This is a genomic window from Roseomonas sp. TF40 (genome assembly GCF_057219975.1).
Map to the genome: position 1 here is coordinate 1,297,496 of NZ_JBXVVR010000001.1, position 57,671 is coordinate 1,355,166.

A 57,671-nucleotide genomic window follows, 5' to 3' on the forward strand; every position below is an offset into this window, starting at 1 on the left:
TGTGGATCTCGACGACCTCAACCCTGAGAGTCTCTGGAAGTTCCGCATCCGCGATTTCGGCCCGCTGCTCGTGGCGATGGACAGCCATGGCGGCAGCCTGTTCGACACGGTGCAGAAGAACGTGATGGATCGCCGCGCGGCCGCGCTGGCGAAGCTGGGGGTCGGGTGATGCGCCTGCTGCTCGCTCTCCTGCTGCTCGCGGCCACGCCCGCCCTCGCCCAACCCACCGCGCCGCCCGCCGAGGATTGCGGCTGCGGCGTGCCTTCCTCCCCGCGCGGACCCCGCTGATGCATCTCGAACGGCGCGAGACCGATATCCTGGTGCTGGGCTCCGGCGGCGCGGGCCTGCTCGGCGCGCTGCATGCGAAGGCCGGTGCACCCGAACTGCGCGTCACCGTCGCGGTGAAGGGGCTGCTCGGCAAGTCGGGCTGCACGCGCATGGTGCAGGGCGGCTACAACGTGGCGCTGGCCGCCGAGGATTCCGCTGAGCGGCACTTCATGGATACGCTCGATGGCGGGAAATGGCTGAACGACCAGGACCTCGCCTGGACGCTCGTCACCGTCGCGCAACAGCGCATCCGTGAGTTGGAGAATCGCTGGGGCTGCTTCTTCGACCGCAACCCGGACGGCACCATCCACCAGAAGGCCTTCGCGGGGCAGACCTTCGACCGCACGGTGCACAAGGGCGACCTCACCGGCATCGAGATCATCAATCGCCTCGCGGAACAGAGCTGGGCGCGCGGCATCGAGCGGATGGAGGAACACCGCGCGCTCGCGCTGCTGCCCAGCGCCGATGGATCGCGCCTCGCGGGCGTATTGCTGCTCGACATCCGCAGCGGTGCCTTGATCGAGATGCGCGCGAAGGCCGTGCTGCTGGGCACCGGCGGCGGGCCGACCATGTACACCTACCACACGCCCTCGGGCGACAAATCCTGCGATGGCATGGCCATGGCGTTGCGCGCCGGCCTGCCGCTGCGCGACATGGAGATGGTGCAGTTCCACCCCACCGGCGTGCTCGCCGGGCCGGGCACGCGCATGACGGGGACGATCATCGAGGAAGGGCTGCGCGGCTCGGGCGGCTATCTGCTCGACGGAGCCGGCCAGCGCTTCATGCACAACTACGATCCCCGTGGCGAGCGCGCGACGCGCGACATCGTCTCCCGCGCCATGTACCGGGAGATCCTGGCCGGGCGCGTGAACGAGCATGGCGGGCTCTACATCGCCATGGCGCATCTCGGCCCCGATCGCGTGCGGCGCGAATTCAAGGGCATGGTCGAGCGCTGCGCCGACATGGGCTTCGACCTGGCGGGCGGACGCGTGCCCGTGGTGCCCACCGCGCATTACATGATGGGCGGGCTGGTCTTCCGCCCCGATGGCTCCACGCAACTGCCCGGGCTGTTCGCCGCCGGCGAGGATACGGGCGGCGTGCATGGCGCGAACCGGCTGGGTGGCAATGGCGTGGCGAATTCCACGGTGTTCGGCGGCATCGCCGGCGATACGATGGCGCTATGGGTGCCCCGCCATGGCGCGCTGGAGGCCCCCTGCCCCGTTGCGCTGGAAGCCGCGCTGGCGCTCGCCCACGCGCCCTTCGGCCGACCCGTCGCGAGCCTCTCGCCGATCCGCGACGCGCTGCATGCGCTGATGTGGGAGAAGGCCGGCATTCTCCGAGATGCCGCGGGGCTTGCCGAAGCGGCGCATGGTCTCGATGACCTCGACAACGCGCTCGACCAGGCCGGTGTGGCAAGCTCGAAACAATTCAACATGGCCTGGCAGGAGTGGCTCAACCTGAAGTCGCTGGTGCTGACCAGCCGCGCCATCGTCACCGCCGCCGCAGCGCGCGAGGAAAGCCGCGGGGCGCATTGGCGCGAGGATTTCCCGCAGACCAATGACGACGCCGCGGGCCTTGCCGTCACCCTCACCACGCTCGGCGCCGACAACCGCATCGCGCTGGGCTGGCAGAAGGTCGCGTTTTCGCGCCTGCGCCCCGGGGAGAGCCTATTGGCGCCGCGCGCCGCCGAGTAGAAGGGGGCATGGACCAGCCCCAACCGGATTTCCCGAGCTTCCGTGACGCCGCGCGCGTCTGGGCGCGCATCGGCCTGCTCAGCTTCGGCGGCCCGGCCGCGCAGATCGCGCTGATGCATCGGGAGGTGGTGGAGGAACGCCGCTGGATCAGCGATGCGCGGTTCCTGCACGCGCTCAATTTCTGCATGTTGCTGCCGGGGCCGGAGGCGCAGCAGCTCGCCACCTATCTCGGCTGGCTGATGCATGGCGTGAGGGGCGGGGTGGTCGCGGGGCTGCTCTTCATCCTGCCGGGCGTCGTGGTGATGCTGGCGCTGTCCCTGATCTACGCCACGCTGGGCGCGGTGCCGCTGGTGGCCGCGCTGTTCTTCGGGCTGAAATGCGCGGTGCTGGTGCTGGTGGTCGAGGCACTGATCCGCGTGGCGCGCAAGGCGCTGCAGGGCGCGCTGCCCTGGCTGGTGGCCGCGCTCGCCTTCCTTGCGCTCTTCGCCTTCAACCTGCCCTTCCCGCTGGTGATCCTCGCCGCCGCGGGCCTGGGCTATGCCTTGCCGCAGGCCTTCGCCGCCGGCGGCCATGGCAAGCCCGCCGAGGGCCCGCCCGCGCTGCTCGATGCCGCCATCGCCGCCGACCCCGAGCGCATTCCCGCCATGGCGCGCACGGCGCGGCGCGCGGGGCTGGCGGCGCTGGTGCTCTGGCTCTGGCCGGTGGCCTTGCTGATGGCGATACCGCTCTGGGGCGACATCGCCTTCTTCTTCTCGAAGATGGCGGTGGTCACCTTCGGCGGCGCCTATGCCGTGCTGGCCTATGTGGCGCAGGAGGCGGTGGAGAAATACCAATGGCTCACCGCCGCCGACATGCTGGCGGGCCTCGGCCTGGCCGAGACCACGCCCGGGCCGCTGATCCTCGTGCTGCAATTCGTCGCCTTCCTCGCGGCCTGGAACCAGGGCGGGGCGCTGTGGGGCATCGGCGGGTCGCTGCTCGCCGTCTGGGTCACCTTCGTGCCCTGCTTCGCCTGGATCTTCCTCGGCGCGCCCTTCGTCGAGCGCCTGCACGCCGCCCCGCGGCTGAAGGGCGCGCTGGCGGGGGTGACGGCGGCGGTGGTCGGCGTCATCGCCAACCTCGCGCTGTGGTTCGCGCTGCGCGTGCTCTTCGCGCGGGTGGAGAGCGTGGCGATCGGCCCGATGAGCATCGATGTGCCCGATGGGCTGTCGATGATCCCCGATGCCGTCGCACTTTCGGCACTCGCCGCCGTGTGCCTCTTCGTGCTGAAGCTCGGCGTGCCGCGGACGCTGGCGGTGACGGCCGGGGCCGGCTTCGCGGCGCGCACGCTGCTGGGAGCAGGCTAGAGCGATATACGCTCAGATGGGTCGCGGCGCTGCCGCGACGCTGAACGCATTTCTTGCTCTAGATTCAATAACTTCTAGAGCACGAGCTGCGTTCATCAGAACGCAGCGTGCTCCAGCGCCGGCCGCGCCTCAATCGGGCGTGATGCGGGTGATCTTGTTACCCTGCAGGCCGATCGCCGCCATCAGCCCGGTCTGGCCGAAGGTCACGGAATAGACCGCCTGCGTCAGCGTCGAGGAGGTCATGCTGGAAGCAGCCCCGGCATCGAGCGCCACCACCGAAGGCCCGGTGCCGATCTCCCACCCCGCGCTGTCATGGAAGAAGGCCAGCGCCGCATCGGTCATGAAGAACATCCCAAGCCCGAAGGCCTGTGCGCCGATCTGCAGCCCGTAGCTCGCGCCCGAGATGTTGTAGTAGCCCATCGTCGAGAAGGGTGCCGGCGTGTGGCGGTTCGTCCGGCTCGGATGCCCGCCATGATACAGCACGCCATTGCCATACTGACCGCCCACGCCGAAGCCGGCCCGCAGGATCTGCGGGAACACCAGGATCGCGCGGGCCGTGGCCGCCATGGCGTGCGTGCCATGGCCCTCGCGCAGCCGACGCAGCGCCGGTGCCGCGGCCTCTTCCAGTTCGCGTCGCGTGGCCGCCTGCGCGGGGCGCGGCAGGAGGGGCAGAAGGCCCGCAGCCGCCAGGGCAGCGAGGTGGCGACGATGCAGAGACATGCGCGGGATCCTCGCGGTGTGCGCGCCATCTAACGCGAAGCCGCCGCGCCGGGGCAAGGTGGCGGCCCGCCTTGATGCCCCGGCTACCGGGCGATACGCTTCCGTTCAAGCAACAGGGGAAACGGATCTCGCCATGCTTCGACGCAGCCTGCTCGGCGGCCTTGCCCTGCCCACCCTGCTGCCCGGCCTCGCCCGCGCGCAGGATACCTGGCCCAGCCGCGCCGTGACCCTGCTGGTGCCCTGGGCGCCAGGGGGTTCGAACGATGTCACCGCCCGGCTGCTCGCCCCGGCGCTGAGCGCCAAGTTCGGGCAGAATTTCGTGGTGGAGAACCGGCCTGGGGGCGGCGGCTCGCTCGGCCAGGGGCTGGTGGTGCGGGCCCGGCCGGATGGCCACACGCTGCTCTTCTCCTCGGCCTCCAACCACGTCTTCCACTCCCTGGTCGCGACCGACCTGGGCTACGACGTGCGCGAGGCGCTGGCCGGCATCGCCATGCTGACCGACGTGCCGAATGTGCTGGCGGTGAATCCCTCGCTGGGTGTCTCCAACGTACAGGAACTTCTGGCGAAGATCCGCGCCACGCCGGGCGGGCTCGCCTTCGGCTCCTCCGGCACCGCCAGTTCGAATCATCTCGCGGGCGAGCTGTTCAAGATGATGACCGGCGTCGAGATGACGCATGTGCCCTATCGCGGTGGCGGGCCGGTGGCGACCGACCTGACCGCGGGCGTCATCCCCATGGCCTTCATGAACCTGCCCACCGTGCTCGGCCCGGCCGCGGCGGGGCGCATCCGCATCCTGGGTGTCTGCACCGAGACGCGGGTGCGCTTCCGCCAGGACATCCCGACCGTGGCCGAGCAGGGCGTGCCCGGCTATTCGGTGCGCAGCTGGTCCGGCCTCTTCGCCCCCCGCGCCACGCCGCGCCCGATCATCGAGCGGCTGAGCGAGGCGGCGAAGGAAGCGATGGAACAGCCCGCCATTGCCGGCCGACTGACCGACATCGCCAGCGAGCCGATCTGGATGGACCCCGCCCGGACCGAGGATTTCGTGCGGCAGGAATTCGCGCGCTGGGCGCCGGTGGTGCGGGCCGCACGCGTCACCGTTGAATAAGTGGGGGTGAATCCCTTGCCTCGCGCGGGCAAAGGCTTGCGTTAACCCCGGTCTGGCGTAATTACCCGGTGCCAGACAGGGGGCGTCATATGACCGACATGACCGATTTCGCCGAACTCGCGCAGGTGTGGCGCGGCCCGGTGGTGGAAAGCTGGCACCGCGGTGCGGTCGCCGTGACGAATTACGAGGGCAAGCTGGTCGGCGCCTGGGGCGATGCCGGGCTGCTCACCTATCCGCGCTCGGCGCTGAAGCCCTTCCAGGCGATGGCGCTGGTCGAAAGCGGCGCGGCCGATGCCTTCAGCCTGACCGAGGCGCATATCGCGCTGGCCTGTGCCTCCCACCATGCCGAGCCCTTCCAGGTGGCGATGGTCGAGGAGTGGCTGGCCCGCCTCGGGATGCTGGAGGGCGCGCTGATCTGCGGCCCCGCCCTGCCCCACCGCCTGCAGGACCAGGCCGCCGCCTTCGCGCAGGCCGGCCCGCGCCGGGTGTGCAACAACTGCTCGGGCAAGCATTGCGGCTTCCTGACCGTCACGCGCCACCTGAACGCGGACATCAACTACGCCGACCCGGCCAACCCGGCGCAGCGCCTGTTCATGGACGCCTTCTCCGAATATCTCGGCTTCGATGCCGGCACGCTGCCCGTGGGCGTGGATGGCTGCGGCCTGCCGACCCTCGCCGCGCCGCTGCGCAGCATGGCGACCGCGATGGCGCGCTTCGGCGTCGGCTGGTCCAAGAGTGCGACGCGCCGGGCCGCCGCGCAGCGCATCGGCCGCGCCATGATCGCGCATCCGGACCATCTCTCGGGCACGGATTCGGCCACGGCGCGGCTGATCCGCGGCGCCGGCGGCAAGGTGATCCTGAAGGGCGGCGCCGAGGGCTACCTGCTCGCCGCCGCGCCGGAGCGCGGGCTGGGCTTCGCGATCAAGATGGCCGATGGCGCGTCGCGCGGGAAGTTCGGCGTGCTGGCCCGCCTGCTCGGCCATTACGGCGTGCTGCGCCGCGCCGAGGCCGAGGCGCTGATCCGCGCGGTCGAGCCGCCGCTGACCAACAGCAACGGCGATGAGATCGGCCGCGTCGAGATCACGATCGAGAAGCCGATGCCGACCACGCCGACCCTGGCGGGCTTCGCCTTCTGGCTGGGCGGCGTGAAGGAAGCCTTCCTGCCGCGCTAGAGCGATATGCGTTCAGATGGGTCGCGGCGCTGCCGCGACGCTGAACGCATTTCTTGCTCTAGATTCAATGATTTCTAGAGCACGAGGCCGGCGCCCCTTGCGGGGCGCCGGAATTCCCCCGGGCTCAGCCCTGGTGGAAGGCCTGGGCGAGTTCGTTCAGCACCGCCTGCTCGGCGGCCGAGATCCCCGAGGTCAGGCCGAGCAGGCTGCCGGTTGCCGCCGCCACGGCGCGCGACTTCGCCAGCACGCTGCCCTCGAGCGTCTTGCGTTCCGCCGCGCTCATCGTGCGGGTCAGCGCCTGCACATAGTCCCGCCAGGCCTGGAACAGCGCCGGCACGGGGCGGTGGTGCAGCCAGGCCTCGAGCAGCTCATGCCCGGGCGTGCCGACCCGCAGCCCCTCCCGATCGGCGCCGGCCAGGATGGCGCGGTGTTCCTCGGGCGAGATCGATCCATCCGCCCAGGCGACCAGCACCATCGGCACGAGGGTGAGCGCGGCCAGCGTTCCGGTGCCGATCTGCAACTGTTCGAGCCGCGCCAGCACCGCCTCATCGACGATGCCGGTGGCGGCGGCCAGGGCCTCATGGCGGAACTTGCGCGCATCGGCTTCGCGCAGCTTCTGGCGCAGTTCCTCATTGTGGCGGGCGAAGAAGGCTTCCTCGAGCCCGGCGCGGCGTGCGGCCAGGATGCTTTCGGACATGGCGTATCCCCTGAAGGTTCCGACTGAGGGGCAGCCTGCGGGGGCGTGGCGCGCCGCGCCATGATCTGGCGCAACCGCCTGCACAACTGTGTTGGCGGCAGGTTCGGGCGACGGCAAGCTGTGCCATTCCCGCAAGGTCGCCGGCTCATGTCCCACCCAACCCCCTTCCTCACCCCCTACTATCCGTACCGGAACCCCGAACACGCGAACCGGGTGCACGGCTCGTCCGGCACCGACGCAATCTTTGGCCAGGGCGGCAATGATACGCTCTACGGCCTTGCGGGCGGCGACCTGCTCGATGGTGGGGAGGGGCGTGACGAGGCCAGCTACGTCTCCTCCGCCACGGCGGTCTTCATCAACCTCGCTGCCGGCACCGCGACGGGCGGCGATGCCGAGGGCGATACGCTGCGCAGCATCGAGAACCTCGCGGGCGGCCTCGGCGCCGATACGCTGATCGGCGATGCGGGCGCGAACCGGCTGCGCGGGGGGATCGGCGCCGATCGGATCGAGGGTGGCGCAGGCCAGGACACGCTGAGCTACCTCGAAGCCCATGCCGCTGTCTTCGTCGATCTCGCCGCCGGCGTGGCCAGCGGCGGGGAGGCGGAGGGCGACAGCGTCACCGGCATCGAGGGGCTCGAGGGCAGCAGCGGCGCCGACACGCTGCGCGGCGATGCCGGCGCCAATGTGCTGCGCGGGCGCGAGGGGGCGGACCTGCTCGATGGCGGCGCGGGGCGCGATCACCTCGACTACGGGTCGAGCCAGGACGGCGTGCAGGTGAACCTTGCGACCGGCGTCGCGCTCGGCGGCGATGCCGCGGGCGACACGATCCTGGGCTTCGAGGTGCTGCGCGGCGGCGACGGGGGGGATTCGCTTGTCGGCGATGCCGGCGACAACGCGCTGGTCGGCGGCGCGGGCGCGGACGTCCTGATGGGGGGCGAGGGCAACGACATCCTGACCGGTGGCACCCATCGCGACACCCTGGATGGCGGCGCGGGCATCGACCGGCTGAGCTATGCCCGCTCGGCCAGCGGCGTGGAGATGGATCTCTCCACCGGGCAGGGTGGTTTCGGCGATGCGGCGGGTGATGTCGCCCGCGACATCGAATGGCTGGTCGGCAGCGCGCATGGCGACACGCTGCGCGGCGATGCGGGCGACAACCTGCTGCTCGGCGGCGCGGGCAACGACATCCTGGCCGGCGGCACCGGGCTCGACGCCTTGCGCGGCCAGGCTGGCGACGACGTGCTGCGCATCGCCGATCCGGGCCTGCGCCTGGCCGATGGCGGGGCGGGGCGGGACACGCTGGCCCTGGACGCCGATGGACTCACGCTCGACCTGACAAGCGGGCTCGGTGCGAAGCTGACCTCGATCGAGGCCATCGACCTCTCCGGCCACGGCAACAATACGGTGCTGCTGGATGAGGCCGCGGTGCTGGCGCTGACCGAGCAGCGGGAAGCCGGCGTGGCCGTGCTGCGCGTGAAGGGCGATGCCGGGGATCTGCTGCGCCTCACCGAGACGCATTGGGCAAGCCAGGGCAGCATCGTCGAGGCCGGCGTGACCTATCGGCGCATCCTCGCCGCCGATGGGCTGGCGGAGATCCGCATCACCGGCGCCATGGAGGTCGGGAGCGTCACGCTCGAGCTTGGCCGCATCTCGGCGCAGCAGGGCTTCGTCATCCAGGGCGATTCCGGCGGCGACCGTACGGGCGCCTCCCTGAGCATGGCCGGCGACATCAACCGCGACGGCTTCATGGATTTCATCATCGGAGCCAGCAGCGGCGACGATGGCGGCTCTGATGCCGGGGAGGCCTATGTCCTGTTCGGCGGGCCGGGCAACTTCGGCACCGCGGACGCGGCCCAGCGACGGGTGATCGACCTGACCACGCTCAGCGCCGCCCAGGGTTTCGTGGTGCGCGGCGACCGCACCGCCGACAATGCCGGCGGCGCCGTCGGCGGGGCGGGCGACCTGAACGGCGATGGCTATGCCGACCTGGTCATCGGCGCGCCCAAGGCGGACACCAGCCATGTCGAGCCGGGCCAGATCTATGTCGTCTTCGGCGCGGCGGGTGGCTTCGGCACGGCGGATGGGGCCGGCCGCCAGGTGATCGACGTCGGCGAGCTGTCGGCCGCCCAGGGCTTCGTCATCTATGGCGGCGAATCCCTGGAGAATGCGGGCACCAGCGTCGCCATCGCCGGCGATGTGAATGGCGACGGGCTGGACGACCTGATCATCGGCGCGCAGGGCGAGAGCCGGGCCTATGTGCTGTTCGGCAGCGCGCAGGGTTTCGGCCGCAGCGACAGCAGCAACGGCCATGCGCGACAGATCGTCGATCTGGAGACCCTGGCCCCCGCCGCCGGCTTTGTCCTGGAACTGGGCGACGAGCTGGGCCGCAGCGTCGCGGCCGCGGGCGATGTGAATGGCGATGGCATCGGCGATCTGGTGGTCGGCGCCCCCGATGCGGATGAAGGCGGCAGCCATTCCGGCTCGGCCCTGGTCGTCTTCGGCCAGCGTGGCGCCTTCGGCCAGCCGGTCACCGACCACGGCAAGACGCGCGCGGTGCTGGACCTGAACACCCTCTCGCCGACCATGGGCTTCGTGATCCAGGGCGACGCCTCGGGCGACGAGACCGGCTACAGCGTGGACAGCGCCGGTGATTTCAACGGCGATGGCTATGCCGACCTCGTCATCGGCGCCCGCGCCAGCGACCTCGCCGCGAGCGGCGCGGGGGCGGCCTTTGTCGTACTCGGCCGGGCCAGCGGCTTCGGCCCCATGGTCGATGGCCGCACGGTGCTCGATCTCTCGAACCTGATGTCGGATCGCGGCCTCGTGCTGAAGGGCGCCTTCGCGAACGATGGCGCCGGCTACAGCGTCTCCGCCGCCGGAGACGTGAACGCCGATGGCTATGACGACGTGATCGTCGGCGCGCCCTATCGCGACGCCAATGGCAGCGATTCCGGCGCCGCCTACCTGATCTTCGGGCGCGCCATGGCCACCACCCCGGCCAGCCTTCAGCGCCTGATCATCGACCTGAACGCACTCGGCGCCACGGAGGGCTTCCAGATCACCGGCGATGCGGCCGGGGATCAGGCCGGCAGAGCGGTCTCGGCGGCGGGCGACGTGAATGGCGACGGCTATGACGACCTGCTGGTCGGCGCGCCCTATGGCGATGATGGCGGCTCCTCGGCCGGGGAGGCCTATCTGCTGTTGGGCGGCGCCTTCGGCCGGGCGATCGACACCACCGGCACCAGCTCGGCGGAGATCCTGCAGGGCGGCGCGGGGGCGGACACGCTCTCGGGGGGCGGCGGCGCCGATGTGCTGCGCGGTGCGGCGGGCGACGACCGGCTCGAAGTCGCGGACACCGCCTTCCGGCGCATCGAAGGCGGCACCGGCACCGATACGCTGGTGCTGGGCGGCAGCGGGCGGCAGCTTGACCTCACGCGCACGCCCGGCCCCGCGATCCACTCGGTCGAGCGGATCGACATCACCGGCAGCGGCAACAACACGCTGGTCCTGGACCATGAGGCCGTGCTGCGGCTCAGCGAGCAGCGCTCGGGCGGCATCGCCACGCTGCGCGTGGACGGCAATGCCGGCGACCGCGTTTTCGTCAACGACGCGCAATGGCAGAACGGCGGCACGATCAGCGAGTCCGGCATCACCTACAACCGCCTGCTCTCCACCACCGCCGGGGCCGAGCTGCGGGTCGCCACCGCGGTCACGCTGACGCTGCCCGGCGGGGTGAACAACCCCTATCGCTTCGACGTCTCCACCCTGACCAGCGCGCAGGGCTTCGCCATCATCGGCGAGGCGGGCGGCTCGGATGCCGGATGGAGCGTGAGCGACGCCGGCGACGTGAACGGCGATGGCGTGAGCGACCTCATCATCGGCGCGCCGATGTTCACCGACGGCACCAGCTTCAATGAGGGCCGCGCCTATGTGATCTATGGCCGCCCGGGCGGTGGCTTCGGCGTGCAGGCCGCGGATGGCCGCATGACCATCGACCACGCGCAGCTCGACCCCTCCCGGGGCTTCATCATCGCCGGCAATGTGGCGCGCGAGCGGCTGGGCTTCAGCGTCGCCGGCGCGGGCGACGTGAATGGCGACGGCTATGACGACGTCATCATCGGCGCGCCGAGCGCCATGCAGGACACGAACGGCAGTGGCGGCGCCTATGTCGTGTTCGGCGCGGCTTCCGGGCGCGGCGCGCTGGTGACGCACTCGGGCCTGACGCGGCAGGTACTGGAACTCTCGGGGCTCGATTCGCTCTCGGGTTTCGTCATCCAGGGCGACGCAGCGAATGACGCGGCGGGCTATGCGGTGGCGGGTGCGGGCGACATCAACGGCGATGGCTTCGCCGACATCATGATCGGCGCGCCGGACGGCGACGATGCGGGGGATGCGGCCGGCGAGGCCTATGTCATCTTCGGCGGTGCCGTGCAGGTGGCCAATTCGGTCGGCGGGCGACTGGTCTTCGATCTCGGCGGCCTGGGCTTCGGCCAGGGCTTCGTCATCCGCGGCGACCAGTCGCGGGACCGGGCCGGGGTCAGCGTCTCCTCCGCCGGCGACGTCAACCATGACGGCTACGCGGACATGCTGGTCGGCGCGCCACTGGCCTTCGATGCAAGCCTCTATACCGGGCAGGCCTATCTGCTGTTCGGCGGCAGCCACGGCTTCGGCACCAATGACAGCCATGGCACGGCGGCGATCGATCTCACCAGCCTGACGCCCAGCCAGGGCACGGTGCTGCGCGGCGTGCTGCGCGGCGACGATGCGGGCTACAGCGTGGCGCCGGCGGGCGACGTGAATGGCGATGGCCACAGCGATTTCCTGGTCGGCGCGCCCAAGGGCGGGCCGGTTGGCAGCGACGCCTTCTTCGGTGAGGCCTATGTCGTCTACGGCACGATGAACGGTTTCGGCATCGACTCCTTCGGTCGGCGGGAGATGAGCCTCGACCTGATGCAGAGCCAGGGCTTCACCATCACCGGCGAGTGGCAAACCGATCTGGCGGGCTTCAGCGTCGATGCGGCGGGGGATGTGAATGGCGACGGCTATGGCGACCTGATCATCGGCGCCGCCTATGGCGATGACGCCGCCGAGCGGGCCGGGCAGGTCTATGTGCTGTTCGGCAAGGCGGGCGGGATCGGCACGGTCTCGAACGGGCGGCAGAACCTCGACCTCGTCAATCTCTCAACCACCGACGGCTTCATGATCCAGGGGGTCACGCCCTTGGCCTATACCGGGGGCAGCGTCTCGGCCGCGGGCGATGTGAACGGCGACGGCTTCGACGATCTGTTCATCGGCGCCCAGTCCGCCGTGAACGAGGGCTACATCCTGTTCGGGGGCGCCTTCGGCGGCACGCCGGGGCCGGTGACGCGCACTGGCGGCAGCGGTACCGACACCCTGACCGGCACCGCGGGTGACGACACGCTCAACGGCGGCAGCGGCGGGATCGACGTGCTGCTGGGCGGGGCCGGGGATGATCGGCTGACGGCCTCGATCTTCCTCGGCCGTGCCGATGGCGGGCGGGGCACGGACACCTTCGCCTTCGGCGGCGCCAACTCGACGGTCTTCGCGACCTTCTCGACCGATCCACGCTTCATCGGCATCGAGGGCTTCGACCTGACCGGCACGGGCAACAACACGCTCGTCCTCGGCGGGATGGCGGCGATGCATCTCGGCGATGAGCCGCACGCCCGCTTCACCGGATCGAGCGTCACCGCGCGGCTCGTGATCGACGGCAATGTCGGCGATAAGCTCGAACTGCAGGATGTGGACATCGACGGCGCCGGCCCGGTGCCGCTTCGGACATGGAGCAAGACCACCAGCAACGTCACACTCGCGGGCGACGCGCCGGGCGACTACGACTACTGGTCGCTCGCCGACGCCACGCGGACCTACGCCGTGGTGGCCGTGCACAATGATCTGAACATGATCTGAGCCGGCAAGGCGGGTGCGGGTCGCAGAAACGCGGCGGCGGGGGAGAGGGCGGATGGTGCTGCCAGAGAGGATTGAACTCTCGAAGTCAGGGATAAAATCCAGCAAAATCAACAGTGCTTTGGGCTTCACCCGCTTTTCTTTGTAGCACCACTTTGGGGCACGATCCAAGCGCCGATCGTCCCTGGCGTTACCCTCGGAACAAACATGACGTTCCGCGGCGGGCCTCTCATTACTGCCTGTCTGGACCCGAAGAGACCGTTCCGTAGGTGGACTGATGGCACGAGAAGATGCTACGCTTCCCATGCATTGATGAAAGCACCCCGACGCCATGCGCTTGCTGCACACTGCGGATTGGCATCTGGGTCGATCGCTTTGTGGTCAATCCTTTCACGGTGAGCAGGAATGGCTGTTGACTGGACCGTTTCTCGACACCGTCCGCGACATCCGACCTGACGCCATTCTCGTTGCCGGCGACATCTACGACCGAGCGGTCCCCTCCGCCGATGCTGTAGAACTGCTCGACGATGTTCTCCAGCGGATCGTGCGTGGCCTCGGCATCCCGGTGGTGATGATCGCCGGCAACCATGATGACGAGCGTCGGCTCGCCTTCGGCTCGGGTCTGCTGCGCGACGCTGGCCTGTTCATCGCCGACAGCGCCATGGGCCAGGCCTTCGCCTTCGCGGATTCGCATGGGCCGGTGACCATCCTCGCGGCGGGCTATGGAACCCCGGCCCTCCTCGCCAGCCTCTTCGGGGCCGAGGCCGGCATCTCGGATCATGATGCCGGCTTTGCGGCCGTCACGGCGCAGATGCGCGGCCTAGTGCCACCGGGCTCGCGATCGGTCGTCGTCGCCCATGCCTTCATGCAGGGCGGCCTGACGAGTGACAGCGAACGGATGCTCCAGGTGGGCGGCTCGGGCGCCGTCTCCGCCGCCCATCTCCACGGCTTCCACTACACCGCGCTGGGCCATTTGCACCGCCGCCAGATCATGGCCGAGGGACGGATCGCCTATTCCGGCTCACCCCTGGCCTATTCCTTCGCGGAGGCCGGCAGCGGCAAGTCGATGACGCTGGTCGAGCTGAACGCAGCAGGGAACGTCACCGCGCAGGACATCGCCCTGACCCCCCGCCGCGCGCTCAGGGTCGTGCGGGGCACGCTGGCCGAGGTGCTGGCGGCCGCCGAGGGACCGGGGCGGGAAGATTGGCTGCAGGTGGTGCTGACCGACCGTCCGTATGGCGCCATGGCCCTGCTGCGGGAGCGCTATCCCTCGGTCCTAGATCTGCTCTTCGAGACCGCGGTTGGACCGATCGACACGACCACGGCCGCGGCGGCGCGCATCGCCCACGACCCGCTGGAAACGCTGGATGCGTTCTGGAATGCCATCGGCGCCGGGGCTCTGAGCCCCCTGGAGCGCGATGCGGCCATGCGGGCGATCGCCGCAGCCCAGGCGCAGGAGTCCTGACCCCATGCGCCCGGCCATCCTCCGCCTCAGCGCCTTCGGCGCCTATGCCGGCGAGCAGACCTTCGACCTTGCCGCATTGGGCCCGCACCGCCTGTTCCTGATCCATGGCCCGACCGGCTCGGGCAAGACGACGCTGCTGGATGCGATATGCTTCGCGCTGTTCGGTGAGAGCAGTGGCGACGAGCGAAAAGCCGGCGATCTGCGCAGCCACCACGCCCCGGACACCACACAGACCTTTGTCGAACTCGATTTCGCGCTCGGCAGCGAGCATTACCGCATCCGTCGATCCCCAAAGCAGATCGTTGTCGGTGCCCGGGGCAGGCCGATATCGCGCAACCCCCAGGTCACGCTGTGGAAACGGGACGCGGCAGGCGATTTCCTCGTGCTGGCCGAGCAGGAACGGCCGGTGAGCGACGGCATCACCCGCTTGCTCGGCTACACCTCCGAGGAGTTCCGGCAGGTCGTATTGCTGCCGCAGGGGCGTTTCCGCGAGCTGTTGGTGGCCAAGCCGAATGAGCGCCAGGCCATTCTGGCCACCCTGTTCCGCACCGCCTTCTACCGTCGGGTGGAGGAAGCCTTCGAGCACATGGAGCGGGCCGCGCGCACCGCGGCCGCCGAAGCGGAAACGCAACGTGCCACCCTGCTTGGCGAGGCGGGCGCGGCTACGCCGGAGGCCGCGGCCGAAATGGTTGCCGCCCAGGAGCATGCGGCGGAGGCCGCCGCGGCCGCGGCGCAGGTTGCCGCGAACCTTGCCCAGCAGGCGCGCGACCAACTGCTCGCCGGTCGGCAGGTCGCGATGCGACTGAAGGCCGCCGATGAAGCCGCGAGGCAGCTTGCCGAACGCGAAGCCGAACAGCCTCGCATCAAGGAGGACCGCCAACGCCTCGCTGCCGCGCGGCGGGCGCTCACCCTGGCCGGCGAGGAAGCCACCGCCCGTGCCGCCACCACCAACGCGCAAGCCGCGAAGAAGGCGGAGCGCGCTGCCGTGGAGAAGGCGGCGGGGGCTACGCTTCACCTGGAGACCGCGCGCCAGACACTTGGCGACCCGATCACCCGGGAGACCCAGACCCAGGCCGCCACCGCAGAGGTGCATCGCCTTGAGAGCCTGGCCGTCCAGGCCGGGCTCCTGAGCGAAAGCAGCAAGGCCGCGGAGCAGGCGCGAGCGGCTTTTCGACGGGCGGGCCTGGAGAAGGCCAAGCTCGTGCTGCGTCGGGACGCCCTGCGCGAAGCGGCGCACTTGGCCACTACGGCGCATCAGGCAGCGACCATCCTCGCCGGCGAGGTGGATGACCGCCGTGCCGCCGCCGCCCGGTGGAAGCAGCACGCCGCGGACGTGACCGCACACACGACCGCCACGCGGCGGGCCACAAAGCTGCAGGCGGAGCTTGACGCCGCGAGCACGCGCGCCGCCCGCGCCGCCGCGACACTGCAGGTGGCGCGTGCCGATCGAATCGCAGCGGACGAGTTGGCATGGGCCGCGGCGGCCGGCGAGCTCGCCGCAGCATTGGCGGACGATGCGCCATGCCCCGTCTGCGGCAGCCTTCATCATCCCAGCCCCGCCCAGGCGCCCGGTGCCGGCGGGGAGGATCGCAAGGCAGCCCGTTTGCGGGAGGAGGCGCAGCAGGCCGAGGAGCGTGCCGCCAGCACCGAACTGGTTCGTCTCGACGCCGAGCTGCGAAGCGCGATCCAGCGTCGCGATGAGCTGGCAACCCGGCTAGCGGGTGCCGGCCCAGTTCCGGACCATGCTGAGGCGACGGCGGCGGCGGCCCTGAAGGCGGCGGACGAGGCGTTGCAGGCACTGCCCCGTCTCGCTTCTTCACGCAGCAAGGCCGAGGCTGATCTCGTGGCGGCCGAAACAGCGCTCGACGCCCAGAACAAGGCGCTGACCGAGGCGCAGGAGAAGGACATTTCCGCCAGCGCGACGCATGCGACGCGCCTCGAAGGCGTGCCGGTGGAAGCGCGTGATCCGGCCGGCCTCGCACAGGCTATCCGCCTGGCCCGCGATACGGCGGACAGGTTGCGTGCCGGCCTCGATACCGACCGCGAGGCGCAAGCGGCGTCCGAGGCGGCCCTCCAGGCCGCCCGGACAGCCGTGGTGACGGCATCCGACCTCGCCCGTGATGCCACGACGAAGGCCCAGGAAGCTGAGGCGGCCTTCCTCGCAGCATGCCGATCGCAGGGCTTCGTGGATCTCGCAGCCCATCGCGCGGCCCGCTTGCCGGCGGAGACGATCGAGGCGTTGGGCAAGGGCATAGAGAGTTTCATGTAGCAGCTCGCCATCGCGCACGCCACCCAAAAGCGCACCGCCGCCGAGGCGGAGGGCCTGCTGCCGCCCGATGTGCCGGCTCTGGAGGCCACCGAGACTACGACGGTCGCCGCCGCCAGCGAAGCGTTGAGCCGGCAGGGCGAGGCGCGAGAGCGAGCCTCGCAGGCGGCAGGGCTGTTGGAGCGGATCAGGGCGGCAGACGAGGCTTTCACGCAGACACGCGAGCGGCACGCGCTGGTCGGCCATCTGTCCCGCCAGACGCGCGGCATGAACGCACGCCGCCTCTCCTTCGAAGGCTTTGTGCTCGCCAGCCTGCTCGATGAGGCCCTGGCCGCCGCGAACGCCCATTTGTCGCGCATGCTGGACGGGCGGTATCGGCTCGCGCGCCGGGAAGACCCCAACCGCGCCAACGCGGCGGTCGGCCTGGACATCGAGGTCTTCGATGAATGGACCGGCCAGCCCCGCCCCTCCGGCACCCTCTCCGGCGGCGAGGGCTTTTGCGCCGCGCTGGCCCTGGCCCTGGGTCTCGCGGAGACGGTGCAGGCCCATGCCGGTGCCCGGCCCGTTGACGCACTGCTGATCGACGAGGGCTTCGGCAGCCTTGATGAGGACGCGCTCGACAAGGCCATGGAGGTGCTTGCCAACCTCCAGGGCGGCTCACGGCTCGTGGGGATCATCAGTCACGTAGGCGATCTTAAGGCGCGAATCCCAGCGCGCCTTGAAGTAACGCCAGGGCTGCGCGGCAGCACCGCCCGCTTCGTGGTCGGTTGAGTCGTTGAGGCTGGGTTGCCGCGTCGTCACCGAATGAGACTTGGTGGGCTTGTGTTGCGTCGTCCGCCGCCCAATATGCCCCTTGTTGGGTGCAATTTCAGGGGCAACTCCATGTCAGCCGTATCCGGCACCTCCGACTTCATCACCGACGTGCTCGGTGGCGACGGCATGGTCCTCACCGACCGACTCTCCGACAGGCTGAGGGTCACCCGACTGCAACTCGCGGCCGCAGCCGGCCTTTCTCGCGATGCCGTAACCAAGACCGCGCGGCTCTCCTCGCCCGCAACGCAGGCTCGACTGCGCGACGTCATTGAGATCATCAACCGCATACGGCCCTGGACTGGCTCGGTCGAGGCAGCCCTCGCCTGGTATCGCTCGCAGCCGATTCCTGCCTTCGGCGACCAGACCGCCGAAGATCTGGTGAAGACCGGCCGGGCCGAGGCGGTGAAGCAGCATCTCTCCCGGCTGGCCGCCGGCGGGTATGCGTGAAGGCCTGGAAAGGGCTCGTCTATCGCGCGCACCATCCAGGCTGGGCCTGGTTGCCCGACAGCGGGGAAGGCGCCCGGATGCATGGCGGGCGCTTCAACCGCCCCGGCGTGGCGGCGCTCTACACTTCGCAACGCCCGGAAACCGCCTGGCTTGAGGCGCAGGCCGGCTTCGCATTCAAGGCGCAGCCGATGACCCTGTGCGCCTATCGCGTGGATTGCGCCAACGTTGTCGACCTGACTGACGCCGAGGTGCTGGCGGCGCACGGCATCGTCAGGGAGACGCTGGGAGCGCCCTGGGCCGACCTAGTCGATCAAGGTGAGGAAGTGCCGACATGGACGATCGCTGACCGCCTGCGGTCTGCTGGTGCCGCTGCAGTGATCGTGCCGAGCTTTGCCGTCGGAGCGATCCCGGCACGCGACGTGAACGTCGTTTTCTGGCGATGGGGAGATCAGCCGCCGCACCAGGTGCAGGTTGTCGATGACCTTAGGCGCCTGCCGCGAGATGGAAGCTCCTGGAGCTGAGTTCGCGACGCACAAAAAAAGTGGTTCCCAACCAGGGTCGCAATCGTCTATTATTTGAGTTGGATATAGCGGCGGCCGAAGCAGGTGCATCGCACCGACCCACCCGGTCCCGCCAATCCAAAATGAGGTCCGATGTAGCGACGACTGGGGCAGGTGCATGGCGCCGACCCACCCAGTCGATCAACTGAGGATCGCCCCTCCACCCCCGGCTGTGCTGGTCGGTTTCGACGGTAGCGGCACAGTAGCTAACCCGCCTGCTATGGGATCTCATCAAAGGCGGAACCCCGGTCCTGATTGATTCGAGGGGGATGAGCGCGAAGGGCAGTAGTCGCGTAAGTTGGAATCAGGGTGCCAGGCAAGCCCGCCATGGCATCGCCCAAAACGAGGCGCTTCGGCGTTCTTGGTAGGGTGCAGGACCATCCCGGCCTTTTTGGCGGGGATGGTCGTCCTGTGCCCAACCGAGTTTCATTCAGGCAGAGAGAAGAAGTGACCGAGATAAAGTCAGGGCCTGCGGCAACCAACTTCAAGGCCCTTGCCGAAGCGATGGAGCGTGCTGGCGGCCCCAACGCTCCATCCAGCACCGCTGCTGAGCGGCAAGCACATCGACTAAAGGTTGAGGATGACGCCAGGGCCTGGAAAGAGGCCCATAGAGCGGCGAAATTTGACGCTGTTCGTGCTGACCTCGTGAAACACGCGGAGCGAGAGGCCCTCATCAACGCTGGCATGCCATACGTGGATGATTGAACAGGGGGCGTTCGTCAGCAGTCCAAGATCCACTCGACCTTAGCGCAGCTCGCCTCGCCCTCCCCACCGGCCAGCCCGCCCACATCATCTCGACCCTGGATTTCGAGGTGGTTGCCCGCGGTTCCTCAGCGCCGATCGCTCGCTCGACCGGATGTAGAGGCCACTGGGCCCATCAAGCAAATACCCAACCTCAGATCTCATTGATTCGCCTAGGTCGAGGCGGGCGTGGCCACCTAGCCGCCACGGTGTGTCGCACCGCCTTTGTGGGCGACCGGCAAGCGTAGTTACTGCCAGGGGTTCTCTCCCAGATTCGCTGATACCGGGCGAGTTGCGTCGGCATCTGCGCTTCCCATTCGGCGCCGCGCAGGAAGGCCATCGGCAGTTCAAGCTGGCGGACCTTCTCGGCCCAGTCGGGCGTGCCGATCACCTTCAGGATCGCGTCCTCCAGCCGCTTGGCGATCTCGTCGGGGAGGCCGCGCGGCGCCCCGATCATTCGCTGGACGCGTGAGGCGTTGGCTGCGGCACGACCCCTATGGTCGCAGCAACCCAGGAACAGCTGAAGTTCAGCGCGGACCTTCCCTCCGATTTGTTGCAGATGACCCGCCTGTTCCGTGGATGGCCGATGCTGATTTCGGAATGCCTATTCTGGTCACCAGCCGCTGCTGACGTGGCCCCGGGAATGGCGGTAGAGGCTATCAGGCGGCGACTCATCGAGGTGGAGGCGTCTGGAGCGGCCGTCGAGGAGTGGGATACCCTCACCCGCGTCGTGTAGCGCCTCGTCAGCGGGCGCTGGCGTGCCGCCCACCGCGATTGGCGGCGACCAGGCGAAGCTAAGCCGCCAGTCGCCTTCCCGGCGCATCAGCGTGGCCATCACCGTGACGCCACGCACGAAGGCAATCGCCGCATGGCCCGCCACCGGCGGCCGGCCGGTATCCGCCACCAAGATGTCGCCGGCCTGGCGATGAGGCCGGCGCAGATCCAGGAACGCGGCGAGGTCGATGACCTCTTACAACGCGTCCCCGGCCGGCGAAACAAACCCCGTAGTTCGGGCGCCATCATGTGCGGTTACTTCGTCCGGGACCCGCCCGCCATGTGTCCCTCAATGGGCAGACTGAGAACATCGAAGGAACGCAACACCGGGCGCCAGCCTCCCGTGGTGACCGCCCGACCTGATCGAGGACTGACATGCCCGCCATGTGGTCATGCCTCACAATCGCCCCGGGGCGCCCCTGAAGGCCATTGCCGCTGAATTATTGGCGGCAGCCAGTCAAGCTATCATTCACCGTCCCAGCGCCCCTCGCAGCGCCATCTGGGCCACCCCTAATCAGGCCGGGTCTCAGACCTCATCAATTCGCCGGCGGACTGGCGCCCTCGCCGCCAAATCAGCCGGGTGAAGCTCTACGCCGATGCTGGTCAAAGCGAGGCTGAGAAGCTGCTTCGGGGTCATACCTTTCGCCTTAGCCACTCGGGCAATCGCCATGAGACTTGCCTCGCGATACCGCTGGGACAGCACGCTGCTCGCATCGGGGTCGTGTAGGGGCGGCAGAGGGGGCTGAGGGGCTTCCAGCGCTGCCGGGGCATCTGCGCCCCCAGAACTGCTCCCGGCAGTCTCACGCCCCTCCCCAGCGCTTTCGCCGGCGAGCGGCACCACATCGGGCGTTGTGGCTGCGGTCGCAGGAGATGCATCATTCAGGCCCGGCCTGTCGGTGGTCTTGCGCCGCTTCGCGCTGGCCTCGATGTCGCGGTCGAGCGCTGCCCACTTCGCCGCCTCGCTCGCCGCCAGATCCTTGAAGGCCTGCTCATGGCGTTCATCGAAGGCGGGCACACCACCAGGGAACACTTGGCGGGCGTTCCCGACGAGCTCGCGCTCGGCATCCGTCAGCGCCATGCCGACCGAGCCCTCGAGAACCTTCAGCAGGTTCGGCTCGTATTCGGCCAGCCACATGTTCACTAGGCCGACTGGGTCGACACCGACGGCCTCCGCCAGCGCGGGAACCCTGTCCAGCGGCACGCGGCTCATGCCCAGCTTGAACATGGAGATGATGTTCGGGCGGTCATAGCCCATCTCCCGGGCGATCACGTTCTGCTGCTTGCCCGACTTCATGATCAGCCGATCGATGTGGCGGGTGAACCTCGACCGGTTCGGACTTTCCAATGCGGCGCGCTTAATGGGGACCACGAGTTTTCCTTCAATCATCTTGTCTGCCGAGCCAATACTCGATTATCGAGCTCGATCTCGTCAGTAATGATTGTAGGAATAAAGCTACCTACATCAACGACCTAACAGACATTGTCCTAATACAATCGATTACTGCACATCGAACCGCGCCGTCACCTCCGCCAGCACGCTCTCCACCTCCCCCCGGTTCGCAAGCTCAACCAGCCCATCCTCGTGATCCAGGCGCTGGCGCCGGAGAAACAGAAACAGCAGCGCCGCCCTCACCTGCAGCAGCGCCTCGCCCCCTTCCATCCCGTAATCGGCCTCGATCACCCGCCGCTGCCCCGCGCTGAGGCGCGCCGCCGGGCGAAGGCGAACCTCCACCAGCCTTTCCCAATCGATGTCGGGCGGCACCTCGCCTCCGGGTCGCTCACCCTCCAGCGCCACCATGCGGGGGAAGAGCATGTCCTCATGCCGCCCGGCATCATGGTTCCAGGCGCGCAGGTGCCAGCGGGTGCCGTCACTGCCGAAGGCGCGGGGTGAGATCCAGCGCCAGCTCGGCTCGGGTTGGTCCATCGGCTGATAGAGCACGCGCAAGGCCAGCCCCGCCCGCCGAGCCGCCACCACGCTGCGCAGCAGCCACGGATCCACCCGCCGTTCCGGGCGGGGGATGACACCCACCGGCATGGCGTGCGCGGCTTCTCCATCCAGCAGCCACGCCTCGGCGCTGGGCGGTCCGAAGAGCGGCGCGAAGCCCTCGGTCGCCAGATAGGTCTTGGCTCGCGTGTCGTAGCGCAGATTGCCCGGCGCCCGGGCCTGGTAGTCGCGCAGATCATTCGTCGCCTGCGGCACCGAGATCCCGAAACGGCGGATCAGCTCAGCCCGGTTCACCCGCCCCTCCCAGAAGGCCGCGCTGTCGATCGCGCGCAGCCGCGCCTCCTGGCTCCAGCGCAGATCCGTCGGGGGCGAGGTCGGGGTCTCGTGCATATACGCATAAAAACTATGTTGACGCCCTGAACGCAATACGCATAAAAAATACGCACATTGTCCCCCTCCTCGGAGCACCGCCTTGGCCCAGCCCCATCGCCGCCTGCTCCCCTTCCCCAGCACCAGGATCGCCATGCCCGCTTCGCTGACCGACAGCCGCATCGTGGCCCTGGCGCGCGCCGCCTGCGCCCGGCAGCGGCGCCTGCGGCTGATCCTCCTGCGGGGCTATTGGCGTGGCGCGGATCTCCACCGCATCGCCGCCGCGGCCGTGCAGCTTGGCCTCGACGGCGGCGAGATCACCCCCGCCGACGCCACCGCCACCCAGGCGCTGTTCGCACAGCGCCTCGCCATCCTGCTCGCCGAGGCTCCCTTGCTGGCCGAAGGCGTCAACAGCCTCGCCGAGCATCTCGGCGGCCGTGCTCCCGCGCGGACGGACCGCCTGCAGTTGCTTCCGCCTCCTGCGGAGGACGCGCCCCCCGAGACCTGACCGCGCCGCCCACTGCCCCCCTAACCCCGCCCCACCCCCACCAAGGAACCCCTCATGCTGCCGAAACTGCAACGCCTGGCCGCCCTGCTGCTGCTCGCCTTAGGGCTGCCCGCCTGTGCCACCATCACCTCCGGCACCTCGCAATCCGTCTCCATCATGACCGAGCCCGCCGGCGCCGCCTGCACGCTCACGCGCGACGGCGCGGTGGTCGGCATCGTCAACCCCACCCCGGGCACCGTCACGATCAGCAAATCCAGCCGCGACGTCGCCGTGCGCTGCACGCGCCCCGGCCACTCCGCCGGCGTCGGCGTCGCCTCGCCGCAGATCCAGGGCATGACGGCGGGCAACATCCTGCTCGGCGGCTTCATCGGCATCGCCATCGATGCGGCCTCGGGCGCCATCTCCCGCTACCCGGACAGCATCATCGTCGCCCTGCCGCCCGAGACCTTCGTCAGCGACGCCCTACGCCAGGCTTTCTTCGATGAGCGGATCAGCGACACCCGCCGGCGATTCGATGAACGCGCCGCCGCCATCAGCGGCGCCTGCACGGCCGAAGCGCGGGAGAGCTGCAATGCCCGCCTCGCCGCGCTCGACCGCGAGCGGGATGAGGAACTTGCCCGCCTGAACCGATTGCGCCAGGAAGCGCGCATCGGCGGCTGACGGCGCGGGGCCGGAACGATCACCCCTGGCCAAGCGCCCTTCGCTGCCGCACCATCCCTGGCCCTACCCCCGGGCGGGCACCTACACCCCGCCCGGCACAGCACAGGAACCACCATGCTCACCGGTGAACTTCGCAGCCAGATCGACGGCATCTGGAACGCCTTCTGGTCCGGCGGCATCGCCAACCCGCTCGAGGTCATCGAGCAGATCACCTACCTCATGTTCATCCGCCGCCTCGACGAATTGGAGGAGCTGGAGGAACGCAAATCCAGCCGCACCGGCCGCCCCATGGCGCGCCGCCTCTTCCCCGAGGGCAAGGATCCGCGCGGCCGCCCCCATGCCGAGCTGCGTTGGAAGAACTTCCGCAACCTCGCCCCTTCCGAGATGTTCACCGTGGTGGGGGAGCATGTCTTCCCCTTCCTGCGCACGCTCGGCGGCGATGGCTCGACCTATGCACACCACATGAAGGATGCGCGCTTCACTATCCCCACCCCGGCGCTGCTCGCCCGCGTCGTGGACATGCTGGGCGAGCTGAAGATGGACGATGCCGACACCAAGGGCGACATCTACGAATACATGCTCGGCAAGATCGCCTCCGCCGGCCAGAACGGGCAGTTCCGCACCCCGCGCCACATCATCCGCCTGATGGTGGAAATGACCGCCCCCACCCCGCGCGACGTGATCGTGGACCCGGCGAGCGGCACCTGCGGCTTCCTCGTCGCCGCCGGCGCCTATGTGCAGCAGCACCATGAGGCCGCGCTGTTCGACCCCGCGACGCGCGCGCATTTCGACCACGGGATGTTCCACGGCTTCGATTTCGACAGCACCATGCTGCGCATCGGCTCCATGAACATGCTGCTGCATGGCGTGGAGAACCCCGATGTGCGTTACCGCGACAGCCTGGCCCAGGACCATGCCGAGGATGCGGAACGCTATACGCTGGTGCTGGCCAACCCGCCCTTCGCCGGCTCGCTCGATGCCGAGAGCGTGGCGAAGGACCTGACCGCCATCGTCAAGACCAAGAAGACCGAGCTGCTGTTCCTGGCCCTGTTTCTGCGCCTGCTGAAGCCCGGCGGGCGCGCGGCGGTGATCGTGCCGGATGGCGTGCTGTTCGGCAGCAGCAAGGCGCATAAGGAGCTGCGCCGGATGCTGGTGGAGGACCACAAGCTGGATGGCGTGCTGAGCCTGCCCTCGGGCGTCTTCCGCCCCTATGCGGGTGTGTCCACCGCCATCCTCTTCTTCACCCGCACCGACAGCGGCGGGACCGAGGGCGTGTGGTTCTACGACATGCAGGCCGATGGTTTCTCCCTCGATGACAAGCGCACGCCCTTGCTGCCGGAGGAGAAGCAGGGCGCGGTGCCTTCGGTGCCGCTGACCGAGGCCGAGCACGCGAAGAACAATCTGCCCGACGCGCTGGCGCGCTGGCTGGCCCGCGACGGCGCCGAGCGTGACCGCCCCCGCACCGCGCAGAGTTTTTGGGTGCCCAAGGCGGAGATCGTTGCGGCGGGCTGGGACCTCTCGCTGAACCGCTACAAGGAGGTGGTGCGGGAGGAGGTGGCGCATCGGACGCCGCGGGAGATTTTAGCCGAACTGCGGCGGCTGGAGGAGGAGATCAGCGCGGGGATGGAGCGGCTGGAGGGGATGCTGTCGTGAGTGCGTGGCAGCAAGTTCGCCTGGCCGACATTTGCGAGGTGAACATCGGTCGAACTCCGACACGTGACCGCCGCGACTATTGGACCGGTGAATATCCCTGGGCAACCATTGCCGACATGAAGCAAGGAAGGGTGATCCTCGAAACCTCAGAAAGGATCACCGAAAAGGCAGTTCGGGAATGCAATTGCCGCCCAGTGGCGCCCGGAACAGTTCTGCTCAGCTTCAAGCTGAGTATTGGTAAGGTTGCTGTTGCAGGAGTTCCGCTGTTCACCAACGAAGCCATCGCTGCACTCCCTGTGCGGGATGGTGGACGTGTCCACCCTGCCTACTTGGCCTGGGCTATACGATCCTTAGACCTAACGAGTGGCCTTGATAGGGCAGCGAAAGGACTTACCCTCAACAAGGCGAAGCTTGCAGAAATCCCGGTGCCGCTGCCACCGCTGCCTGAGCAGCGCCGCATCGCCGCCATCCTCGATGAGGCCGACGCGCTGCGGGCGAAGCGGCGGGCGGCGCTGGCGCAACTCGACGAGATGGCGCTCGCGTTGTTCATGAATATGTTCGTCTATGGCGAACCCGAAGCCAGAGCGTGGCCGCAGGTGGAGATCGGCTCGCTCGCTCTTTCGATGCGGACTGGCCCATTTGGCAGCCAACTGCTGCACTCCGAATTCGTGGAAAGCGGCATCGCAGTCCTCGGCATCGACAATGCGGTCACCAACACTTTCGCCTGGGATCAGCGCCGTTTCATCACAGAGAAGAAGTATCGCGAGTTGTCTCGGTTCAAGGTGAACCCGCGCGACATTATCGTGACCATCATGGGCACCTGCGGCCGTGCTGCCATTGTGCCGAGCGACATTCCACTCGCGATTACCACGAAACACCTCTGCAGCATCACGCTGGATCAAGAACGCTGCTTGCCCGAATATCTGCACGCGGCGTTCCTTATGCACCCCGGGGTGCTCCGGCAGCTTGGTGTGAATGCGCGTGGGGCCGTAATGCCTGGCTTGAACATGGGCCTGATCAGGGGCACCGTCCTGCCGCTTCCACCGATTAGCGTTCAGCGCGAATTCGCCAATCGCCGCGCAGAGATTGAAGCCGTGCAGAGGACGGCTCTCGACTCCATGGCGACGCTCGACTCCCTTTTCGCCTCCCTCCAACACCGCGCCTTCCGCGGCGAGCTCTGACGGGCCAAGCGATGCAGCAATTCGGCTTCCTCAAACCCGAGTGGCCGGACCTCCATGACGCCGCCACGCGCGCCGAAGCCCTGGCGCGCAGCGATCCCCGCGCCTGCCTCTTCTACGCGCGCCGCACCCTCGAACTCATGGTCGAGTGGCTCTACAAGGCCGATGCGCGGCTGACCCCGCCCTATGACCAGAGCCTCGGCGCGCTGATCCATGAGCCGAGCTTTCGCACCACCGTCGGCGACGCCATCTTCTTCAAGGCGCGGCTGGTCAAGGACCAGGGCAACACCGCCGTCCACAAGCCCGGCCCCATCAGCCCTGCCACCGCCGCCAGCACGCTCGGCGAGCTGTTTCACCTGGCCTTCTGGCTGGTCCGCACCTATGCCGCCGGCCCGAAGCCGGCCGACAGCCTCACCTTCCAGCCCGACCAACTGCCGCCGCCCGTCGCCTCCCTGGTCAAGCTCAGCCTGAAGAAGCTGCGCGACCTGGGTGAGGAACTGCGCGCGAAGGATGAACAGCTACGCCAGGCGCAGGCCAACAACGCCGCGCTCGACGCCACCATCGCCAAGCTGCGCGCCGAGGTCGCCGCCGCCCTCGCCGCCAACGCCCAGCGCCCCGACACGCACGACTACAACGAAGCCGCGACGCGCGACGCCTTCATCGATGCCTATCTGCGCGAAGCCGGCTGGGACCCCGCCGCGCCGGGCGTGACGGAGGTGCCGGTCACCGGCATGCCCAACGCCACCGGCACGGGCTTCTGCGACTACGTGCTCTGGGGCGCCGACGGCAAGCCGCTCGCCGTGCTGGAGGCCAAGCGCAGCCGGCATGACGTGCTGAAGGGCCAGCAGCAGGCGAAGCTCTACGCCGATTGCCTGGAGCAGATGCACGGCCAGCGCCCCGTCATCTTCTGCTCCAACGGTTATGAACACGTCCTCTGGGACGACACGCGCTACCCCCCGCGTGAGGTGCAGGGCTTCTATCGGCGGGAGGAGCTGGAGCTGCTGATCCAGCGCCGCACCAGCCGCAAACCGCTCGGCGAAGCGGTGATCAACGGCAGCATCGTGGAGCGCCACTACCAGACCCGCGCCATCCGCCGCATCGGCCAGCATTTCGAGGATCACCACCAGCGCAAGGCCCTGGTGGTGATGGCGACGGGGGCGGGCAAGACGCGCACCGTGATCGCGCTGGTCGATCTGCTGATGCGCTGCAACTGGGCGAAGCGCGTGCTGTTTCTCGCGGATCGCCTGGCGCTGGTGAAGCAGGCGGCCAACGCCTTCAAGACGCACCTGCCGGACTCGGCGCCGGTGAATCTGGTGACGGACAAGACTGCGCAGGGCCGCGTCTATGTCTCGACCTACCCCACGATGATGTCGCTGATCGAGGAGCGGGACGGTGAGAACCGCCGCTTCGGCCCCGGGCATTTCGACCTGGTGATCGTGGACGAGGCGCATCGCTCGATCTACCGCAAATACGGCGCGATCTTCGCCTGGTTCGACAGCCTGCTGGTCGGCCTGACCGCGACGCCGAAGGAGGAGATCGACCGCAACACCTATGCGCTGTTCGACCTCGACACCGGCGTGCCGACGGATGCCTACACGCTGGAAGAAGCGGTGGCGGACAAGTTCCTGGTGCCGCCGCGCGCCATCTCCGTGCCGCTCCGCTTCGCCCGCCAGGGCATCACCTATGACGAGCTGCCGGACACCGAGAAGGACGCCTGGGACGAGGCCGAATGGGGCGACAACCCGCCCGACCGGGTGGAGGCCGAGGCGGTCAACACCTGGCTGTTCAACGAGGACACGGTGGACAAGGTGCTGGAGCACCTGATGACTCACGGCCAGAAGGTTGAGGGTGGGGACCGGCTCGGCAAGACCATCATCTTCGCGAAGAACAGCGCGCATGCGGCCTTCATCGTGGAACGCTTCGATGCGGCCTATCCGAAGCAGGCCGGGCATTTCGCGCGGGTGATCGACTACAAGCAGGATTACGCCCAGTCGCTGATCGACAGCTTCTCCATGCCCGACAAGGCGCCGCACATCGCCGTCAGCGTGGACATGCTCGACACCGGCATCGACGTGCCGGAGGTGGTGAATCTGGTGTTCTTCAAGCTGGTGCGGTCCAAGACGAAGTTCTGGCAGATGATTGGCCGCGGCACCCGCCTGCGCCCGGACCTGTTCGGACCCGGGCAGGACAAGACGTTCTTCACCGTCTTCGACTTCTGCCAGAACCTGGAATTCTTCAACCAGGATGTGCCGGTGCTCGACGGCGCGGTGGGGGAAAGCCTCGCCACGCGGCTGTTCCGCGCCCGGCTGGAGGTGATCGCCGGGCTCGATTCCCGCGCGGCGCAGGCGGTGCCGGGCGAGGCTGATCTGCGCCGGGAGGTTGCCACCCGCCTGCAGACGGAAGTCGCGGCGATGAACATCGACAACTTCATCATCCGCCCGCACCGCAAGCTGGTGGAGACCTATGCGAAGCCTGAAGCCTGGGAGGTGCTGGACCAGGCGGCGCGCACCAGCCTCGCCACCCACATCGCCGGCCTGCCCGCGCAGCTCGACCCCGAGAAGGTGGAGGCGAAGCAGTTCGACCTGCTAATGCTCAACCTGCAGCTCTGCGTGCTGACGGCGCAGCCAGGCTTCGAGGCGCGCAAGCAATCCGTGATGGACATCGCGGCCGCGCTGGGCGAGCAGAACAACGTGCCCGCCATCGCCGCCGAGATGGCGCTGATCCTCGACATCCAGACCGACGCCTGGTGGGAGGATGTTACCCTGCCGGAGCTGGAAAGGGCCCGGAAGAAGCTGCGCGGACTGGTGCACCTCATCGAGAAGCGCAAGCGCAAGATCCTCTACACCGACTTCGAGGACACGATCGGCGAAGGCACCGAGATCGTCTTCGAGCGGCTGGTCTCCGCCGATGAATTCGCACGCTTCCGCGAGAAGGCGCGGCACTTCCTCAAGGCGCATGAAAGCCACGTCGCCGTGGTGAAGCTGCGCACCAACCGCGCCCTGACGCCCACCGACCTCACCGAGCTGGAACGCATGCTGCTGGAGGCTGGGACGCCCGCTGAGGTCACCAAGGCACGGGAGGAGGCCGCAGGGCTCGGATTGTTCGTGAGGGGCCTGGTGGGGCTCGACAGGGCCGCTGCGCAGGAAGCCTTCGCCAGCTTCCTCGCCGGCAAGACCTTCACGGCGAACCAGATCGAGTTCGTGCAGATGGTGATCGAGAACCTGACCAAGGCGGGCGTGGTGGATATCGGGCGGCTGTATGAGGCGCCCTACACCAAGTTCAGCGCCAAGGGCGTGGAGGGCATCTTCAAGGAGGCCGAGGTGGTGCAGTTGATCGCGGTGCTGGAAGACGTGCGACAGAGGGCGGTGGCGTGACGATGGAGACGCCCCATCCCCTCACTGTCGCGATCGCCTACGATTTCGATGGCACGCTCGTTCCGGGGAACATGCAGGAGCACAACTTTCTTCCCGAGCTGGGCATCGACAAAGGCGAGTTCTGGAAGCGATCCAACGCGCTGGCGGTAAAGCAGCAGGGCGACAAGATCCTGACCTACATGCACAGGATGTTGGAGGAAGCCAGGGCTCACGAAATGCCCATGCGGAAAGAGGATTGGGTTCGTCACGGCAGTGCCATCCGATTTTTCCCTGGCGTTGAGAGTTGGTTCGATAGAATCAACGCTGCGGGCCGAGAGCGCGGCATCGTGGTGCAGCACTTCATCATCTCATCCGGGCTCCGTGAGATGATCGAAGGCTCGGCGATCCGGCACCACTTCACGGATGTGTTTGCTTCAGCCTTCCTCTACGACGCGTCAGGGGTTGCCGTGGGCGCGGCACTGGCGGTCAACTACACAACGAAGACCCAGTTCCTTTTTCGGATCAACAAGGGCGTGCATGACGTGACCGACGAAGAGTCGGTCAACGCCTTCGTGCGCCATGCCGAGCGTCCGGTTCCATTCCCCAACATGATCTTCATCGGCGATGGCGATACAGACATCCCTTGCTTTCGGTTGGTGAAGGAGCAGGGCGGCCACTCGATCGCGGTGCTCGATCCGGCTCGCGACGACAAGAAGGATCCGGTGAAGCAGCTGCTCGAAAATGGGCGAGTGCATTGCGTGGTTCCGGCCGATTACTCGCCCGGCATGGATCTCGAGCGGCGGGTGCTGGCGGTGCTGGATCTTCTCAGGGCGCGTGCGATTGTGACGTCGCCCTCTTCGAGCGCACTCTCGCCAAAGCCGGATTCGTGATAGTTGAGGGAATGAAGCACAAAATCCATGACTACTGCGCTCGTGCCCTCCTGATTGGTGAGCCCTGGGTTGACAAGATTCTAACCGGTCAAAAGACTTGGGAGATGCGCAAAAGGCCGACGCGTATACGCGGAACGGTGGGGCTGATCCGCATCGGAAGTGGCCTTGTCGTCGGCACAGCAGATCTCGTCGACTGCATCGATCGCCTCACTGATGATACGTTTGCGGCGAGCGTAGAACGGCACTGTATAGAAGCTGGCGACCACGCGCCCAGAATCTCCGAGGGTTACCGCTGGCCGTGGGTGCTGACGAATGCGCGGCCGCTTTCACGTCCAGTGCCCTATGGACACAAGAGCCAGCAGATGTGGGTTACCCTGAGTGATGACGTCGCTGCGTCGATCAGCGCACAGGGGCATTTTCTCAGAAGCACTTCCGTCAGAAGTTGAAAGCAGACATTCGCAGGGCCGAGTTCATGGATACCGGATGACGTGAAAACTGCAAATTTATCATGGGAAACAACAGGATATGCCGCCTTCACGCACATCGGACCACATCTGGGGCGAAAGGCGGGATGGAGATGAGACGCGGATTGTGTTCCCTCTGCACCACCTCAACATCGGCTCGATGCACCAGCCGGATCACTCCTTACCCATAATATCCGTTTTGTGATCGGATTGGATACACGGACCCTTCTCGTGAGGCATGCGGTGACCACGCGACGCCATCGCCATCATGTCGGTAGAGCCAAGGTCTGACTCGTATCGGCGATGCCGGCCACATCCATGAACCCGGCATGCGCGGTGTAGGTCGCTGCTTCTACTCCCTTCTCGCCGACACGTGGCGCCGGCGCCGTCAGTGCCCCCCTATCTCGATGCTGAGCCTCGTGATCACCTCTGCCTCTCGCCAGGGCGAGCACCGAACCGTCGCCAACCATCCTTGGTCAGGAACGGCGACGTGTCCGTGTATGAACCTTAGGGCGCTCCATGATCGAAGTCCTAGCGCGGATGTCGCCGTGCCATCCCCTTGCCGCCATGTCCTGGGTGTCAGTTGGGCTGATCCTTGGAGAGCGCGCAAGCGGCCGAACGGTGAAAGTTGAACGGCACTTGACTTCAGCTGCCCGCATTATTTTAGCTTTTTCTGTCGTTGTTGCCGACTGTCTCGACAGGATCGGAAAGGGCGCCTCAGCAACTCCAACATTCATACGCGTGGGCCTCAGCCCAACATGAGCAAAAGCGGCGTGGCAAAGCCCCCGAAGGTCTACCGGAACGAAAGACGATCGCGCCTGCGCCTGGGTTCATCCGCGTTTTCTACTACGCAAGTGGACCTAACCTCCTCGTGAATGCTTCACAGCAGGAACCAGTTCGCCGCCACGGGTCCGGCCGGGCTGACCAGCAATGTGAGATCCGCGGCACCATCGCCATTCACATCGCCCTCGATGCGGCGGTTCGCCCCCAGGTCGGTCCAGCGCAGTTGCCCGGCCACGCCCCCGAAGGCGGCGGTGCCGATGAAGGCGAAGGCGTCGTCCTCCGCGGTCGCGGCAATGGCGTCGATCATCGTGAGGTCGATGCGTTCCCGCAGTGAACGATCCAGGTCTGCGATGGTCACGCTGGCCCCCAGCGCGTTCTGCTCCAGCACGAAGCGATCCGTGCCGGCGCCACCGAGCAGCACATCCGCCCCACCACCGCCGCGCAGCACGTCGTTGCCGCCCAGGCCGGAGAGCGTATCGGCACCGAGCCCGCCGGTGATCCGGTTGCTCGCCGCATTGCCGGTGCCGGCGAAGGCGCCGCTGCCGATGAAGGTCAGCACCTCGATCTGTGCCGCCAGCGTGAGCGCGGCGAGGCTGGTCAGCACCGTATCCGTGCCGCCGCCGCTGCGCTCGACCACGACATCGCCGACCTGCTCGACAAGGTAGGTGTCGCTGCCCGTGCCGCCGGACATGGTGTCGTTGCCCGCCCCCCCCTCCAGCGTGTCATTGCCCGCACCGCCCGCCAGCATGTCCTGGCCGCCGCCGCCCTGCAGGCGGTTCGCCTGCGCGTCGCCCAGCAGCACATCGGCGAAGCCACTGCCGATCAGCGCCTCGATACCCGCGATCTCGAGACCGCCCAGCGCCACGCCACCCTCGAGATCGACGAAGACCGGCCCTGTGGCCGTGGCAAGACTCAGCGTGTCGAAGCCCTCACCACCCTCGATCGTGTCGGCGCCGGCGGAGAGCAGGAAGGTCTCATCCCCCGCGCTGCCGCGCAGCCAATCGTCGAGGGCGGAGCCGCGCACGGCCTCGATGCCCGACAGCGCGTCGAAGCCGCCCGTGCCATCCATCGCCTCGCCAAGCTCGAGATCCACCACCACGCCGGCCCCCGCCGCCGCGTAGTCGGCAAGGTCGAAGCCCGCGCCGCCATCCAGCGTGTCGTCGCCCGCGCCACCTTCGAGCGTATCTGCGCCCGCGTGGCCCTGCAGCAGATCCTCCCCTGCCAGTCCGCGCAGCAGGTCATCGCCGCCCAGGCCGGCCAGCGTATCGGCGCCCGCGCCGCCGAGCAGCGTGTCGGCGCCGGGCGTGCCCGCAGGGCGGATCAGGGAGTCGCGCGCCACGGTGCCATCCGCAAAGCGGAAGGCCTCCACCCCGGTCACGAGGTCCACGCCATCGGCCTGGCTGCCGCGCGCATGGGTCAGGCGGAACTCCGCGCCGGCGATGGTCACGATGTCGTAGTCGGCGCGATTGCCCGTGAAGATCGCCAGGTCCGCGCCGTCGCCGCCTTCGAGGCTGTCATTACCCGCGCCACCGTTGAGGGTATCCGCGCCCGCCTGGCCGCGCAGCGTGTCCTGGCCATCGAGGCCCGACAGCGCATTGGCATTGCCATTGCCCGTGAGGATGTTCGCCGCCTGGTTGCCCGTGCCGTCGATCGCCGCAGTGCCGTCCAGGATCAGCCGCTCCACCTGCGGCGCAAGGGTGTAGCTGCGGGTGGCGCGCACCGTGTCGGCCGTGCCCTGATTGGCAAGCTCGATCACGACATCTCCCGGATCATCGACGAAGTAGATGTCGTTGTCCGGCCCACCCGCCATGCTGTCGGCCCCGGCGCCGCCCAGCAGCGTATCGTTGCCCGCCTCGCCAAGCAGCGTGTCGGCGCCGCCGAGGCCGGAGAGGGAATCGGCGCCGCCGCGTCCCTCGATCACCTCATCGGCGGCGCTGCCGGGCAGGGTGTTGGGGTTGTCGTCGCCGACGATGCGCGGCGGGCCGAACAAGGTCGATGTCGCAACCGGCCCGTCGGCGAAGGACAGTGTCTCGACATCGAAGACGCGGTCGGTGCCATCGCTCATGCTGCCGCGCGCATGGATGAGCTGGAGGCCGCCGGGGATGGTGGTGATGTCGTAGTCGGCGCGGTTGCCGACGAAAACGGCGATGTCGGCGTCCGCGCCGCCGTTGAGCAGGTCGTTGCCTTCCGCGCCATCGAGCGTATCCGCCCCGGCCTCGCCGCGCAGCGTCTCCGCACCGATGAAGCCGCGCAGCCAATCGGCGCCGGCACCGCCCGCCATCGTGTCGTTGCCGGCCGAGCCGTAGAGCGTGTCGGCCCCCGCGCCGCCCTGGATCGAGGCGGCCTCGAAATCACCATAGCGCCAGACGAAGACACCCGTGGTGGCCGTGGAGAGATCGGCGATGAGCAGGTCGAAGCCATCGCCGCCATCGATGGAATCCGCGTCCGAGAAAGAGAAGATCTGGTCTTCGCCCGCCCCGCCACGCAGGGTGGAGGCGCCGGCACCGCCGAACAGGATGTCGTCACCGGCGCCACCCAGCAGGCTGTCATTGCCGCCCAGGCCGCGGATCGTGTCGTTGCCGCCCAGGCCATCCAGCGTATCGGCGCCGGGCGTGCCGAGCAGGCTGTCCGCCCCGTCGCCCGCCTGGAGGGGCAGGCTGCCCAGCCCGGCGACATCCCGCGCGCCATCGGTGAAGACGAAATGCTCCACGCTGCGCAGCGTGTCGGTGCCGTCGGGGGGCGTGAAGACGGTGTTCGGAGCGATATGGACCGAGTTCGGCGCGGTGCGCGTGTCACGCACCACCAGCGCGCCGTCGGCGAGGCGGGAGATGACATAGTCGGCGCGCGCACCGGTGAAGGTGATGTGGTCGATGCCGTCGCCGCCATCGATCACGTCATCGCCGCGCCAGGCGCGAATGGTGTCCGCGCCGGCCCCGGCGGTGATGGTATCGGCCATCCAGGTGCCGGCTAGGCTATCGGCCTCGGCAGTGCCGGCGATCAGCGCCGGATCGGCGCCGGCAAGGATCGGCAGCAGGCGGTAGATGGCGTAAGCGCCGTTCTCGAGGTTGCCGCCAGAGAAGGTGACCTCCAGGATTCGCCCGCGCGTGCCGGCGGGCAGGTCGAAGCGGTTGATCGAGAATTCCCTCAGCGCCAGCTCCCCCTGCACGGGGCCGAGGCTGCCGGTGATCGGCGGCCCGATGCTGGTCAGGCTCTCCGGCGTGTCGCCGATACGCAGGCTGATCTGCGTGACGCCATGCGTGTGCTCCAGCATCATGATCCGGTCGAAGACCACGGGCGCGGAGTATGTGAAGGTGGTGACCGCCTTCGTCGGATCCGGCGTGTAGGGCACCGCGGTCGCGTTGCCGTTGCGCCCGAAATGCGGAAAGCCCGCCAGGACCTGGATATCGGCGCCGAGATTGACCAGCCAGGCCGGTCCGAGCGTGCTTTCCGCAACCTCGGGCGGGAAGCTGACCGACCATGTGTTGGTCACCACGTTGTTGCCGCCCAGATCGCCGCCCACCGGCACGCTGATCGATTGCAGCACGCCCTGCGCGGCGGCCAGGACCTCCGCCTCGCTGCGCGTGCCGTCGCTGAAGCGGAAACTCTCCACGCCGCGCACCGTATCCGCGCCGTCGCTGGCGCGGGTGCCATAGCCGGTGATGATCAGGGCGCCCTCCGGCCCGCGCGTGACGCCGTATTCCGCCAGCGCGCCGGTGAAGACGGCGAGGTCGCGCGTGCCCTCCCCGCCCTCGAGGAGGTCGTTGCCCGCGCCGCCCTCCAGCCGGTCATTGCCCTCCGCCCCCTGGAGCGTATCGGCCCCGCCCGCGCCGCGCAGCAGATCGGCGTCGAGTCCGCCATGGAGCAGATTGTCGGTGCCGGTGCCGGTCAGCGTATCGGCACCGCCATAGCCGTAGAGTGGCCAGGCGCCCGCGGTCAGCGCTTCGGCCGTATCGGTGTTGATCGGCAGGCTCGCCAGCCCATCGGCCACGACCTCCACCGAGACCAGGGCATCGAGGAACTGGAAGAACTCGACGCCGACGACATTGTCCGTGCCATCGGGCGCGCCCGGCCGCCGATCCTCCAGCCGCGTCGCGAAATTGGCGCCCGTATCGGTGATGCGATAGTCGCGCCGCATGCCGGAGAGGCGCCAGACATCCGCACCGTCGCCGCCATTGGCGCTGTCGTTGCCGGCTCCGCCGATCAGCGTATCGTTGCCGGCAAGACCGCTGATGGTGTCGGCGCCGCCGAGGCCATCGATGGAATCGCCGTTGCCGGTGCCCATCAGCGTGTCGGCGTTGTTGGTGGCGGACATGGCGGGCTCTCCTGTCAACCAGGCAGCGGCGATGATCGTGTCGGCGAAGGCGAAGCGTTCCACCCGTAGCACCGTATCGGTGCCGTCCGGGCCGGTGAGGCGAAATCCCTCGGCGATGGCGGTGACCAGGTAGGCGCCGAAGGTGCCGCTAAAGACGGCGGTGTCCTCACCGGCACCGCCATCGAGTCGATCATCGCCCAGGCCGCCGGTGAGAGTATCCGCCCCCGCCTCACCGCTGAGCGTATCGGCCCCGCCGCCGCCATCGAGCCAATCATCGCCGCCGGCGCCCGCCACCTCATCCGTCGCCAGGCCGCCCAGGAGCGTATCCGCGCCCTCTCCAAAGGCGAGTTGTGTCAGTTCATGGCCGCTGACCGTCGTGGCGAGGCCCTCGGCGAGGTAGACATTCACCGCCGTGCGCAGATCCGCCAGCACGCTGAGGCTGGCGTCCCTGAAATCCGCGAGGATGGTGTCGCTGCCATTGCCGCCGGCAAGGCTGTCCGCCCCGAGGCTGAGGATCAGGAGGTCGTTGCCTTCGCCGCCGTCGAGCAGATCGTTGTCGGCGCCACCATCCAACGTGTCGGCGCCGGCCTGGCCACGCAGCGTGTCATTGCCCGCTTCACCAAGCAGCGAATCATTGTCATTGCCGCCCAGCAGGCTGTCATGCCCGCCGCCGCCGGCCAGCGTATCGCTGCCCCCTCCACCATCGAGGGTCTGCGCGGCGTCGTTGAGGACGATGTTGTCCGGTCCATCGGTAGCGGGCGGCGGAGCCTCGCGCGCCAGCTCGTAGGTGATGTTCAGGAAGCGCGCGAACTGGATGCGCACCAGTGTGTCGGTGCCCTCGAACTGGCCGCTACCCCTGTCTTCAATGCGGAAGGCACCGTCGCCGAGGTTGGTGATGCGATAGTCCGCGCGCACGCCACGATAGAACGCGGTGTTGAACCCCGAGCCACCATCGAGCGTGTCGTTGTCGCCGCCACCCTGCAGCGTGTCGTCACCGCCCAGACCATTGAGCTCATTGGCGCTAGCGCTGCCAGTGATGTGGTTGGCGAGGTCGTTGCCGGTCCCATTGCCAGTGTTGAGCAGCACCAGATCCTCGAAGCCGGTGCCCAGCACCCAACTGCCGTTGGCCTGGACCATATCGGCGCCGCCGGCGTCACGCAGCTGGTCCTGGCCAAAGACAACGTTTCGGAACAGATCGTTGCCCAGGCCACCATCGAGCGTGTCGGCACCGCCTCGTCCATCCAGAGTGTCCTGGCCGTCGCCGCCGAGGATGCTGTCGGCCGCGTTCGATCCCTCGATAAGGTCATCGCCTTCACCGCCATCGACCATGGCCGACAGGGCGGTTCGCGCATCGATCGTATCCTGGCCGGCACCACCGAAGAACGTGTCCACGCCTTCGATCACACCGAGGGAACTCGACAGGCTGTCGTCGCCATCGCCGCCGTGGATCAGGTCCGATTGCGCGCCACCTTCGAGCACATCATTCCCGGCATCGCCGTATAGCGTGTCCTCGCCATCGCCGCCGCTGACTGTATCGGCATCGACACCACCCTGGATCAGGTCATTGCCGGCGCCACCGAGCAAGGAATCGCCGCCACTGCCGCCGGCCAGGAGATCATCGCCATCGACGCCGAGAAGCGTGTCGCTGTCGTCACCGCCCAGGAGATGGTCGGCGCCTGCGCCACCTTCGAGATGGTCGCGCCCAGCTTCGCCGAGGAGCGTGTCGGCGCCGCCGCGACCGAACAGGCGGTCATTGCCCAGACCGCCGTTAAGGGAGTCGGCCAAGCCACCCCCGCCGAGCGTGTCGGCGCCCAGGCCGCCCTCGATGGTTGCGGCACCGAGGAAGGCCGCACGGCCCGATCCCGCCTCGGGGGTGGCGGTATCGGCAAGGTCCGCGCCACTGCCCAAGGCGAGATCGAGGCTGGAGAATCCGCCGAAGAGCACCTCGCCGATGCGCGTGTAGGCGATGCCCGGCAAGGCAGCGCCCAGGTAGAGAACACCTCCGCCCAGTTCGCTCCTAAGGATTAGCCCCGCCGTCTCTGCCCGGAAATCCAGGCGCACCACACCCGGGCCATCCTGGAAGAAGGCGCGGCCATTCGTCACGAGATGCGTGGCGCTGCCCTGCAGCGTATCGGCGCCAAGACCGAAGCCGCCGGTGACCGTATCGGCCCCCGCACTGCCCACCACGCTGTCGTCGCCGACCCCACCCTCGATCAGGTCGGCACCACTGCCACCGGTGAGGGTATCGTTGCCTTCCTCGCCAAAGAGGCTCGCGCCAAGGGCGCCGGGCGCGGTATCGCCCGAGGAGAGGACATCATTGCCGGTGCCGCCATGGAGAGTGTCACGACCACCACCGCCATGCAGCGAATCATGGCCTTCGCCACCCAGCAAAAGATCGGAATCGGCCAAGCCGTTGACCGCATCATTGCCGGCTTCGCCGAGCAGCGTGTCTGCACCGGCGCCGCCGAACAGGACGTCATGGTCCGCGCCACCGAAAAGCAGATCGTCACCGGCGTCGCCCTGGAGCGCGTCATTACCGGCTTCGCCGCGCAGGGTGTCGGCTGCGTCACCGCCATACGCGGCATCCGCTCCAGCGCCACCCAGGATCAGATCGGCGCCGCCGAACCCCTCCAAGATGTCATTGTCGCTGCCACCATCGAGCATGTCGGCATCCGCAGAGCCGATCAGTCGGTCAGCGCCATCGCCACCGAACAGGGTTGCCCCGGTCGCGCCGACGAGCGTATCGGCGCCCGCATCGCCGTGCAGCAGCGAGAACGCGCCACTGACAAGGCTGTCCGCGCCCTCGCCGCCCGAGAGCGTGTCGGCGCCGATGCCAGCGACCAGCACATCGTTGCCGGCGTCGCCATCGAGCCGGTCATCCCCCTCGTCCCCAAACAGGACATCATCGCCCGCCCAGCCCTCCAGAACGTCATTGCCGGCGCCGCCCCGCAGCGTCTGGGCGCCATCGGCGCCTTCGATCGTATCCGCACCCTCGCCGCCTTCGGCCGTGTCCAACCCCTCGCCTGTCAGGATAAAGTCGTCCCCGCCATCACCGCGGAGCACATCATGCCCTCCCGCCCCCTGCAGCGTATCTGCCCCGAAGCCCCCTTGCAGGGTATCGGCTAGGCTGCCTCCAGTCAGTTGGTCAGCGCCCGATCCTGCCAGAACGTCAAAGGCTTCGACCGACGCAAGCGTGGCTGCGTCTGGAAGGATGAAGGCCGCACCAGACATATCGGGCGCGAAGACAAGACCAATGATGTAGTTGACGCGACGGATAATCGCGGTGTCGCTACCCGCTCCACCCTGGAGCAGATCGGCACCTCCATTAGACACCAGTGTGTCATCGCCGGCACCACCGAGCAGGGTGTCGCCGTGGGTGTTGAAGCCGCTGTCATCCTCAAGCCGATCCGAGCTCACATCGCCTTGCAGACGGTCTGCACCAGCGCCGCCCTGCAAGGTCGACCGAACGGGGATGACGTCGAAGATGATGCCAGGACTGCCGCCGATCGTGACGGCCTCGGTTCCACCCTCTAGGAAAAGAACGTCGTCACCCTCGCCTCCGTCGAGTATGTCGGCAGCGCCTCCGCCTCCGCGGAGGGTATCGTTGCCCTCGCCGCCAAATATGCGGTCATTGCCGACCGTGCCGCGGATGCTGTCGGCACCGCCCAGGCCGTTATAGGTTCCGGAGGCGATGGCCTGGTGAGTTTCATCGCCTAGCGTGCCATTCCAGATGAAGCCGCTCATGGCACGACAACGGTGACTGACGGTGCCCTTTGGACCATGTCACATCCCTCGCGTTTGCGAGAGCTTGCGGCTGGAATAGCCATCAATCAAGAACGAAATGTTCTCGAATAACTGCTGGTTTATACGGTTGTGCCCCCCTGACGTGGTGTAAGGGGCCGCGCGCCGAGCCCCTGGCATAGCGCAGCGCGCGGCCGGTCAGCATCGCTTCGACGCGCGATCTGGGTTTAGCCAAGCCTCCATTGTCCGACCTGTGGGCGGATCGGCGACACAGATCCTCACCAAGTCAGGCCATGCGGCGATCAGACCGGCTTCCTTTGGGTCAACGAAACCACGCGCTGATCGGTATTGGCGAGGATGGGCATCTCTGCGGCAGCATCGACGTGCGGGTTGGCTGCCCCTTCCACTACCGCCCGGCCGTTAAACAGTGCCAGCGCGGTCGGTGACCCCCGCTCACGATGCCGAGCGCCAAGATCACCTCTGCCACTCGCCAGGGCGGGCGCCGAGCCGCCGCCAACCATCCTTGGTCAGGAACGGCGACGTGTCCGTGTATGAACCTTAGGGCGCTCCATGATCGAAGTCCTAGCGCGGATGCCACCGCGACATCCCCTTGCCGCCATGTCCTAGGCGTCGGGATGCTGACCCTTGGAGAGAGGCGAGAGTCCCCCAGCTGGTGACTTCACCCCGGAGCCACCATGAGACAATAACCCGTCAAGAAAAATGGCCCAGACTAGGTGCATCACCTGCTCGTTGCTTTTCTTCTGAGGGGTGGTGGCGATGGCATGAAATGCACCTCACCGTTTGCCCAGCGTATACGTGCTTCCTGCAACACGCCTTCAGCCTCCATGAACCAAACCGCAAGGGCATCGAACTCTTGTGTGCCCTTGGGTATGCGGCGACCCAAAGTGGCCGCCAGCTGATTCACACCCTCATACCCACGCGTCAGGTCACCGGCCCGATATGCCTCGGATAACGTATGGATCTGGTAATTTGCATCGACGTGGATCATCTCACGGTTGTGTGCCCGCGCAGTAAGGTCATCGGCTCCTTCGGGAAGAGTCGCCGCCGCAAAGCCGCCCAAGGAAAACAGACGATAAGCATCAATCCTCTTATTCTTGAACCAATCATCAAATGCACTGATAAATATTTCAGTTGTTAGAGGCTGTTTAACCATATTATCCGGACTCGATACAGATTTTTTTTCTTCTTTGTGCGAGAAATCTTCTTTTATGGGACATTTTATCTTGCTTAACTCTACAAGGACCTCGTCTGGCATCCCGCGATAACCACGACCGTAGTTTGCGCCATCATTACGGGGGTTTGTTCTTCCTGTGATGGCGTCTTGAATCTCGGCCGGCACGCGCACTTTACGAAGCTCGTCTTCTATTCGATGGCGCCACGCATGGGCCGGGGATTTTTTTGGGTCGCTGATGCCCGTCGCCTTTTTCAGCCATCGACCATGCTGATTCTGGATAGTCGTCGTGCGGGTCCCATCACCAGCAGCGGGGACATCGTGGAAAAACGGATCATCTGCCGCACCGGGATGGGCGAGAACGTGATTGATGAAGCCCTCTGCCTCAAGGGCAGGATGAACTGGGATCATGCGCTGGAATGAGGCGTTCTTGCCCTCACGGATCTCAGTGGGGCGTATGTCGAAAATCCAGATGCTACCTTCCTGGCGCACGTCCTTGCGCCGAAGCTCGGCAATCTCGCTGAGGCGGCATCCGGTAAAGGCGAGAATCCAAGGAAACCATCGAAAGCAGCCAGTCTCCTTCCGCGCCGCAGATAAGATGACGGCAGCATCGTGGTCGTCGTAGCCAATTCGAGCCTTGACGCCGTGCTTGATCACCTTGGGCGCCTTACCCAGGAACGGGTTGCGAACAAGCATTCCGTTGATGCAGGCCCATTTGACGATGGTCCCGCAGGCAGCGATGTCATCGGTGAGCGTGCCTGGATCCGTCCCTGCGTCCAGGCGTGCTGTCTTGAACTTGACCACCTCGGCGTCGGTTATGCGCCGCAGATCGTCGAAGCCCAGGGCAAGTGCAAGCTGCTTGAAGCTCGCCCTATACTTCTTCAGGGTCGCCGATGAAGGAAGCCGCTCGCGCCTCCAAGCGGTAAGGACCTCTTCCGCGGGCAAAGGTGGCAATGTGGTCCCCGGGGAGTCGACAGGCACTGACGCGGGGCTAAGCGCGATCGAAGGCGGCGCCTCTGCGCCGGCTGGTGCATGTGTTGACGCAACCGGCACGGGCGCACGACCGGAGCGGGCATCGGCGATGATCCTCTCGAACTCGGCGATGGCTGCGATCGCCAGACGCTTGGCCTCGGGTCCATCTTTGGTGCGAAGACTGCGCTGCAGCTCATGCTTCCCGACGATACCGCGCAGCGGTGCCGGAACGCCTTTGCGAATCCAGTAAACGCCGGTCCTGGGGTGCTTGAAGGGGGAGATCATATGCAGCACCATTTGTAGCACCCTTTTGTAGCAGTGGGCGCCCTAAGTGCTTTGAATTGCCAGATTTTCCCGGATGGCTGCCGAAAATAGTGGTGCTGCCAGAGAGGATTGAACTCTCGACCTCTCCCTTACCAAGGGAGTGCTCTACCACTGAGCTACGGCAGCGTGCCGGTGCACCCGGAGGCGCTACCTAGCCGCGCAGCCCCGCCGGCGCAACCCCCGTGGTTGACCATGCCACCGCCCTGCCCGCACAACGCCCCGCTTCCGCCGCAAGGCGCTGCCAGAAGGCTGGTCATGTCCGCGCAACTCGCCCCGCAGAACCTCTCCCTGGTCGGCCGCGACGCCGCGCCCCGGCCGCGGCCCGCGCTCTCCGTCGTCGTGCCCGCCTATAACGAGCAGGAAGTCCTGCCCCAGTTCCAGGCGCGCATCATCCCGGTGATGGAGCAGATCGGCCTGCCCTTCGAGGTCGTCTACGTGAATGACGGCTCGCGCGACCGCACGCTCGAGATCATGCTGGCGCTGAAGGACAGTGATCCGCGCGTCGCCGTGGTCAATCTCAGCCGCAATTTCGGCAAGGAGATCGCGCTGACCGCCGGCCTCGACCACGCCGCGGCCAGCGAGGCCGTGGTGGTGATCGACGCCGACCTGCAGGACCCGCCCGAGGTGATCCCCGACCTCGTCGCCGCCTGGCGGCAGGGCTTCGACGTCGCCTACGCCACCCGCCGTGCGCGGGAGGGCGAGACCTGGCTGAAGAAGGCGACGGCCGCGGCCTTCTACCGCGTCATGCGCCGCATCGGCGGCAAGGTCGAACTGCCCGCCAATACGGGCGATTTCCGGCTGATGAGCCGGCGCGCGCTGGACGCGCTGCTGGCGATGCGCGAGCAGCACCGCTTCATGAAGGGGCTCTTCGCCTGGGTCGGCTTCCCCTCCACCCCAGTGCTCTATGACCGCGCCCCGCGCGCGGCGGGCGAGACGAAGTGGAACTACTGGCGGCTGTGGAACCTCTCGCTCGAGGGCATCACCGCCTTCACCGTGGGGCCGCTGAAGGTCGCCACCTATCTCGGCCTGCTCACCGCCATCGGGGCGGCGATCTATGGCGTGCAGCTGATCATCCGCACCATCCTCTTCGGCAACCCGGTGGCGGGCTATCCGAGCCTGATGGCGGTGGTGCTGTTCCTGGGCGGCGTGCAGCTGATGACGCTGGGCATCATCGGCGAATATCTGGGGCGCATCTTCAACGAGACCAAGCGCCGCCCGCTCTACATCGTCGAGCGCCATTTGCCGAGCGACACCCCGCCCGGCTGAGGCTCAGCGCCCAAGCGGGCGCAACTCCACCTGCGCGACCCCATCATTGAAGCCGATCTCGCGCGCCGAGCGGGGCGAGAGGTCGATCACCCGCCCGCGGGTGAAGGGCCCACGGTCGCGGATCACCACCGTGGTCGCGCGGCCATTGGCCAGGTTCGTCACCCGCACCCGCGTGCCGAAGGGCAGGGTGCGGTGCGCGGCGGAGTCGGAGTCGGCGCGGAAAGGCTCGCCATTGGCCATGCGCCGGCCATTGTGGCGCCGGTGGTAGAGCGCCGCCCCGCCCCGCTCCGCGGTGCCCGCGGGCGGCACGGCGGCGGCGGCCGGGGCGGCTTCCTCCGGCGCGGTCGCGCAGCCGGGGATGGCGAGGAGAAGGCTCAGCAGCAGGCGGCGGTTCGGCATCGTGCCTCCGTCAGCGACAGGCGAGGAGGTCGCCGATCGGGGTGCAGCGCGCCGCCCCCTCCGGCACCAGGGGCGCGAGGGCAGGACGGGCGGCGGGCAGGATCAGGCGCAACTCGCCCGGCGCCAGCGGCGCGGCCGCCAGCGCCGCGTCGCGGCATTGCGGCGGGCTGCGCCAGCGCGCGACGTACATGGTGCTGGCCGGCACCGCGCGCTCCGAGGCCAGGGCCAGCACTTCGAGCAGCCCGGCGAAGGTCTCCCCCCCGCTGGCGTGGTCCACGCAGGGCCAGCTCGGCAGCAGGGTGAGCTCGCGCGCGGTGGCCAGTTCGGCGCGCAGCGGCGCAGCCTCGATGCGCCAGGCGGGGCGCTGGGCGGCCCAATCCGCGATGGCGGCGCGCAGCGGCTGGGCGTCGGCGAATTGCACCAGCCCCACCGCCAGGCACAGCCAGGCGCCATGGCGACGGCGGCGCGCCAGCAGCACGAAGCCGCCGATCAGCAGCGCATAGGCCACCGGCCAGAAGAACCGGCCCGAGGCGCGGAACTGCTCGAGCGGCCCCGGCGCGGCGCCGAGATCGAGCACGATCCGCCCCCCGAACCCCACCTTGTGCGAGACGGCGAGCGCGGTCAGCGCCAGGGCCACCAGCACCAGCCCGGCATGATGCCGCAAGCCGCGCAGGGCCAGTCCCGGCCGGCCGATCAGCCCCAGGGCCAGGGCGGCGAGCAGGCCGAGGCCGAGCCAGTTGTAGCCCTCCCACCCGCCATGGCCGGTCGCGTCGAGCTGCGGCGACCAGGGCCAGCCGATGATCCCCGAGCCCGCCGGCCAGACCGGCGAGAGCAGGTTCATGGCGAACATGCCGTAGCCGCCATCCCCCGCCGCGCCGAGATAGCCGAAGCCCGCCATGACGCCGAGCACGCCCGCCAAGGCCACGCCCACGGCGAGCCCGGCCGCCACGAAGGCCTCGCCGCGCAGCAGCCGCGTGGCGGGCACGGCGCCGAGCAGCGCCAGCGTCATCGCTGCCAGATAGGGGTGCACCAGCAGCGCCGCCGGCTGCAGCAGGATGGCCGCAAGCCAGAGCCCGGGCGTGGGCCGCGCGACAAGGCGCAGATACAGCCCCAGCCCGACCAGCAGCAGGAAATGCCCGCACAGCGCCGCATGGCCGAATCGGCCGATCCAGGCGGGCATCGCCGAGGCCGCCAGCGCCACGCCCAGCGCCGGCAGCCAGCGCCGCTCCCCCGCGCTGCGCAGCGCGAAGACTGCCGCCACCGGCTGCAGCGCCCAGGCCAGGCCGTAGAACAGGCCCACGCCGTGGAAGCCCTCCGGCAGCCAGGCGCGGAACAGCTTGAGCGTGAGCGTGAGCGCCGGGATCGAATCGGCGAAGACGGTGTTGAGCCCGCCCTCCTGCGTGTTGAGCGTGGCGACGAAGGTGGGTGGCCAGCCCCAGGGGGTCGCGATCAGGTAGCGCTGCGCGATCATGTGCTGCGCGGCGTCGCCCGCCGGGCGCCACTCCGGCAGGGCCATCGGCCAGAGAAACGCCCCCCCGAACACCAGCAGGGCCTGCGCCACGCCAAAGGCCAGCGCCAGCGCGTAGACGGGCGCCGCGGGGGCGGGGGTGGGTTCACGCGCGAAGCGGGAAGTCAGGGTCGCGTCCTCATCCGGATTCGCGCCCCGCATAGAGCAGGATGGCCGATCCGCAAAACGGCGCGGCCCGGACGCCCCCTTGAGGGGCCCCGCCGGAAGCCCTGTCAGAAGACCCCGAGCGTCCCCGCCAGGACCACCCAGAAGGCGCCCGAGAGCAGCATCGCGAAGCCGATTCCACGAACAGGTTTGTCGATTGAGGCCGAGCCGTGCCGATTCATGGCAGAACTGTGGCACGGACTGGGGCGAGAGTGCAGGAAAAAGCGTGCTGCGATGCGGAATTCCGCCGGATCGCGCGGTTCGTGAGCGGCCGCCATATTCCCGCCGCAAGCGCGTCGCAAAGGAGCCCGCGAACACCACTACATCATCGGTCAGAAGGGTTGGGCATCGCTGCCGAAGCCCTCTCGGCTCTCCCGAAGGCGGGAGGATCGGGGGGATGAGGTCGGCACCTGCCGGACCCCAATCAACGCCAGCCGCGGGTAACCCCCCGCTTACGAGGACCTCCATGCCTGGCCTGGAAGCCGTCCAGACGCTCGCCCGCGAGCCCGAGACGAAGCGATCCTTGCTGAACGTGCCGATGATGGCCGCCATCACGGCCCATGAGGCCATGGCGGCACGCCCCGGCATGCCCGCGGGCGGCACGGCCGAGACGGGCTTGGCGCGGCTGCGCCCGGCCGCCAAGCGCGCGCTGGACATCCTCGGCGCCGGCGCGATCCTGCTCTTCACCCTGCCGGTCTTCCTGGTGCTGGCGCTGCTGGTGAAGCGCGACGGCGGCCCGGTCTTCTACGCGCATGAGCGTGTGGGCCGCGGCGGGCGCCTGTTCGGCTGCCTCAAGTTCCGCTCGATGGTGGCCGACTCCGACGCACGCCTCGCCGCGCTGCTGGAGCGCGACCCGGAGGCGCGCCGCGAGTGGGAGGCGACCCGCAAGCTGAAGAACGACCCGCGCGTGACCTGGGTGGGCCGCTTCCTGCGCGCCTCCTCGCTGGATGAGCTGCCGCAGCTGGTGAACGTGCTGCGCGGCGAGATGAGCCTGGTCGGCCCGCGCCCGGTGCAGGCGGCCGAGCTCGCCGCCTTCTATGGCCCCTCGGCGCAGCACTACATGGCGGTGCGCCCGGGCCTGACCGGTCCCTGGCAGGTCTCCGGCCGCTCGGACACCAGCTATGCCCAGCGCGTGGCGCTCGACGTGCACTACGTCACGCATCCCTCGCTCTGGCAGGACATCAAGATCCTGCTGCGCACCCCGGCCGCCGTGCTGGCCCGCCGCGGCGCCTACTGAACCTCGCCTGCTGACGGCACGGGCCCGCGCGGGTATACCGCGCGGGTCTTTCATCGGGATATCTCAGGCAGGATGGCGCAGGTCATGGCCAACCAGGCCGAAGAACGCGCCTCCGGCGGCAGGCTGCTGAGCGGCACGCTCTGGAACGTCGCCGGGCGCGGGCTGCCGCTGTTGCTCGCCCTCGCCCTCACCCCGGTGCTGGTGCATCAGATGGGGATCGAGCGCTGGGGGCTTTTCACCCTGGCCCTCGCGCTGGTGGGCGTGTTCGGCGTCTTCGACCTGGGCGTGGGCGCCGCACTCACCCGCGCGCTTTCCACACGAATCGGCGCGGGCGAGCATGAAGGCGCAACCGAGCTCGCCGCCGTCGCGATCTCGGCGCTGGCGCTGCTGAGCCTTTCGGTCGCCACCATCGCCTTCCTCTTCATGCCCTGGCTGGTGCGCGACCTGCTGAACACGCCCGCCGCCCTGCAGGAGGAGGCGGTGGTGGCCTTCCGCCTGCTGTGCGTCGCCGCGCCGCTCGTGGTCATCAACGCCGCACTCTGGGGCACCCTCGCCGCCTATCAACGCTTCCGGCAAGCCAACCTCGTCACCATCCCGGTGGCGATCATGTACTATCTTGGCCCCGTGCTTGTGCTGCTGGCCTGGCAGAGCCTGATCGGCGTCATCGGCGTGTTGGTCTTCTGCCGGCTGGCCAACACGATCACCTATCTGTGGCTGGCGCGGCGCGACCTGCCAGGCCTCGGCCCCGCCTGGCCGCGCTGGGCGGTGATGGCGCCGCTGGTGCGCATGGGCGGGTGGATGAGCGTCTCGGGCATGCTGACCCAGGCGCTGCTCTATGCCGACCGCTTCCTGATCGGCGCGCTGCTGACCATGACCGCGGTCGCCTTCTACGCCACGCCGCTCGATCTGGTCATGCGCATGTGGATCCTGCCCGCGGCGGTGGCGCAGGCGCTGCTGCCGGCCATGGCCAGCGCCTATGCCACCCATGCGGTGATGACGGCGGGGCTGCTGCGGCGCGGCGCGCTGATGGTGATGGCCGCCGTGCTGCCCGCCTGCCTCGTGCTGGTGGCGACGGGACCGGAGCTGCTGCGGCTCTGGCTCGGCGCGGAATTCGCCGCCGGTGGCGGGCGGGTGCTGCAGATCCTCTCGGTCGGCGTCTTCTTCTCCTGCGCCGCCTTCGCACCCGGCGCGCTGCTGGATGCGATGGGCCGGCCCGATGTGAACGCGAAGTTCCAGCTCGGCCAGGCGCTGGTCTTCCTGCCGCTCTCGGCGCTGCTGCTGCTGCAGGCGGGCATCGAGGCCGCGGCCGCCACCTGGGCGCTGCGCTGCGCGACGGATGCGCTTGGCCGGCTGTATTTCTGCGCGCGCCTCTACCCCGCCGCCGGCGCGGCCGCGCGCCAGCTCGCCTGGCCGCTGCTGGTGGGGGGCGCGGGGCTGGCGGCGATGCTGATCTCGAACGATTGGCGCGTGCTGCTCGGCGTGGCGGCGCTCGCGCTGCTCGGCTTCGCCGTCGCGGCGGCGCTGGCACTCACCCCCCATGAACGCCACAACGCGCGCGGCCTGCTGCGCCGGCCCTGGCGCATCCGCGCCGTGCTGAAGGGCGAGCCCGCATGAGCCTTGCCATCAACGCCCGCTTTCTCACCCAGCCGACCACCGGCGTGCAGCGCTTCTCGCGCGAGGTCGTGACCGCGCTGGCCGCCACCACGAAGCTGCGCCTGCTCGCCCCCGCCGGCGCGCCCCCGCAGTTCGCCGGGCTGCCGGTGGAGATCATCGGCACGCGCGGCGGCCAGGGCTGGGAGCAGTTCGACCTGCCCGGCGCGCTGCGCCCCGGTGAGACACTTGTGAACCTCGGCAATACCGCGCCGCTGCGCGGTGCCGGGCGCCAGGCGCTGGTGATCCATGATGCGGGCGTCTTCGACACGCCGGAGAGCTACTCGCTGGCTTTCCGCAGCTGGTATCGCGCGCTGCATCTCACCCTGCCGCGGCTGGGCACGCGGATCCTCACGGTCTCTGAATTCTCCCGCTCGCGCCTCGCCGCCCATCTGCGGCTCGATCCCGCGCGGATCGGCGTGATGCCGGAGGGGGGCGAGCATATCCTGCGCGACCCCGCCGAGGCGACGATCCTCGCGAAGCACGGGCTCGCGCCGCGGCGCTATGTGCTCGCGGTGGGCACGCGCGCCGCGCACAAGAATCTCGATGCTTTGCGCGAGGCGGTGGCGTTGCTCGCGTCGCGCGGCATGACGCTCGCGGTGGCCGGCGCGGCGGATGCGGCCGTGTTCCGCAATGCCGGCGATGTCGATTCCGCGCGTGCGCTGGGGCGCGTTTCGGATGCCGAGTTGCGCGCGCTCTATGAGAACGCGCTCTGCCTGGTCTTCCCCTCGCGCTACGAAGGTTTCGGCCTGCCGCCGATCGAGGCCATGTGGTGCGGCTGCCCCGTGCTTGCCGCCGATGCCGGCGCCGTGCCGGAAGTCTGCGGTGAGGCCGCGCTCTGGTTCGACGCCGAGGGCCCGCGCAGCCCCGCCGCCGCCATCGCAAGGCTGCTGGACGAACCCGGTCTCGCCGCCCATCTCGCCGAGGTCGGGCGCGCCCGTGCGCAGGCCTATTCCTGGCCCGCCGCCGCGGCACGGCTGCTTGAATTGGTGAGCCCCTGATGCGCATCGCGATCATCCATGAATGGCTCGAGAGCTATGCGGGCTCCGAGCGCGTGCTGGAGCAATTGCTGGAGATCCTGCCCGAGGCCGATCTCTTCGCGGTGTGCGACTTCCTGCCCGATTCCGAGCGCGGCTTCCTGCGCGGCAAGGTGCCGACGACCAGCTTCATCCAGCGCCTGCCGCGCGCGCGCAAATGGTTCCGCTACTATCTCGGCCTGATGCCGATCGCGGTCGAGCAGTTCGACCTCTCGGCCTATGACATCGTCATCTCCTCCTCCCACGCCGTGGCGAAGGGCGTGCTGACGGGGCCGGCGACGCTGCATTTCTCCTATGTCCACAGCCCGATGCGCTACGCCTGGGACCTCCAGCACCAGTATCTGCGCCAGGCGCGGATGGAGCGCGGGCTGAAGGGGCTGCTGACGCGCTGGCTGCTGGCCCGGATGCGCGCCTGGGACCATGCATCTTCCGCGCGGCCGGATGTGATCGCGGCGAACAGCAGCTGGATCGCGGCACGTATCCGCAAATGCTGGCGGCGCGAGAGCGCGGTGATGCATCCGCCGGTCGACCTCGAGGGCTTTCCCTTCGTCGCGGCCAAGGGCGATACCTATGTCGTGGCGTCGCGCATGGTGCCCTACAAGCGCATCGACCTGGTGGCCGAGGCCTTCCGCCGCATGCCCGACAAGCGCCTGGTCATCGCCGGCGACGGGCCCGAAATGGCCCGGGTGCGCGAAGCCGCCGGCGGGGCGCCGAACATCGAGATCAAGGGCCGCGTGCCGCAGCATGAGCTGGTGCGCCTGCTGCAGACCGCGCGCGCCTTCGTCTTCGCCGCCGAGGAGGATTTCGGCATCGCGATGGTCGAGGCCCAGGCCTGCGGCACGGCCCTGATCGCCTATGGCCGCGGCGGTGCGGCCGACATCGTCATCGACGGGCAGAGTGGCGTTCTGTTCCCGGAACAGAGCGTCGACTCCCTCATCGCCGCCGTGCAGCGCTTCGAAGCGCTCCCCATCGCGCCGGAGGATTGCCGCGCCAATGCCGAGCGCTTCTCGCGCGCCGCCTTCCGTGCGCGCTTCCTCGGCCTGCTGCGCGCCGCCTGCGCCGAGCGCGGCATGGCGGCGCCATGACCCGCTTCTCCCTGGTCATGGCCACGCGCGGGCGCACGCGCGAGATCGGCGAATTCATCGAGAGCCTGCTCGCGCAGGATCGTGACGATGCCGAGCTCATCATCGTCGACCAGAATGGCGATGCGCGGCTCGATGCCGTGCTCGCGCCCTATGTCGGGCGGCTGAAGCTGATCCATCTGCGCTCGGACGTCGCGCGCGCGAACCATGCGCGCAACCTGGGCCTGCGCGCGGCCAGCGGGGCGATCGTGAGCTTCCCCGATGATGACTGCCTCTACCCTGCGGGCGTGCTCGATCACGTGGCGCGCGCCTTCGATGCCGACCCGGCGCTGATGCTCCTCACCGGCCCGGCGGCGAGCCCCGAAGGCGGGCTCGGCTCGGGCCGCTGGCGCGCCGAGGGGGGCGCGATCGACGCGGCCAATGTCTGGACCAGCGTCATCGAGTTCAACCTCTGGGCGCGTCGCGAAGTGGCCCTCGCGCTGGAGGGATTCGACGAACGCATGGGCCCCGGCACGCCGCTCGGCTCGGCCGAGGGGAATGACTTCGTGCTGCGCGCCGTCACGGCCGGGCATGTCGCGCGCTACGACCCGGCCTTGCGGATCGTGCATCCGGACAAGCGCCTGTCGGAGGTGGCGGTGGCGCGCGCGCAGCTCTACGGGCGCGGGCTCGGCTTCGCGCTGCGGCGGCATGGCGTCGCACCCCGCGTGTGGCTGCCCTTCTTCATCCGCCCGCTGGGCGGCGTGGTGGTGAGCCTGCTGAAGCTGCGCCGGCATGAGGCCGCCTATTACGCCATGACCTTCTGGGGCCGCCTGCAGGGATTCGTCACGCGATGAGGATCGCCATCGGCATCGCCACGCGCGGCCGCGCGCCCATCCTCGCCGAGGTGCTGCACGACCTGGCGCAGCAGAGCCGGGCGCCGGATCGCATCCTTGTCTGTCACGTCGCGCCTGACGATGTCGCCGATCTGCCCGCGACATTCAGGGAGGTGCAGTTCCTCACCGCCCCGGCCGGGCTGCCGCGCCAGCGCAACGTGATCCTCGACGCCTGCGGCGATTGCGACGCGGTGCTCTTCCTCGACGACGACTTCCTCTGCGCGCCCGACTATCTGCGCGTGACGGAGGCGGTGCTCGAAGCCCATCCCGATTGCGTGGTCACCACCGGCACCGTGCTCGCCGATGGTGCGAAGGGGCCGGGCATTTCGGTGGAGGAAGGGCGCGCGATCCTCGGCGCCGATGTCGCGCCGGAAGATGCGCTGGCGGTGGCGCCGCATTTCAACGGCTATGGCTGCAACATGGCGCTGCGCCTCGCACCCATGCGCGCGCACGCCCTGCGCTTCGACGAGCAATTGCCGCTCTATGGCTGGTATGAGGATCTGGACCTCACGCGCCGGCTCGGCCTGCATGGGCGCATCCTGCGCCTTGCTGGGGCGCGGGGCGTGCATCTGGGCACGAAGTCGGGGCGCGTGGCGGGGCTGCGGCTCGGCTACAGCCAGGTCGCGAATGCGCTCTACCTCGCGCGCAAGGGCAGCTACCCGTGGAACCGCGCGCTGCGCTCCGCCGCGCGGCACCTCGCCATGAACGCCGCCCGCGCCGGCTTCCCCGAGCCGCATGTGGACCGCATGGGCCGGCTGCGCGGCAATCTGCTGGCGCTGGCCGATCTGCTGCGCGGGCGGATGCACCCGATGCGCGTGCTGGAGCTGTGATGGACGGCGTGCTGTTCATCGCGAGCAAGGTGCTCTGGGGCCTGCTGCGGCCCAATACGCTGGCGCTCGTGCTCGCCGTCCTCGGCTGCGCGCTGCTCTGGCGCGGGCGGCGCTTCGGGCGCTGGCCGCTGGCGCTGGGCCTGGGCTGGTATGTGGCGGTCTTCACCCTGCCGGTCGCGACCTTCCTCACCCTGCCGCTGGAAGAGCGCTTCCCCCGCCCCGGCACGCCCCCGGCCGAGATCACCGGCATCATCGTGCTCGGCGGCGCGGTGGAGCAGGCGATGACGGTGGCGCATGGCATTCCCGCGCTGAACGGCGCGGCCGAGCGGATGACCGAGGCCGTGGCCCTGGCGCGGCGCCACCCGCAGGCGAAGCTCGTCTTCACCGGCGGCTCGGCGGCGATCTTCCCCGGCGGGCCGACGGAGAGCGACACGGCGCGGCAGCTTTTCACGGATCTCGGCGTGCCTGCCGCGCAGCTCGTCTTCGAGGACCAGAGCCGCAACACGCATGAGAACGCCGTCTTCACCCATCGCCTGCTGGCGCCGCAGCCGGGCCAGACCTGGCTGCTGGTGACCTCGGCGAGCCACATGCCGCGTTCGGTCGGCACCTTTCGGCAGGCAGGCTGGCAGGTGGTGCCCTGGCCGGTGAACTACACCGCCGCGCGCGACCCCGGCCTGTGGTGGGACGACCCCTTCCCCACCCGGCTCAACCGCGCCGAATGGGCGCTGCGCGAATATGTGGGACTCACGGCCTATTGGCTGATGGGGCGCACCGACGGGCTGTTCCCGGCGCGGTAGTCAGCGCGCCCGGTAGATCTCCACCGGGCCGCGCCCTTCCTGGACCGTCGCACCCAGCTCGTAATGCTCGGCGACCGTGGCCATGACCTGCGCGGCGGCCTCAGGGCGCATGGTGTGCATCCAGCCCCGATCCACCACGATGACCCGCGGGCGGGAGGCCAGCACGCGGGCGAGTTCCACCGTCGTGTTGGTGTCCGACAGATCCTCGAAGACGCCGGTGAGGTGCGCGGGGAAGGGAAAGCGCGTGGCCGGCTTCGTGCCGGACATCACATAGACGCTCGGGTGGTAGTTGGCGATGAAGGCCGACCCGCCCGGCCCGGCGATCGCGGCGACGGCGGCGGCCACCTCCCGCGCCGGATCGCGATGCACCCAGCCCGGGCCGCGCTCGATCCGGGTGAAGATCTCGGCGCGCCAGGCATCGGCGGCGATCAGCGCGACCAGGCCGAGGAAGACAAGGCGCAACCGCTCCGGCCGCGCCACCGCGCGCGCGAGATGCGCGGCCCCGATCGCCGCCAGCAGCGAGAGCGGCGGCAGCCAGAGCAGGAAGTAATGCGCGAAGTAGAAGCCGGGCGCCGCGATGGCGAAGGAGATCACCGCGAACCACGCCAGCAGGAAGCCCATCAGCCAGGCGCGCTGCCCGCCCCGCCAGGGCCGCCAGGCCGCCAGCGCGATGCCCGCGGCGAGGAAGGCAGGCGCGACCTGCAGCGCCGCCGCGCTCACCCGCCGCCAGGCCTCGGCGGGCGGGATGCGTTCCAGCGAGTAGCGGAAGGGGGCCAGCAGCGACCCGTCGATGTATTCGTCGAGCCAGCCCTGCGCCCAATAGGCAAGGCCCATCAGCAGGAAGGGCGCCGCGCAGAGCGCCGCATAGGCGCCCGCCATGGCCAGCGCCCGGCGCCAGGGCAGCACCCCGCGCAGCAGCGCCGGGCCCAGCAGCACGGCGAAGGCCAGGCACCCCTCCGGCACCACCACCTGCTTGACCAGCAGCGCCACCCCCACCAGCAGGCCCATCGCGACCAGGGCGCCCCAACCGGGGGCCTCGGGTTCGGGCCCCAGGGCGCGCAGCGCGCCGTGCAGGGCGATGGCCATGGCGCCCGCCATGAAGGGGGCGATCAGCAATTCGGTGTTGGTGGAAAGACCGCCCAGCAGCAGGCTCTGCGCCGCATAGATCACCCCCGCCGCCACGCCGATCGCCCGCGGCAGCCCGCCGACCCGGGCGATGGCGTAGAGCACGCTCGCCGTCGCGCCGACGCAGAGCACGCCCAGCAGGCGCGCGGCTTCCACCGAGGCGCCGAAGGCCGCGAAAGCCAGGGCGAACATCGCCGGCGCCCCCACCGGGTGCATGTCCCAGGCCACCACCAGCGGCCAGCCGCCATCCAGCCATTCCCGCGCCTGGACCATGTAGAGGCCCTCATCCGTGTCCACCACGCCGGGGATGAAGGAGGTCAGGCGCAGCAGGAAGGCGGCGGCGAAGAGGAACAGCACCGCCCCCGCATCGGCAGCGCGGCCGGCGGTGACGGAGGGGCGGGACATGTAGATCTGGCCGTCAGGCATGGTCTCTCAGCCGGGGCGGAGGTCGCCCCTGCCCCACCCTTCCCTCAGCACGGCGGCGAGGGCAAGGCGAAGCGGCGACCTTCTGCCTTAATTCTCCGGCTGGAAGCCGCTGTCGCGCACCACGGGGCCCCATTCGTCGCGCTCGCGCCGGATCAGCGCGGCGAAGGCGGCGGGGCTGGCCGAGACGGTGGGCGAGAATTCCAGCCGGTCGAGAGCGGCCACCATCTCCGGCATCCGCGCCACCTGGCTGATCCCGGCATGCAGCGCGGCCACGATGGGCGCGGGCGTGCCGGCCGGCAGCAGCGCGCCGAACCACTCATCCTTGGCGAGGTCCGGATGCCCGAGTTCCAGCATGGTCGGCACATTCGGGTAGCGCGGGTTGCGCGTCGGCGCGGTGATGGCAAGCATCCGCGCGCCCGACCCATGCTGGGGCGAGACATCGCCCAGCACGCCCACGAAGAGCGGCAGCCGCCCGCCGACGAGGTCCTGCACCGCCGGCACGGCGCCGCGATAGGGCACATGCGTCATGCGCACGCCGATCTTCTTCGCCAGCATGATGCCGAGGAAATGCGGCGAGGACCCCGCCGCCGGCGAGGCGAAGGGCACCTCGCCCGGCTGGGCGCGCAGCCAGGCGATGAGATCGGCGAAGCTCTGCGCGGGGTGGTTGGCGGGCACCGCGAAGGTGAAGGGGAAGGTGCAGACGGTGGAGACGGGAATGAGGTCCGTCAGCGCGTCGTAGCGCACCTCGCGCGGGAAGACGTGCGGCTGCAGCGTGAGCATCGAGGCCGGGGTCTGCAGATAGGTCGTGCCGTCCTTCTCCGCGTCGCGCACCGCCTCCACCGCGATGCGCCCGGCGGCACCCACACGGCCGTCGACGATCAGGTTCGGCGCGTAGATGCCGCGCAGGCGCTCGGCATAGAGGCGGGCCACGATGTCGGAGGAACCGCCGGCCGGGAAGCCGATCACCACCCGCGCATTGCGCGTGAGGGTCTGGCCCAGGGCCGGTGCCGCAAGGCCAGCAAGGGCAGTGCCGAGCAGGGCGCGGCGATGGAGCGTCACCATGGCGTCGAAGCCTCCCAGAATGTTCGTTGCCGCCATGCTGGCAGGCGAGCGGGGCCGCTACAAGGCTGCGTTTTCGCCCGCCAGCAGGCCGAGCGCGAAGGATTGCGCCAACCCATTGCCCGGCACATAGCCGGCCGAGCCGCGCCCCGAAATGCCGCAGGCCACCCCCCCGGCGGCGAAGAGCCCCGGGATCGGCGTGCCATCCGCGCGCAGCACCCGCGCGCTTCCATCCACCACCACGCCGCCCTGGGTATGCGCGAGCGCACCCGTGACCTCGGCGGCGAAGAAGGGCGGCGCCCAACCCGCCAGCGTGGCGGCCAGCGCGGCCTCGGGCAGGGCGAAGCGCGCGGCGAGCTCGGCCGGGCTCTCACAGCGCGCCACGGCGCCGAGTTCGACGGCGCGGCGGAACGGCCCGCCGGCGAGGGCCGCCTGCTGCGCTGCCTCGCCCCAGATCTCCACCGCCAGGCCGCCGGGCTGGGCGAGCAGATGCGCGGTGAGTTCGGAGGGTCCCATGCGCTCCTCGGCGAAGCGCAGGCCGGCGCGGTTCACCAGGATGGCGCCCAGCGCCGGCAGGGCGGCGCCGAAGCGCGGCCGCTCGCCCGCGATCACATGCGGCGAGACATGCGGCTGGCCCTGATAGGCATCCATGCAGGCCAGCGCGGCGCCTTCCTGCGCGGCGAGGCGAATGCCGATTCCATCGGCCAGCGCGCCGCCGACATGAACGGCGGCGGCGGCGCCCGGGATGAAGCGCGCGCGCAGTGCCGGATCCGCGCCGAAGCCGCCGGTGGCGAGCACCACCGCGCGCGCGGCGATCCGGCGGCGCGTGCCGCCCTCGCTGATCTCGACGCCATCGGGCCGCAGCCCCGTCAGCGCGCAGCCATCGCGCAGCATCGGCGCCACCGCCGCGCGCAGCAGCGCGTGAAGTTCAGCCCCGCTCTCGGCCGGGGTGGCGTGCAGGCGCTCGGCGCTGTGGCCGGGCCATTGGCCGCGATGCAGATGCACCGGCAGCCCCGCGACATCGGCGAGGAAATCCGCCGCCCGCGCCGCATGGGTGGCGACGGCCGCGCGCAGCACGGGATCCACCGCATCGCCCGTCTTGGCGCGGATGTCGGCGGCGAAGCGCGCGGGCGAATCCTCGATGCCCAGCGCGCGCTGCCAGCGCGTGCCCGCCGCCGCGAACAGCCCGCCCGAGGCGGCGAGCGTGTTGCGCGCGCCCGCATCGCGCTCCAGCAGCGCCACGCGCGCGCCCCGCGCGGCCGCCGCCAGCGCCGCCACCATCCCGGCCGCGCCGGCGCCGGCCACCACCACATCGACATCGCTCATCGGACGACGATCACCCGCCCCCGCGCCGCTGCCAAGCTTGACAGCGCCCGCCACGCGCCGACTCTGCGCGCGCCGCCTACAGCACTATCGACAAACACTGAATCAGTGCTTGTCGATTTCATGCTGTAGTTTCAATAAGTTATAGAGCACGAGATCGATCCATCAGGATCGATCGTGCTCTAAGGGGAGAAGACCATGCTGCGCCGCCGCCATCTGCTTGCCGCCACGCTCGCCCTGCCCGCCCTCGGCGCGCCGGCCCAGGCGCAAACCCCGTGGCCGGAGCGGCCGGTGCGCTTCATCAACCCCTTCACCGCGGGCTCCTCCATCGACGTGGTGACGCGGCTGATCACGCAGGATTTGTCCGAGCGGCTTGGCCAGCAATTCATCGTCGACAACCGCACCGGCGCCTCGGGCAATATCGGCACCGAGGCCGTGGCCCGCGCCCGGCCGGATGGGCTGACGCTGCTGGTGGGCTCGCCCGGCACGATGGGCATCAA

40 protein-coding genes, 1 tRNA gene and 1 pseudogene (2 of these 42 running past the window's edge) are annotated in these 57,671 nt (G+C 68.8%); 27 read left to right on the top strand and 15 right to left on the bottom strand.

From position 1 onward, the window contains the following. From AC2D9U_RS05665 to chrA, 3 genes are all read left to right on the top strand, one after another. Positions 1-169 carry the final stretch of a fumarate hydratase C-terminal domain-containing protein gene (locus tag AC2D9U_RS05665; protein ID WP_484747186.1) on the top strand. It extends 437 nt beyond the left edge of the window, so only the last 169 of its 606 coding nucleotides appear in the window; the start codon falls outside the window, past its left edge; it ends in the stop codon at positions 167-169. A gap of 118 nt (positions 170-287) precedes the next feature. Then, complete coding sequence (locus AC2D9U_RS05670; RefSeq protein ID WP_484747187.1) at positions 288-2,021, top strand: L-aspartate oxidase; 1,734 nt, start codon at positions 288-290, stop codon at positions 2,019-2,021. A gap of 8 nt (positions 2,022-2,029) precedes the next feature. After that, on the top strand, positions 2,030-3,364 hold the full coding sequence (gene chrA, locus AC2D9U_RS05675) for a chromate efflux transporter (protein ID WP_484747189.1): 1,335 nt from the start codon (positions 2,030-2,032) through the stop codon (positions 3,362-3,364). 129 nt (positions 3,365-3,493) lie between these two features. Here chrA and AC2D9U_RS05680 read toward each other — a convergent pair whose 3' ends face one another. Next, on the bottom strand, positions 3,494-4,084 hold the full coding sequence (locus AC2D9U_RS05680) for a lipid-binding SYLF domain-containing protein (protein WP_484747190.1): 591 nt from the start codon (positions 4,082-4,084) through the stop codon (positions 3,494-3,496). A gap of 133 nt (positions 4,085-4,217) precedes the next feature. Here AC2D9U_RS05680 and AC2D9U_RS05685 point away from each other — a divergent pair, with 133 nt between their 5' ends. Next, entirely contained in the window at positions 4,218-5,189 is a 972-nt protein-coding gene (locus tag AC2D9U_RS05685; RefSeq protein ID WP_484747191.1) for a Bug family tripartite tricarboxylate transporter substrate binding protein, read from the top strand. 89 nt (positions 5,190-5,278) lie between these two features. Continuing rightward, the gene (locus AC2D9U_RS05690) at positions 5,279-6,361 is read left to right on the top strand and encodes an asparaginase (RefSeq protein ID WP_484747192.1); all 1,083 of its coding nucleotides are present in this window, start codon (positions 5,279-5,281) and stop codon (positions 6,359-6,361) included. 124 nt (positions 6,362-6,485) lie between these two features. Here the strand turns inward: AC2D9U_RS05690 and AC2D9U_RS05695 are convergent, their stop codons facing one another. Beyond that, complete coding sequence (locus AC2D9U_RS05695) at positions 6,486-7,058, bottom strand: hypothetical protein (RefSeq protein WP_484747194.1); 573 nt, start codon at positions 7,056-7,058, stop codon at positions 6,486-6,488. Positions 7,059-7,205: 147 nt separating this feature from the next. Here AC2D9U_RS05695 and AC2D9U_RS05700 point away from each other — a divergent pair, with 147 nt between their 5' ends. The 6 genes from AC2D9U_RS05700 (at position 7,206) to AC2D9U_RS05725 (ending at position 18,498) form a co-directional block, all read left to right on the top strand. Further along, positions 7,206-12,989, top strand: coding sequence for a hypothetical protein (locus AC2D9U_RS05700; protein ID WP_484747195.1), 5,784 nt, complete (start codon positions 7,206-7,208; stop codon positions 12,987-12,989). A 328-nt stretch (positions 12,990-13,317) separates the two neighbouring features. Then, on the top strand, positions 13,318-14,451 hold the full coding sequence (locus AC2D9U_RS05705) for an exonuclease SbcCD subunit D (RefSeq protein ID WP_484747196.1): 1,134 nt from the start codon (positions 13,318-13,320) through the stop codon (positions 14,449-14,451). Positions 14,452-14,455: 4 nt separating this feature from the next. Beyond that, positions 14,456-16,720, top strand: coding sequence for an AAA family ATPase (locus AC2D9U_RS05710; RefSeq protein ID WP_484747198.1), 2,265 nt, complete (start codon positions 14,456-14,458; stop codon positions 16,718-16,720). A 69-nt stretch (positions 16,721-16,789) separates the two neighbouring features. Next, positions 16,790-17,488: an SbcC/MukB-like Walker B domain-containing protein gene (locus tag AC2D9U_RS05715; protein WP_484747200.1), complete on the top strand. Its 699-nt coding sequence runs from the start codon at positions 16,790-16,792 to the stop codon at positions 17,486-17,488. A 111-nt stretch (positions 17,489-17,599) separates the two neighbouring features. Continuing rightward, positions 17,600-17,977, top strand: a complete 378-nt coding sequence (locus tag AC2D9U_RS05720) for an antitoxin Xre/MbcA/ParS toxin-binding domain-containing protein (protein WP_484747202.1) — start codon at positions 17,600-17,602, stop codon at positions 17,975-17,977. Further along, positions 17,974-18,498 (top strand): RES family NAD+ phosphorylase, encoded by a 525-nt coding sequence (locus AC2D9U_RS05725; protein WP_484747204.1) that lies wholly within the window; start codon positions 17,974-17,976, stop codon positions 18,496-18,498. The genes AC2D9U_RS05720 and AC2D9U_RS05725 overlap by 4 nt, the downstream gene beginning before the upstream one ends. Positions 18,499-19,432: 934 nt before the next feature. On the opposite strand, the gene AC2D9U_RS05730 is transcribed toward AC2D9U_RS05725, so the two are convergent. From AC2D9U_RS05730 to AC2D9U_RS05745, 4 genes are all read right to left on the bottom strand, one after another. Continuing rightward, positions 19,433-19,735: a hypothetical protein gene (locus tag AC2D9U_RS05730; protein ID WP_484747205.1), complete on the bottom strand. Its 303-nt coding sequence runs from the start codon at positions 19,733-19,735 to the stop codon at positions 19,433-19,435. A gap of 156 nt (positions 19,736-19,891) precedes the next feature. Continuing rightward, positions 19,892-20,182 (bottom strand): hypothetical protein, encoded by a 291-nt coding sequence (locus AC2D9U_RS05735; protein ID WP_484747206.1) that lies wholly within the window; start codon positions 20,180-20,182, stop codon positions 19,892-19,894. Between the two features lie 396 nt (positions 20,183-20,578). Then, positions 20,579-21,439 (bottom strand): hypothetical protein, encoded by an 861-nt coding sequence (locus tag AC2D9U_RS05740; protein ID WP_484747208.1) that lies wholly within the window; start codon positions 21,437-21,439, stop codon positions 20,579-20,581. Positions 21,440-21,550: 111 nt separating this feature from the next. Further along, entirely contained in the window at positions 21,551-22,387 is an 837-nt protein-coding gene (locus tag AC2D9U_RS05745; protein WP_484747209.1) for a BrxR family helix-turn-helix transcriptional regulator, read from the bottom strand. An 82-nt stretch (positions 22,388-22,469) separates the two neighbouring features. Here AC2D9U_RS05745 and AC2D9U_RS05750 point away from each other — a divergent pair, with 82 nt between their 5' ends. The 7 genes from AC2D9U_RS05750 to AC2D9U_RS05780 all read left to right on the top strand — a co-directional run bounded on the left by AC2D9U_RS05750 (position 22,470) and on the right by AC2D9U_RS05780 (position 31,054). Continuing rightward, positions 22,470-22,874, top strand: coding sequence for a hypothetical protein (locus AC2D9U_RS05750; protein ID WP_484747210.1), 405 nt, complete (start codon positions 22,470-22,472; stop codon positions 22,872-22,874). 54 nt (positions 22,875-22,928) lie between these two features. Then, on the top strand, positions 22,929-23,534 hold the full coding sequence (locus tag AC2D9U_RS05755) for a hypothetical protein (RefSeq protein WP_484747211.1): 606 nt from the start codon (positions 22,929-22,931) through the stop codon (positions 23,532-23,534). 114 nt (positions 23,535-23,648) lie between these two features. After that, positions 23,649-25,187, top strand: a complete 1,539-nt coding sequence (locus AC2D9U_RS05760; RefSeq protein ID WP_484747212.1) for a type I restriction-modification system subunit M — start codon at positions 23,649-23,651, stop codon at positions 25,185-25,187. After that, the gene (locus tag AC2D9U_RS05765) at positions 25,184-26,368 is read left to right on the top strand and encodes a restriction endonuclease subunit S (RefSeq protein ID WP_484747214.1); all 1,185 of its coding nucleotides are present in this window, start codon (positions 25,184-25,186) and stop codon (positions 26,366-26,368) included. Before AC2D9U_RS05760 ends, AC2D9U_RS05765 begins: the two co-directional genes overlap by 4 nt. Positions 26,369-26,379: 11 nt before the next feature. Beyond that, positions 26,380-29,739: a DEAD/DEAH box helicase family protein gene (locus AC2D9U_RS05770; protein ID WP_484747215.1), complete on the top strand. Its 3,360-nt coding sequence runs from the start codon at positions 26,380-26,382 to the stop codon at positions 29,737-29,739. Positions 29,740-29,741: 2 nt separating this feature from the next. Next, positions 29,742-30,608, top strand: coding sequence for an HAD family hydrolase (locus AC2D9U_RS05775; protein ID WP_484747340.1), 867 nt, complete (start codon positions 29,742-29,744; stop codon positions 30,606-30,608). 11 nt (positions 30,609-30,619) lie between these two features. Then, positions 30,620-31,054, top strand: a complete 435-nt coding sequence (locus AC2D9U_RS05780; RefSeq protein ID WP_484747216.1) for an ASCH domain-containing protein — start codon at positions 30,620-30,622, stop codon at positions 31,052-31,054. A gap of 898 nt (positions 31,055-31,952) precedes the next feature. On the opposite strand, the gene AC2D9U_RS05785 is transcribed toward AC2D9U_RS05780, so the two are convergent. The 4 genes and pseudogenes from AC2D9U_RS05785 to AC2D9U_RS05800 form a co-directional block, all read right to left on the bottom strand. Next, positions 31,953-38,576 carry a hypothetical protein gene (locus tag AC2D9U_RS05785; RefSeq protein WP_484747341.1) on the bottom strand — a complete coding sequence of 2,208 codons (6,624 nt, stop codon included), beginning with the start codon at positions 38,574-38,576 and terminating at the stop codon, positions 31,953-31,955. A 27-nt stretch (positions 38,577-38,603) separates the two neighbouring features. After that, a pseudogene (locus AC2D9U_RS05790) lies at positions 38,604-39,911 on the bottom strand (calcium-binding protein); the annotation flags it as partial. A gap of 736 nt (positions 39,912-40,647) precedes the next feature. Then, positions 40,648-42,369 (bottom strand): DUF6538 domain-containing protein, encoded by a 1,722-nt coding sequence (locus tag AC2D9U_RS05795; RefSeq protein WP_484747217.1) that lies wholly within the window; start codon positions 42,367-42,369, stop codon positions 40,648-40,650. Positions 42,370-42,447: 78 nt separating this feature from the next. Further along, positions 42,448-42,522: transfer RNA gene (locus AC2D9U_RS05800), tRNA-Thr, on the bottom strand. A 129-nt stretch (positions 42,523-42,651) separates the two neighbouring features. On the opposite strand from AC2D9U_RS05800, the gene AC2D9U_RS05805 reads away from it, so the two are divergent. Further along, positions 42,652-43,662, top strand: a complete 1,011-nt coding sequence (locus tag AC2D9U_RS05805; protein ID WP_484747219.1) for a glycosyltransferase family 2 protein — start codon at positions 42,652-42,654, stop codon at positions 43,660-43,662. A 3-nt stretch (positions 43,663-43,665) separates the two neighbouring features. Here the strand turns inward: AC2D9U_RS05805 and AC2D9U_RS05810 are convergent, their stop codons facing one another. Beyond that, complete coding sequence (locus AC2D9U_RS05810; RefSeq protein WP_484747221.1) at positions 43,666-44,061, bottom strand: septal ring lytic transglycosylase RlpA family protein; 396 nt, start codon at positions 44,059-44,061, stop codon at positions 43,666-43,668. 10 nt (positions 44,062-44,071) lie between these two features. Beyond that, positions 44,072-45,730 (bottom strand): DUF6311 domain-containing protein, encoded by a 1,659-nt coding sequence (locus AC2D9U_RS05815; RefSeq protein WP_484747222.1) that lies wholly within the window; start codon positions 45,728-45,730, stop codon positions 44,072-44,074. Between the two features lie 469 nt (positions 45,731-46,199). On the opposite strand from AC2D9U_RS05815, the gene AC2D9U_RS05820 reads away from it, so the two are divergent. From AC2D9U_RS05820 to AC2D9U_RS05850, 7 genes are all read left to right on the top strand, one after another. Beyond that, the gene (locus tag AC2D9U_RS05820; protein ID WP_484747224.1) at positions 46,200-46,970 is read left to right on the top strand and encodes a sugar transferase; all 771 of its coding nucleotides are present in this window, start codon (positions 46,200-46,202) and stop codon (positions 46,968-46,970) included. A gap of 84 nt (positions 46,971-47,054) precedes the next feature. Beyond that, positions 47,055-48,584 (top strand): flippase, encoded by a 1,530-nt coding sequence (locus AC2D9U_RS05825; RefSeq protein ID WP_484747225.1) that lies wholly within the window; start codon positions 47,055-47,057, stop codon positions 48,582-48,584. After that, complete coding sequence (locus tag AC2D9U_RS05830) at positions 48,581-49,621, top strand: glycosyltransferase family 4 protein (protein ID WP_484747227.1); 1,041 nt, start codon at positions 48,581-48,583, stop codon at positions 49,619-49,621. Before AC2D9U_RS05825 ends, AC2D9U_RS05830 begins: the two co-directional genes overlap by 4 nt. Continuing rightward, complete coding sequence (locus tag AC2D9U_RS05835; protein WP_484747228.1) at positions 49,621-50,742, top strand: glycosyltransferase; 1,122 nt, start codon at positions 49,621-49,623, stop codon at positions 50,740-50,742. The genes AC2D9U_RS05830 and AC2D9U_RS05835 overlap by 1 nt, the downstream gene beginning before the upstream one ends. Then, positions 50,739-51,572 (top strand): glycosyltransferase family 2 protein, encoded by an 834-nt coding sequence (locus AC2D9U_RS05840; RefSeq protein ID WP_484747229.1) that lies wholly within the window; start codon positions 50,739-50,741, stop codon positions 51,570-51,572. Before AC2D9U_RS05835 ends, AC2D9U_RS05840 begins: the two co-directional genes overlap by 4 nt. Continuing rightward, positions 51,569-52,441, top strand: a complete 873-nt coding sequence (locus AC2D9U_RS05845) for a glycosyltransferase family 2 protein (protein ID WP_484747231.1) — start codon at positions 51,569-51,571, stop codon at positions 52,439-52,441. Before AC2D9U_RS05840 ends, AC2D9U_RS05845 begins: the two co-directional genes overlap by 4 nt. After that, positions 52,441-53,238, top strand: a complete 798-nt coding sequence (locus tag AC2D9U_RS05850; protein ID WP_484747233.1) for a YdcF family protein — start codon at positions 52,441-52,443, stop codon at positions 53,236-53,238. Before AC2D9U_RS05845 ends, AC2D9U_RS05850 begins: the two co-directional genes overlap by 1 nt. On the opposite strand, the gene AC2D9U_RS05855 is transcribed toward AC2D9U_RS05850, so the two are convergent. From AC2D9U_RS05855 to AC2D9U_RS05865, 3 genes are all read right to left on the bottom strand, one after another. Next, complete coding sequence (locus AC2D9U_RS05855) at positions 53,239-54,789, bottom strand: glycosyltransferase family 39 protein (protein WP_484747234.1); 1,551 nt, start codon at positions 54,787-54,789, stop codon at positions 53,239-53,241. It lies immediately after the preceding gene. 87 nt (positions 54,790-54,876) lie between these two features. Beyond that, entirely contained in the window at positions 54,877-55,851 is a 975-nt protein-coding gene (locus AC2D9U_RS05860; protein ID WP_484747236.1) for a Bug family tripartite tricarboxylate transporter substrate binding protein, read from the bottom strand. Between the two features lie 57 nt (positions 55,852-55,908). Then, positions 55,909-57,174, bottom strand: coding sequence for an FAD-dependent oxidoreductase (locus AC2D9U_RS05865; RefSeq protein WP_484747237.1), 1,266 nt, complete (start codon positions 57,172-57,174; stop codon positions 55,909-55,911). 195 nt (positions 57,175-57,369) lie between these two features. Between AC2D9U_RS05865 and AC2D9U_RS05870 the strand changes: the two genes are divergently transcribed. Beyond that, a protein-coding gene (locus tag AC2D9U_RS05870) for a Bug family tripartite tricarboxylate transporter substrate binding protein (RefSeq protein ID WP_484747239.1) crosses the window boundary here: on the top strand, positions 57,370-57,671 show its 5' end (the start). It continues 670 nt past the right edge of the window; 302 of the gene's 972 nt are visible here — the first part of the coding sequence; the start codon lies at positions 57,370-57,372; its stop codon lies beyond the right edge, outside the window.

What these genes read in the sequence shown, in the direction of transcription:
- AC2D9U_RS05680 (WP_484747190.1), bottom strand. Translation starts at nt 4,084, where the DNA reads ATGTCTCTGCATCGTCGCCACCTCGCTGCCCTGGCGGCTGCGGGCCTT.
- AC2D9U_RS05825 (WP_484747225.1), top strand. Translation starts at nt 47,055, where the DNA reads ATGGCCAACCAGGCCGAAGAACGCGCCTCCGGCGGCAGGCTGCTGAGC.
- AC2D9U_RS05695 (WP_484747194.1), bottom strand. Translation starts at nt 7,058, where the DNA reads ATGTCCGAAAGCATCCTGGCCGCACGCCGCGCCGGGCTCGAGGAAGCC.
- AC2D9U_RS05835 (WP_484747228.1), top strand. Translation starts at nt 49,621, where the DNA reads ATGCGCATCGCGATCATCCATGAATGGCTCGAGAGCTATGCGGGCTCC.
- AC2D9U_RS05795 (WP_484747217.1), bottom strand. Translation starts at nt 42,369, where the DNA reads ATGGTGCTGCATATGATCTCCCCCTTCAAGCACCCCAGGACCGGCGTT.
- AC2D9U_RS05810 (WP_484747221.1), bottom strand. Translation starts at nt 44,061, where the DNA reads ATGCCGAACCGCCGCCTGCTGCTGAGCCTTCTCCTCGCCATCCCCGGC.
- AC2D9U_RS05685 (WP_484747191.1), top strand. Translation starts at nt 4,218, where the DNA reads ATGCTTCGACGCAGCCTGCTCGGCGGCCTTGCCCTGCCCACCCTGCTG.
- chrA (WP_484747189.1), top strand. Translation starts at nt 2,030, where the DNA reads ATGGACCAGCCCCAACCGGATTTCCCGAGCTTCCGTGACGCCGCGCGC.
- AC2D9U_RS05690 (WP_484747192.1), top strand. Translation starts at nt 5,279, where the DNA reads ATGACCGACATGACCGATTTCGCCGAACTCGCGCAGGTGTGGCGCGGC.
- AC2D9U_RS05670 (WP_484747187.1), top strand. Translation starts at nt 288, where the DNA reads ATGCATCTCGAACGGCGCGAGACCGATATCCTGGTGCTGGGCTCCGGC.
- AC2D9U_RS05710 (WP_484747198.1), top strand. Translation starts at nt 14,456, where the DNA reads ATGCGCCCGGCCATCCTCCGCCTCAGCGCCTTCGGCGCCTATGCCGGC.
- AC2D9U_RS05850 (WP_484747233.1), top strand. Translation starts at nt 52,441, where the DNA reads ATGGACGGCGTGCTGTTCATCGCGAGCAAGGTGCTCTGGGGCCTGCTG.
- AC2D9U_RS05820 (WP_484747224.1), top strand. Translation starts at nt 46,200, where the DNA reads ATGCCTGGCCTGGAAGCCGTCCAGACGCTCGCCCGCGAGCCCGAGACG.
- AC2D9U_RS05845 (WP_484747231.1), top strand. Translation starts at nt 51,569, where the DNA reads ATGAGGATCGCCATCGGCATCGCCACGCGCGGCCGCGCGCCCATCCTC.
- AC2D9U_RS05780 (WP_484747216.1), top strand. Translation starts at nt 30,620, where the DNA reads ATGAAGCACAAAATCCATGACTACTGCGCTCGTGCCCTCCTGATTGGT.
- AC2D9U_RS05730 (WP_484747205.1), bottom strand. Translation starts at nt 19,735, where the DNA reads ATGATCGGGGCGCCGCGCGGCCTCCCCGACGAGATCGCCAAGCGGCTG.
- AC2D9U_RS05860 (WP_484747236.1), bottom strand. Translation starts at nt 55,851, where the DNA reads ATGGTGACGCTCCATCGCCGCGCCCTGCTCGGCACTGCCCTTGCTGGC.
- AC2D9U_RS05815 (WP_484747222.1), bottom strand. Translation starts at nt 45,730, where the DNA reads ATGCGGGGCGCGAATCCGGATGAGGACGCGACCCTGACTTCCCGCTTC.
- AC2D9U_RS05720 (WP_484747202.1), top strand. Translation starts at nt 17,600, where the DNA reads ATGTCAGCCGTATCCGGCACCTCCGACTTCATCACCGACGTGCTCGGT.
- AC2D9U_RS05700 (WP_484747195.1), top strand. Translation starts at nt 7,206, where the DNA reads ATGTCCCACCCAACCCCCTTCCTCACCCCCTACTATCCGTACCGGAAC.
- AC2D9U_RS05705 (WP_484747196.1), top strand. Translation starts at nt 13,318, where the DNA reads ATGCGCTTGCTGCACACTGCGGATTGGCATCTGGGTCGATCGCTTTGT.
- AC2D9U_RS05805 (WP_484747219.1), top strand. Translation starts at nt 42,652, where the DNA reads ATGTCCGCGCAACTCGCCCCGCAGAACCTCTCCCTGGTCGGCCGCGAC.
- AC2D9U_RS05740 (WP_484747208.1), bottom strand. Translation starts at nt 21,439, where the DNA reads ATGATTGAAGGAAAACTCGTGGTCCCCATTAAGCGCGCCGCATTGGAA.
- AC2D9U_RS05760 (WP_484747212.1), top strand. Translation starts at nt 23,649, where the DNA reads ATGCTCACCGGTGAACTTCGCAGCCAGATCGACGGCATCTGGAACGCC.
- AC2D9U_RS05770 (WP_484747215.1), top strand. Translation starts at nt 26,380, where the DNA reads ATGCAGCAATTCGGCTTCCTCAAACCCGAGTGGCCGGACCTCCATGAC.
- AC2D9U_RS05745 (WP_484747209.1), bottom strand. Translation starts at nt 22,387, where the DNA reads ATGCACGAGACCCCGACCTCGCCCCCGACGGATCTGCGCTGGAGCCAG.
- AC2D9U_RS05840 (WP_484747229.1), top strand. Translation starts at nt 50,739, where the DNA reads ATGACCCGCTTCTCCCTGGTCATGGCCACGCGCGGGCGCACGCGCGAG.
- AC2D9U_RS05855 (WP_484747234.1), bottom strand. Translation starts at nt 54,789, where the DNA reads ATGCCTGACGGCCAGATCTACATGTCCCGCCCCTCCGTCACCGCCGGC.
- AC2D9U_RS05775 (WP_484747340.1), top strand. Translation starts at nt 29,742, where the DNA reads ATGGAGACGCCCCATCCCCTCACTGTCGCGATCGCCTACGATTTCGAT.
- AC2D9U_RS05755 (WP_484747211.1), top strand. Translation starts at nt 22,929, where the DNA reads ATGCTGCCGAAACTGCAACGCCTGGCCGCCCTGCTGCTGCTCGCCTTA.
- AC2D9U_RS05830 (WP_484747227.1), top strand. Translation starts at nt 48,581, where the DNA reads ATGAGCCTTGCCATCAACGCCCGCTTTCTCACCCAGCCGACCACCGGC.
- AC2D9U_RS05865 (WP_484747237.1), bottom strand. Translation starts at nt 57,174, where the DNA reads ATGAGCGATGTCGATGTGGTGGTGGCCGGCGCCGGCGCGGCCGGGATG.